We start from the raw sequence: 57,287 nt of genomic DNA, 5'->3' as shown, positions 1-57,287 counted from the left end.
CTCGATTACCGTATTAGCTAACAGCTTTTCACACATTTCTTTGACACGTTCCTCAGCTGCAGCGCGATCGTTTAAATCGATTTCTAATTGCATATATTTTCCGATCCGCACTTCCCCGACTTCATCAAAACCAAGGGTATGCAATGATCCGCGTACTGCACTTCCTTGAGGGTCTAAGACGCTCTCTCTTAATGTGACAAAAACGGTTGCCTTAAACATGAATTTCTCCTCCTAATCGTTTCGCTATTTCCTGATATGCTTCAATGAGGTTACCAAGATCACGTCGAAAGCGATCTTTGTCTAATTTCTCATTTGTTTTGGCATCCCAGAAACGGCAAGTATCTGGAGAAATCTCATCAGCCAGAATCACTTGTCCATCTCTTGTCTTGCCAAATTCCAATTTGAAATCCACTACAGTGATTCCACGTTCACCTAAGTGGGCAGATAGAATATCGTTCACTTTAAGGGCTGTTTCTCTGATCAGCTCTAATTCCTTCGGGGATGCCAATTGCAGTATGGCGATATGGTCGTCGTTGATAAACGGATCACCGAGTGCATCGTCCTTATAGTAGAATTCAACAATCGGCTTAGGAAGAAGGTTTCCTTCCTCAACACCCAACCTTTTCGAAAAAGAACCAGCGGCTCGATTGCGGACAACCACTTCAATCGGGATGATTTCCACCTGGCGAACAAGTTGCTCAGTGGCAGATAGCTTTTTCACTAAATGATTTTCGATCCCTTTTTCTTTTAGTAAGGTAAGAAGGATGGAACTGATCTCGTTATTGAGAACACCTTTACCGGAAATTTGTGCCTTCTTTTCACCGTTAAAGGCTGTCGCGTCATCTTTATATTCAATCCAGTAGAGGTCCTCTTCGGATGTTTTGTAAACTCGTTTGGCCTTGCCCTCGTATAGTAGGTCTAATTTCTCCATAGTAGCCCCTCCTTCGGAAATAGCGGAAAATTTTTCTGCTAATTACAGTCCAACCCGTTCAAAAATTGTATCCACATGCTTCAAGTGCCAGTTGTAATCAAAACAATCGTCCAGTTCTTCCTTTGTTAACCATGCCTGCACCTTTGGATCCTCTTCCAAAATCGCGCGGAAGGATCGCTGTTCCTCCCAAGCCTGCATAGCACGCGGTTGAACGGTATCATAGGCCTCTTCACGGCTTAAGCCTTTGTCAATTAACTTCAACAACACCCTTTGCGAATAGATCAGGCCAAAGGTCCGGTCCATATTGCGCTTCATATTTTCAGGGAATACAGTTAAGTTTTTAATAATGTTCCCAAAACGATTCAGCATATAGTTTAAAAGGATCGTCGCATCCGGGAGAATGACACGTTCGACAGAAGAATGGGAGATATCTCTTTCATGCCAAAGCGGAACATTTTCATAAGCGGAAACCATATGCCCACGAATCACCCGTGCTAATCCGGAGATGTTCTCACTTCCGATTGGGTTGCGCTTGTGCGGCATCGCTGAAGACCCTTTTTGCCCTTTGGCAAAGGCTTCTTCAACCTCTCTTGTTTCACTTTTTTGCAGGCCGCGCACTTCAGTTGCAAATTTATCTAGGGAAGTAGCGATCAAGGCTAAAGTAGCCATGTAATCGGCATGACGGTCACGTTGCAGGGTTTGCGTAGAAACCGGCGCAGCCTTCAATCCCAACTTTTCACAAACAAAGCTTTCTACGAACGGATCAATATTGGCATAGGTCCCGACAGCCCCGGAGATCTTTCCAAAAGCCAGGTTCTTCGCTGCCTGATCAAAACGTTCGAGGTTACGCTTCATTTCCTCACGCCATAGAGCCAGTTTCAAACCGAATGTAGTTGGTTCGGCATGGACCCCATGTGTCCGTCCCATCATTGCGGTATACTTGTGTTCTCTCGCTTTGTTTGTAAGTATTTCAATAAAATTCTCTAGATCTTTGCGGATGATTTGATTGGCTTGCAATAAAAGATAAGATAATGCCGTATCTACTACGTCTGTAGAGGTAAGACCGTAATGCACCCATTTCTTTTCCTCGCCCAGTGTCTCTGAAACTGCTCGGGTAAATGCAACGACGTCATGTCTTGTTTCTTGTTCAATTTCATAGATCCGATCGATATCAAATCCAGCTTTTTCTCGGAGCTTCTGCACGTCTTCACGAGGGATGTGTCCAAGCTCAGACCATGCCTCGCAAGCTAGTATTTCCACTTCCAACCAGGCTTTAAATTTATTTTCTTCTGTCCAAATCGCTGTCATTTCCGGGCGAGAATATCGCTGAATCATAAGACGACCTCCGTTTTCCAAATATCTAATTGATCAATTTGCTCCAGAGCCTTATCGGTATTTGAAGCAAGAAAATTGATATGTCCCATTTTACGTTTCGATTTTGCTTCAGCTTTCCCGTATAGATGAAGTTTTGCCGTTACAGGAAGCTGTTCCATTTTATTGACTACCGCTTCTTGATGCTCTCCCAAAATATTGACCATCACCACTGGGCTTAACAGGGTCACATCCCCAAGCGGCAATCCGCAAACAGCACGAATATGTTGCTCAAATTGAGAGGTGATACATGCATCCATCGTATAATGGCCCGAGTTATGAGGGCGTGGCGCCAATTCATTCACCATCAAGTCCCCCTCTTTAGTCAAGAACATTTCGACGGCGATTAGGCCAACCACGTTCATTGAGGTGGCTATGTTAACGGCAATTTCCTCCGCTTCCTTGGTAGTTTTCTCGGAAATCCTTGCCGGTACAATCGATTGATGAAGAATATTTTCACGGTGGATATTTTCCGCGACAGGGAAAGTTTTGATCTCTCCCTTGGTGCTTCGTGCAGCGATCACGGAAAGTTCTTTATGAAAAGGGATAAACCTCTCAACAACTAGATCCCCCTCAAAAGCGCGAAGCGTCTCGACAACAGATATGATTTGCTGATCTTCTCTAATCACCCATTGTCCTTTTCCGTCATACCCACCTGTTGCAGTCTTGACCACACAGGGTGTTCCCAGCTTGATGATTGCCTGCTGCAAATCCTCACCAGCTCGTACCACTTCAAAAGGAGCAACCGGAACCCCAATGGAGGAAAGTGTGATCTTTTCTCGTATCCGGTTTTGAGTAATTCTCAGCAACTCACTTCCCTGCGGAACATAAGAGAACTTCTCTAAGCCAGCAGCCACTGCAGCATCCACGTTTTCAAATTCATAGGTAACCACATCGCTTTTCTTCGCCAACTGGATGGCTGCATCCAAATCTGAGTAGGAAGCCACAATTTGTTCTGCCACTTGTCCACAAGGGGAATCCGGAGTGGGATCTAGGGTAACGAATCGATAACCCATATTTCGCCCGGACAAAGTCATCATTCTGCCTAATTGTCCGCCACCTAAGATGCCGATCGTTGAGCCTGGTTTGATTACCTTCACCCGAGATCACTCTCCTCTAAAACCTTCGCTTGAATTTGCGCTCTACGAGCCAAAAGCCGCTGTCCTATTTCCTTGTCTTTAAGGCCTAAAATCTGTGCTGCCAACAATCCCGCATTGATTGCTCCTGCTCTGCCGATCGCTACAGTAGCCACCGGTACACCACCAGGCATTTGAACAATCGATAACAGCGAATCCATTCCTTTTAATGCGGCCGATTGAATAGGTACCCCAATCACCGGCAAAATAGTTTTGGCTGCTACCATTCCTGGAAGATGTGCGGCACCACCAGCCCCTGCTATAATCACTTCAATCCCTCGTTCCGGTGCTTGCTCTGCATATTGGAACATATAATCCGGCGTACGATGTGCCGAAACAACCTTCTTTTCGTAAGGAATAGTTAATTCCTCTAATATGGCACAAGCCTCTTTCATCGTTTCCCAATCTGAAGTACTGCCCATTATGACTCCAACCTTCGCTGCCGTCATTTCCAGAACCTCCCCTTGCACGTTTCATGACTCACTTAAACCTACGAACGAATATTACTTCTTTAGTAAACCACAATTCGACGGGTTTCTCAACCTTATTTACGTATTATCAACGAAATGTTCATATTTAATGTTCGTGTTTTACTCATTGCGATCCAAAAAAGAAATCGCCCTTCCGGCGAAAACACAACCGAAAAAAAGCGATCTTCTTTTTTTATAGGCAGCTCTTTATTCCCCACCGATAAAGATGTATCGAACAATCACCAGGATCGTCAACACCCACATAATCGGGTGGACCTTTTTACCAAGGGAGACAGATAACAGTGTAAAGAATAGAATACCCGCTGAAATCCCATTCGCAATACTTTGCGTTAAAGGCATTAGAATAATGGTTAAAAAGGCAGGAATAGCTTCCAACATATTATGGAAATCAATTTTTAAAATATTTTGCACCATAAGCACCCCAACAATAATAAGGGCCGGCGCTGTTGCTGCACTCGGAACAATCCCCGCGATCGGAGCAATGAATAAGGCTAGGATGAATAATACCCCTACTGTTATGGCAGTTAAGCCACGTCGTCCGCCTGCCTCAATCCCAGAAGCACTTTCTACAAAAGCGGTAATCGTACTCGTACCTAAAAGGGCACCAATGGAAACCCCAGACGCATCAACCATCATCGCCTTGGATAATTTTTTCCGTCCATCCGGCTGATTTAAAATCCCGGCACGGTCCAAAGTACCTACCATCGTCCCGAAGGTGTCAAACAATTCTACGAAAGTAAAGACAAAGATTGCTTCTAGAATACCAATCCCAAGAATCCCTTGAAGGTCTAGGGCAAAGAAATTGTTTGTCGAGAAATCGGGGTACCATTTTGCGCCTTGTAGGCTTGAGATATCCGTTACCCCCATTGGAATTCCAATAATCGTTGTGATCAGTATCCCAATTAAAATACCGCCTTTTAATCCACGTACAACCATCAAACTTGTAATCACTAACCCGATAAAAGCAAGCATCCCTGAATTACCTGTGAAATAACTAAAATTCGCCAAGTGAAGATTCCATTCAAAGGACATCAGATCCGTCGGTCCTTTGGCCAGACTATCCATCGTTGGAGGGATCGGAATCGCCTGAATTTTAATCAGTTCCGAAAGCTTAAAACCTAAAAGTGCAATAAACAATCCAATCCCGACGGTAATCCCATGCTTTAAACCATCTGGTACAGCATCAACAAGCGCTTGTCTGAAACCAGTTAAAGTCAAAATAAGGAAGATAATACCTGAAATGAAAACAGCTGCTAATGCCGTTTGCCATGGCATGATTCCGCCTGTTGAAGAAGCAACAACCGCAAAATAGGCATTCAACCCCATCCCCGGCGCCAAAGCAATTGGAGCTTTCACGATGAGCCCCATCAAAATCGAAACAATCCCAGCCCCTAAACAAGTAGCCAAGAATACAGCATTCGCGTCCATGCCGGTTCCGGATAAAATCATTGGGTTTACAAACAAGATGTAGGCCATTGTAACAAAGGTCGTAATCCCAGCAAAAATCTCAGTACGTGCTGAAGTTTGTTGATTCACCATTTTCCCCAATTCCCCTTTTTATTAAATTATCCCCTACGCGAAAAACAAAAGCCTAAACAGGAAAATCTCTGTTTAGGCTTTAGTATCAACAAAATAGCATTGATTCATGAGCTTATTATAAAAATAAACTCACCCGCTATTTCGTAGTCAGGCTATTTACGGTAGCCCGGTAGAAACTTTCAAGCCATATTCTTGAGATTATACGAAACTTAATGCGAATATTAAGTTGAGTTTGCGTTATTTCGTTCGGTAAGTTTATTGTATCAGGGGGAATTAAATAAATCAACAAGATAAACGAACATTTTAAAAAAGTTTTTAGGTAATGTACGTGAAACAGGGCCAAACCCTAGCCGTAATTCGCCAAAGTTGATGATCGACAAATTTCGACAGTAGTCTGACCCTGCGTTTTTTTATTCCCACTCGATGGTTGCTGGTGGCTTAGAGGTAATATCGTAAACGACACGGTTGACGTTTTCCACTTCATTAACGATTCTTACCGAAATTTTTTCTAAAATATCGTAAGGAATTCGTGCCCAATCTGCTGTCATTCCATCAATCGAAGTAACAGCACGAATTCCAACAGTATAGGAATATGTTCTTGCATCTCCCATGACCCCGACGCTTCTCATATCAGGAAGGGCTGTGAAGTACTGCCAAATTTCTCGGTCCAATCCAGCATTTTTGATTTCCTCACGCAAAATATAATCCGATTCACGAACAATCTCCAATTTCTCATCGGTAATTTCACCGATGACACGAATCCCCAAACCCGGTCCCGGGAAAGGTTGGCGCCATACGATTTCATCTGGAATGCCAAGCTCCTCACCCACTTTCCGGACTTCATCCTTGAACAGGGCTTTCAGCGGTTCGATGAGTTTCATCTTCATATCTTCCGGCAACCCGCCTACATTATGGTGGGATTTAATCGTTTGAGCAGTGGCTGTTCCGCTTTCGACGATGTCTGTATATAAAGTCCCTTGAGCCAAGAAGTCCATGCCCTCTAGTTTGCCTGACTCCTCTTCAAATACATAGATAAATTCATTCCCGATAATTTTCCGCTTCTTCTCCGGATCAGAAACCCCTCTTAACTTCGATAAGAAACGATCCTTAGCATCGATTTTTATCAAATTCATGTGGAAATCTTTGCCGAAGGTTTCCATTACACTTTCCGCTTCCCCTTTACGAAGCAAGCCATGATCGATAAACATACAGGTTAGCTGATCACCTATCGCGCGGTGGATTAATACCGCTACAACCGATGAATCAACCCCACCGCTCAACGCACACAACACCTTTTTATCGCCTACGGTTTCTTTGATTTCCGCAATCATTTGTTCAATGAAGTTTTCCATCGACCAGTTTCCTTCACATTGACATACCTCGTAAAGGAAGTTTTTAATCATTTCATTCCCGTATTCCGAGTGACGGACTTCCGGGTGGAATTGCACCGCGTAGAAATTTTTCTCTGGGTTGCTCATGGACGCGATTGGGCAGTGATCACTGCTTGCATCTACGCGAAAACCTTGTGGAGCCTCCACAACCAGATCGCCGTGGCTCATCCAAACATTTTGCTGGTTGTCCAATTTTCTGAACAACGGACTCTCGCCTGTTACGGAGATAGCCGCTTTTCCATATTCCCGTTTTCCCGCTCTTTCCACTTTTCCTTTTAGATGATGGGTCATCATCTGCATGCCGTAACAAATCCCTAAAATCGGAATCCCCAAATCATAAATTTGTTCATTGACTAATGGAGAATTCTCTTCATAAACACTTGCTGGTCCTCCCGAAAAGATAATTCCTTTCGGCTGCAATTCTTTGATTTTTTCAACGGATGTATTAAACGGCATTAGTTCACTATATACCCCTAGGTCCCGCACTCTGCGTGCAATCAGCTGGTTATATTGACCTCCAAAGTCCAAAACAATCACAAGTTCATTCGGTCGCTGCATGAATATATCCTCCTCATTATCATTCGAAGTATGTAATTAATAGATGCGTGTTTGAGATTCCAGTGTTTTCTCTAGTATCTTCACCTTTTGCAAAGAAAAACATGAAGCCGAACCCTCTTATTTTCTGTATAAAAGAGGGGTCGGCTTTGTTTTGATCGAGATTAATATCCGATCCACCCATTCCCAGACATTCCACCCATTTTTAGAGTCAACGTTCGACTTTTAACGACATCATTCTACCAAAGTCTGGCTAAAAGCTCAAGAATGGAAATGGTGAATTATTTTTTTGAGAATCTCCCGGCATTCAGCAGTCTCAGAAGGATCTTCTTTCTTCCTGCCATATAACTGCTTTTCATACCAAGCATTGAGCTTTTTCAGCTCTATTTTCATTTCCTGTTTGATCTGAATACGGTCAATATATTCGCTAAGCGATTCATTTAATTGTCTTTTGGACACCCATCTGCTTAACGCTTTTAGTAGGGATAGATAAACTTTTGAGAACTCCCCAGAGGAAGCCGCCTTCATCCCTTTTCGATAGAGCCATTTCAAATACAACGGCTGCCGTTTCAAATAAGCAAAAAGCAATCCTCCACCAAAGAATAGGATTAGTAAAACGGCAGGAAGTGGGTTTGTAGATTCATTACCTGCTAAATGCTGTTCGTCCTCTTTCTTTTGTTCATCTTTCTTGTCCTCCAGTGGCGGTGGTGGTGGAAGTGGTGTCTTCTGCAGCTTGTTTACAGCATCCTGATCCATCTCCTTTTTCGTCGGGTAATGAAAGCCAGGTGTAGGCTCAAAGGCCACCCAACCATATCCCTCAAAATAAACCTCCGGCCAGGAATGCGCGTTTTTATTTCGCACCGTTACCTCCAATAGCCCCTCTTTGCTATGGTTCACGTCCCCCGTTGAAAAACCCTTAACGTAACGCGCAGGGACACCGGCAGCCCGCAAAAGAACAACCATCGAGGACGAAAAATGATCACAGTATCCTTTTTTCGTTTCAAATAAAAATTGATCTACAAAGTCTTGATTCTCTGATACGTAAGGGATATCCTGTTGCTCATAAAGATATCCACCTTGCAAGCGAAGATATTGTTCAATATCGACCGCTTTTTGGTACGGATCAGCCGCATCCGCGGTCAGCTCCCTCGCCAACTCCTTTACCCGTTCTGGCAAGCCTGCAGGCAGCTGTAAATCCTGGGATTTAATCGTTTCTGGATAATTCGTAGAAGAATTCCTTAGTTCTTGTTCATTGATCAGAGGAAGCTGCTCGGTTATCTCATAATGCTTGATAAACTCCCCAGCTGTCGGATAATGAACCTGAATATCATGGTTTCCTTCTGTATACAAGATTCCCCGCTCAGGTTCCAACACTTTCAGTTGTTTGACCTGGCCGGTGGAAAAAATCAGGTTATGCTTTTGATCAATGTACCGAACCTTCGTTTCAATATCTTCTGTTTTAATATTTGGAAACAACGGTTGTCCAAGCAAGGCATTCATTTGCCTAGTTAACTGTTTCTCCCTGGGAGTATTCTTCCATTCCAGGCCGGTATAGAGATCCCGTGATTCTCCACGCCAGTAATGTTCACTCGCCGTTTCCGCATAAAACACAATCGTCCGGTCCTCATGAAAAGGTCCCCCTAGACGATGATCCCCACTTTCATAACCTACCTTCTTCGGCTGGGAGGCAAGAGTATTCCAAAGAAAAGTCTGGGCTGCTGATTCCCCCGGCTTTGGCAACTGATAGGCAAAAAGGGCAATAACTCCTACAAGCAGGATAGTTGACAGCATCCAATACGAACGAGAGCGACGCAAGCCGTCTAACATCTGGATTCCTTGTCTTTCTACAAATCTGAGTTGGATCATAGATAACAGGACCAACAACAGTAGAACCGTTTGTAAAAGGAGACCCTTAGTCTCCATTTCTGTTGTGACATCCAATAAAATAAAATAGCATAAGGTAATAAAAGCAAAGCCTTTCCCCTGTTTTCTACGCAAGACCGCGTCATATACAATGCTGACTGCCAACCATAGAATAAGAATAAACAATACCGTTCGAAACAGGGCTGTTGTGCTGTTCCAGTCTCCCAGTCCTATCTGTTGATAATTATAGAGCCATTCCAGTTTCACATATTGTAGCCAGGTTGTTTTTTCCGCAGCTAACTGCCATTTTCCGTCAAACAGAAAATAGATGGTACCACCTGCCGCACAAGCTTTCACCACCCATTTCAACAAGAGAGGCAATCTATCACTTACTTCCACCAGGCAAAAGATGGCCATCAATACGATAAATGCGGGCATGTTTTCAAAGTGGGATAAACTGGGCAGGGGGCGCAACCATTCACATAATACAAGAAAGATTAGAATCCCCTTAACCATTTTCATGGTGGCAGATGACCCCCATTCTCTTCAGCTTTTGGATCCATTCCAGGCCTTCCTTCTTTTCATCAAAATAAAAAAGCTCTATTCTTTTCCTCTGACGAACGAGCTCCCCTAACAGAATATACATAACCTGATCAATCCGTGACGTAACGAGCACCAACCGGGATGCCTGCGGGTGTTGTTCCATCGTCTTCGCGATAAATTCGGGAAAGGTCTTTTCCGCATCGCAGGTTATCCGGGCCAAAAGATCCAGTATTTGTTGAAAATCTTCACTGCGCTTTCCCTTTAGCACTCTTGTGCTTACGATCGGGATCTGCATCTGGGTCAGAAAGGTATATCGGTTTTGTTGGAGTTGACTTGAATACATAATACTTGCCACCAGCGAAATAGCCTTTTCAAAGGATTGGCCCGTATTATAGGCTTTTCGATGGGTATCCAAAAGGACCAGTAAATCATGGGACACGTGATTCTCGAATTCCTTGGTACGAAGCACCCCATTTTTCGCAGAGGCCTTCCAGTGAATTTGACTGAGTCGATCTCCCTGCTGGTACTCTCTTACTCCCACAACCGATGTAGAATTCTGCGAAGTGGTTCGCGCAGAAGTAATATCCTCGCCCTTCACATGATCCTTGAAGATCCAATTTTTAAGAACAGAATACTCCGGATGGACAAGGAAGGTATCATGGAGATCAAAGGTTTTTTTCTGTTTAACGAGACCAAACAAATCGCCGGACAAAAGGGTGACTTCCCTCAATTCATAGAGCCCGCGAGGCAGGTTCGTTTCCGCATATGTGATCTGAACCTCCTTGCGAAACCAAGGAAAAACAATGTATCCACGGGAACGCTCGCCTTCGTAAGCGGCATACCATGCGATTGGAAAGCGGTGGCTGCGCTGCAGAAGGATTGTGATTTGTTGATTCCCGTTAGCGCGTATTCTCTTTTTCAGGATCACTCTTTTGACTTTCAGATTTCTAAACATCAAGAACGATACGGCCCATTCATAAACAATCAGGAGCAAGAGCAGATAAAAAATAAAACTGCTCGTAAATCCCGGATGCCACTCCACATAAAAAAAGGCTCCTACCGTTATAGCGGCTAATAGGATGAGATTCACCTTGGCTTGCACTTAGAAACTCCTTCTTTTTTCGGGGACATAGCCTGCCGTAATCGGAACAGCAACATCCCGAACAATTTCAGCTATCACCTCTGTTGCGCCGATCCCCTCAATTTTAGCATCTGGAGTTAGCAGGATGCGGTGATTTATAACATCATGGATCATTTCCTTCACATCATCCGGCGTAACAAAATCCCGACCATTTAGAAAAGCCCAAGCCTGCACTGCACGATACAAGGATACAGACCCCCGCGGACTAACGCCAAGCAGAATCTGCTCATGCTCCCTTGTGCTCCGGCAAAGATCCACCATATATGCTTTTACCAGATCATCGACATAGACCTGGGTTACTTCTCTCTGGATTTCCACAATATCCTGAATGGTGCATACCGCTTGTAAAGATGAGTCATCCTGCACCTCATTGATTCGATCCAAAATCGCCAGTTCACTCTCACGGTCCGGGTAACCCAGATTGATTTTAATCATAAACCGATCCATCTGCGCTTCTGGAAGGACAAACGTCCCTTCGTATTCAATGGGGTTTTGCGTAGCCATGACAAGAAACGGTTGTTCAAGTGCATAAGTTTTTCCGTCTACGGTGATGGCCCTTTCCCCCATGGCCTCTAGAAGTGCCGATTGAGTTTTGGGGGATGTCCGATTGATTTCGTCCGCGAGTAGAATATGTGTTACGACCGGCCCCGGGCGAAATTCGAATTCCATCGTTTTTTGATTATATATAGAAAGCCCCAAAATATCTGTTGGAAGCAAATCTGGCGTGAATTGAATGCGTCTGAACGTACCGCCGATCGATTTCGCCAAGGCTTTAACCATTAAGGTTTTCCCAACACCTGGCACATCTTCAAGCAGGATGTGACCTTTAGCAAAGAGAGCGGCGAGAATTTTGCGGATCGTTTTGCGTTTCCCGATCACAACTTTTTCAACGTTCGTTAAAATCCGATCTATGTTTTGGGTTTTCTCTATATCGATCATTTGAACCCCCTAAATATGTTTATCACCATCGCACTCTCATTTTACTGTAAATGGAATCAAGTGAAAACAGCTAAAACGTTGGAAATCGTGTTTCAATTGGAAAAAGGGGGGATCTTCAGGGGAGAAATAGGAAAACCGGGCAAAGCCCGGTTTTTTCGTAGAAATATTGGAAGTGAATTTTGATGGACTTAAGATTCCTTTATTCTTAGCAGACAAAAGAGGGATCTGACAAAGGTGGTAAATGGCTGGGCTGCCTGGATTCGAACCAGGGCATGACGGAGTCAAAGTCCGTTGCCTTACCACTTGGCTACAGCCCATTAATTGGTTTGTACACTTATTATAACCACGCTGCCCATTATTATGCAGACTTCCAGATTTTTGCGTGCCTCATAAGATTGAAACTATGTTACGATGTTACATATTTTAATTTCAATATTAATTCGCTGTACTACACAAGCAAAAAAGCTGCGGGTAGAAAAGCGAGGAAAACTAATGAATAAACTACACCTTAGAATTATACCGATTCTTCTTTTCTTTGTGGGATCCATCGGTATCCTCTCGCATTCCTTGGCCTATGCCAAAGAATTAGATCAGGCAACCAAACAGCCCGTTTCACATGGAGTCACAAAGAAAATAAGGAATAATCCTTTCCAAAACGATTTAATCGTTCAAAAGAAGATTCAAGCGGAGAAAATTACACACGTTGAAAAAGTGTTAAAGCCAAAAAAGAAAGTTCAGGTCGCAAAAAAGAATCCTTCTCCGAAAAAGCAGGTAAAACTGCCTAGCCGTAGTGCAGCACAAATTAACCGCAGCTATACACTGAGAGATCTCAACTGGCTTTCTAAGATTATCCATGCGGAAGCGAAGGGTGAACCATTTAAAGGGAAAGTCGCAGTCGGAGCAGTGATTATTAACCGTACCGAAAACAAGCAATTCCCTAATCAAATTTATGATGTCATCCACCAAAGCCGCAATGGACGATACCAATTCCAACCCGTAGCCAACGGGGCAATTAATGACCAACCTGACCAAGAGTCTATCGCCGCTGCAAAACAAGCTCTTTCTGGCAGCGACCCGACAAATGGTGCAATTTACTTTTATAATCCAAAAATATCCCGCAGTCATTGGATGGATCGCTTACAGAGAACCGCTCGGATTGGAAATCATGTTTTTGCGGTCCAGTAAGAAAAGCTACTCCCCAATCCTGTCGCAATTCACTACAATATGCGACAGGGTTTCACCTCTTCCCTACGATCCTGTCATTAATCCCCTTTTTATGGACATCTTGCATTCTTTCTACCCCTGTTTTTATCCTTCTTCACTCTGCCAAGTTTGTGAAACCTTCCTGCAAATCCCAACGTCTAGTGATTAGAATAAATCACAAGGAGTTGACCCAAAATGAAGTGGACCAAGCTAATTGCAGTACCCGTTGCACTGGTTTTGATATTTGGATGTGGACTGGCCTTTTCTCATTATCTGATCCCAGATGCCAAAGCAGCTGGCACTGAGCAGATCAACACAATTACTGTTTCTGGAAAAGGAGAAATCACGATTGCCCCTGATGTGGCATACGTTCAATTTGGTCTGAATACAGAAGGGAAAACTGCGCAAGAAGCCCAGCAAAAAAATGCCGAGCTATTTTCCAAGATCCAAAATGCGATTGTAAAACAAGGGGTTCAAAAAGCGGACATCAAAACCGTTCGCTACTATACCGGCCCCGAATATCAATGGGAAAAGGATAAGAATGTCCTTAAAGGGTATCGTTCGGAACATATGGTAGAGGTTACCTATCGAAAAATGGAAACGATCGGAGCTCTGCTCGATGCTGTAACCAAGGCGGGCGTTAATCGGATTGATAATGTCCGTTTTGGGACAGAAAAAGAGGAAGAGTATGAAATTCAGGCTCTCGAGAAGGCTGTGGATAATGCAGCTAAAAAGGCAGATGCTTTGGCGCTAAAAGCGGGGAAAACGGTAAAGGGGGTCATTGTGATTCAAGAATCAGGGACATCCGCCCCACCCGTCTTATATCGTGAAGCAGCGGAAATGATGAATGCCAAATCCATGGCCCAGGATCAATCAACTTCAATTAATCAGGGAGAATTAAAATTCTCCAGACAAGTCCAAGTGACGTACGAATTTTAAGGGAGCCCAATTGGCTCCCTTCTCGTTTAATGAATCTGAAACCCGGCGAAGGATTAATTCCTTCCCTGGCTTTTCAATAGATCGCGGATTTCTGCGAGCAATTCTTCTTCCCTTGATGGTACCGGAGGTGCTGCTGGTTTTTCTTCTGCTTTTCGTTTAAATCTATTTATTGCTTTGATGAAAAGGAAGATAGAAAAAGCAACAATCAAGAAGTCTACCACCGTTTGGAGAAATGCCCCATATTTCAAAACTGCATCTCCCAATGGTAGCTCAAGGTCCTTAAAGTTTATTCCACCCAAAACTAGACCAAAGAATGGCATAATCACATCATTAACTAATGAACTAACGATTTTCCCAAAAGCAGTCCCGATGATTACCCCGACAGCGAGATCAATTACATTGCCTTTTAGGGCGAATTTCTTAAATTCGTTCCACATATCTTACCCTCCAAAGAGATTAATCCCCAGTTTCACTATAGTTTAACAAACAGCCGCACCTCCGTCTATCTTGTATTTCGTATACTATCTTTTCTCTACGAAAAGCAAGATAAAAGTTGCCAAGGGTCCAAGGAATATGGATAGCAAAAACCAATTTAATCCTGTTCTGTTTTTTCCTTGCGCTAACGCGGCGTTTATCAATGCCAAAGTACCCCAGCCAACGAAAAATTGATTATCCATTTCGTTTGCCCCTTCCGATTATTTTATATATTGATGGCTCACTAATAGATCCTCAATCGCCTCAGTTGGAATCACAAATTCAACAATCCCCATATACCCTGGAGCAACTTCGTATTCGTTGAAAGAGATGACGAGATTACCGTCATTGTTAATATAAAAGGGCTGATCTCCTGTGATTGTTTCAAAGGGGTCCACTACATTTTCATCCGGCAGACTGCTTCCACGAACCCAATAGACCTTTCCCTCATCTTCTTTCATTTGGGCCCTCATTTGCTGTTTAATATCTTCACTGATGACGCTGAGGAACTGGTCGTCTTTAAATAAGCTGCGTAAGGTAATCCACTCATTGCTTTTCTTGTCAATCGTGTCGTATTGAATGGTCTCAACGCCTGAAGCTGCTGTCTTTACCGTGTAGCGTTGAATACTAAGGAGCTGTTCAGTGTCTGTAACTACTTTATAACCGCCATCAATAGCTAGGGGTGCACCGTTTTTATCTATTATCTCTTCTTTAAAATTTTGAAAAGATTTCTCAGCATCTTTGAGGAACCTCTGATTTAAAGTGGACTGGAAGACTTCGTCTTTTAGATTGACAATGGCAGGAACCTGAATATTAGCGTGGATTCTCCCTTCCTCCATTTTAATCTCTTGAGCCGTCACAACCTGCACACCTTCGTTTTGAGCTTGAGGTTTAGCAATATACACCGTGTTGTTATGGGAATCCCATTCGACCGGCTGCCCCAACACTTCCGCCATTGCTCGAACGGGCAAATAAGTTGTACCGTCTACGATAAACGGTTCAACTTTTTTTCCTTTCGCATCGGTTAGTTCAACTGCTTTACCCTGAACATTTACCTTGATGTCGTTAAATGCAGCTTCAAGCTTCTTATAAATTCCAGCTGCTGACAAGTTCCCCATTGATGCTGTTAAACCAAAAGTGAGAACTGATCCTAGAACGATCCCTTTTACCGTATCTTGATTTCGTTTCATGACTTTTTTCCTCCCTAAGTGATCCTGATTATTATTTAGACGGAGAAAGGTGGGGGAAAGTTTTAAGTGGAGGGTAGATAACTTGGAATATATTTAAACATCTCCCAGATTCTTGTTGTCAACATTCCAAGGCAAAAAAAGAGAGGGTGCCTCCGCACCCTAAACCCAAAAAGTTTATTTTATTTTGAGCGTCTTCTCCATATCTAGTAGGATAATTAACCTACGGTCAATCTTCGTTACTCCTTGAATAAAGGTAGCTTCGATTGCACCCACAACACTAGGTGGAGGTTCAATTTGGTCCCGATTGATGTCTGTCACGTCACTACAGCTATCAACGACGATCCCCACATCCACATCATCGATACTGAGTACGATGATTCTTGTTTCCTCTTTTATTTCGGTGGCGGAAAAACCAAATCTACTGCGCAAATCCACTACTGGAATGACCGAACCCCGAAGGTTCATGACACCGAGTATGTACTCTTGGACATTGGGAACACGTGTGATTTGCATCATTCTCTCGATCGACTTGATGAGCGACACATCCACTCCATATTCCTCATCATTGACGCGAAAAATAACGAGTTTAATCATTTCATTCAAATCTTGTATTTCCGCTGTATTACCGGCCATTTTTCTCCCCCTAACTTACTATAAACCCTTACCTCCATTCTATTATTTCGGGAGGCAAACGACAACTAAGAAAGATCAGGGTGGAGCTTCATAATATAATCTAAATAACCGAAGAGTTTTCCGTACTACCCTTATCCCTCCCAAGCACATGCAAAAAAGCTGACCCCACCAGGAGATCAGCTTTATTTCTTTACTTTATTACCTTACATCATTCCCATGCCGCCCATGCCGCCCATATCAGGCATTCCAGCGCCACCTTTGTTTTCTTCAGGCTTATCTGCAACAACTGCTTCTGTTGTTAAGAACATAGCTGCAACAGATGCTGCGTTTTGAAGTGCGGAACGAGTAACTTTTGCAGGGTCTACGATACCTGCTTCAATCATGTTAACCCATTCTCCAGTTGCAGCGTTGAATCCAGTTCCTACTGCCTCGCCTTTTAGGCGCTCAACAATAACGGATCCTTCCAAACCTGCGTTGCTAGCGATAATCCGTACTGGCTCTTCAAGAGCACGCAATACGATGTTCACACCAGTTTTTTCATCGCCTTCAGCATTTACAGCAGATACTGCGGAGAATACGTTCACAAGTGCAGTTCCTCCACCGGATACAATACCCTCTTCAACAGCTGCGCGAGTAGCGTTTAGAGCATCCTCAATGCGAAGCTTCTTCTCTTTCAATTCGGTTTCAGTAGCAGCACCAACTTTGATTACAGCTACTCCACCAGCCAACTTAGCTAGGCGCTCTTGAAGCTTTTCCTTGTCGAATTCAGAAGTAGTGGTTTCGACTTGGGCACGAATTTGTTTCACGCGAGCATCGATGTTAGCTTTATCTCCAGCACCTTCAACAATTGTAGTATTTTCTTTGGTTACTACAACACGTCCTGCAGTTCCAAGGTGTTGAATGTTAGCAGCTTTTAGATCAAGACCAAGATCTTCCGTGATCACTTGACCACCAGTCAAGATCGCGATATCTTCAAGCATTGCTTTACGACGATCACCAAATCCAGGTGCTTTAACAGCTACTGCAGTAAAGGTTCCACGAAGTCTGTTTACTACTAGAGTTGCCAATGCTTCTCCTTCAAGATCTTCAGCAATAATTAATAGAGATTTTCCTTGCTGAACAACCTTCTCAAGAACAGGCAGGATTTCCTGAATGTTAGAGATCTTCTTGTCGGTGATTAAGATATATGGATTTTCAAGAACAGCTTCCATCTTATCTGTATCTGTGATCATGTAAGGTGATACATAACCGCGGTCGAATTGCATACCTTCAACAACGTCAAGCTCTGTAGAGAATCCTTTGGATTCTTCTACTGTGATTACGCCTTCTTTACCCACTTTTTCCATAGCTTCTGCGATCAATTGTCCGATCTCATCGTCAGCAGCGGAAATAGCAGCAACTTGTGCAATCGATTCTTTCGTTTCTACTGTCTTGGAAATCGCTTGGATTTCTGCTACTGCAGCACGAACAGCTTTCTCGATCCCTCTACGGATAACCATTGGGTTAGCCCCAGCAGTTACATTCTTCAATCCTTCACGGATCATTGCTTGAGCAAGAACGGTTGCAGTAGTGGTTCCGTCCCCAGCTACATCGTTAGTCTTGGTAGCTACTTCTTTAACCAATTGTGCTCCCATGTTTTCGAAAGCATCTTCTAATTCGATTTCTTTCGCAATGGTTACACCGTCATTTGTGATTAAAGGAGAACCAAATTTCTTTTCTAGAACAACGTTACGACCTTTTGGTCCAAGGGTTACTTTTACAGCGTTAGCAAGAGCATCTACACCACGAAGCATCGCACGGCGTGCGTCTTCACTAAATTTAATATCTTTAGCCATTGATAGTGCCTCCTTTTGATATATGTAGTTTCTTCGAAAACTATCTATTATTCGATAACAGCGAGAATATCACTTTCACGCATGATTAATAATTCTTTGTCACCATACTTTACTTCAGTTCCAGCATATTTGGAGAAAATAATCTTGTCGCCTTCTTTTACTTCAAGCGCCACTCTCTCTCCATTTTCATAGCGACCAGTACCTACAGCCACAATGCGCCCTTCTTGAGGCTTTTCCTTTGCTGTATCAGGTAGTACGATCCCGCTCGCAGTAGTTTCTTCTTTAGCAATTGCTTCGATAACCACACGGTCACCTAATGGTTTTAACACTTGAAACACCCTCCTTAAGGACTATCGCATTTTAGGATTTGTTGTTGTTAGCACTCGATGATTACGAGTGCTAACAATTAATATAATAGTCATTTATTCTTCACTTTGCAAGCCCTTATTTACATTTTTTTTCAGACCCTTCCATTGTATCCATGGGGAGGAAGGTTCATACAAGCCGATAGACGGCTGACAACGGGTATACCTGGGAATTTAGCTACTGTAATGACGGTCCACTTTAAATATGGCTTGGTACTGGTTAAATGGTTCGTGAACTTGGAAGAAAAATTCTGTTCTGGAGATTGAATTGGCGGTTGCTAATTGGTTTTGGAGAAGAAAATTACGGGCAATGTGCAGGCTGGCATGTCCATTGGGATGTGATTGAGGGATAAATGGATAGGAAGTATCGAGACGCAAAAATAGAGGAACTTTTTTCCGTTAATATTAAAAACCGAAGGAAAAGCGGATCAATAACGGAAAAATTTTCCGTTATTGACTGCAATGACCTGGATTTCTACCCCTTTTTGGAACAATAGCGGAAACTTTTTCCGCTACTTCTCCTAAATCAAGCTGAAAAAAAAAATTAACGGAAAAAATTTCCGTTAATTTTTATGACCCCCCATTTTATCCCTCCTGATCAGAAGGCAATAGAGAAATCCAAGTACATCAGAAGAAGAAGAAGGGCGTTTGTCTCCCCTCCCCCTATTCATCATCCGTTATAATCGTCGCAAACTCCTCTTCTTCCTCAGCTGCTGCCAACCGATCACGCATTTGCTGTCTGTGGTAGACTACTTTAGACAACCAAATGCTCAACTCATAGAGAAGAATAATGGGAATCGCCGTCAAAGTATGGGAAACAAAATCGGGTGGCGAGATCATCGCTGCGATGACGACAGAAATAAAAATCGCATACTTACGAAATTTAACCAGAAAGATCGGAGTAATCAGACGAAGTGTTGTCAAAAACAGAATGACAATGGGCAGTTCAAAAATCAGGGCAATTGGCAAAATCAAATTAAACATAAACTGAAAGTATTGAGTCATGCCAAAAGTTTCCTCGGCTCCGACGGCTGTCGTAAATCCGGTCATGAAGGTAATAATCATCGGGAAAAGTCCATAATAACCGAAGCCTATCCCAAGCAAAAACAACAAGAACGCAAAGGGGATATACAGTGCAATCGCCCTGCGTTCGGTCGCCAATAACCCCGGAGAAACAAATGCCCAGGCATGATAGAGGATCAATGGCAGGGTAAACAACAATGCAACCGTAAAGGATACCTGCATATAAATCCTCAGTGCATCGGAAATGCCAAATACATGCCAGGAAATGTTGATGGCGGCCGGGTCGTTTTTCAAGTGCTCGATGACTGGTTGGGCCAGAAATAACCCGAGCGCCATAGACACGACAAACCCAAGTATTATCCAAATCAATCGTTTTCTTACTTCACTTAGGTGTTCAACCCAAGACATCTCATTATCTGTCATCTTCGTTTAAACCTACCGGTTCGCTTTTTTTCAAAAAATAGATTAAAGACTGCAGCTCAACACTAAGATCAATATAATGAATCTTCACTTCATCAGGCACTTGCAGGGTTGTCGGGGTGAAATTGAGGATCCCCTTAATCCCAGCGTTCACCAAACGATCCGTTATATCTTGAGCAGCCTGAACAGGAACCGTTAGAATTGCCACTAAGGGTTCCTCCTCAGCCATAAATTTCTCCAAAGATCGTAAAGAATAAATCGGAATGGAATTAATCGTTTTCCCTTTTTTCTTCGGATCGATATCAAAAGCCGCGATGAGCATTGCATTGTTTTTCAAAAAGTCGTATTGGAGAAGCGCTGTCCCCAAATTTCCGACACCTATTAAAATACAATGGGTAACCTCGTCCTGCTTTAAAAACTGTTTTAAAAATTGGATCAGATATTCAACATCATATCCATACCCTTTACGTCCCAAGGCTCCCAAATAGGAAAGATCCCTGCGAATCGTTGCCGGATCGATATTTAACGAACGGCTAAGCTCTTTTGAGGAAACCCGGGGAATCCCCGCTGAAGCCAGTTTTTCCAGGTACCGATAGTAAAGAGGCAATCTCTTTGCCGTTACCTTGGGAATGATCGTATCCATCTATTCTTCCACCTACTCTCTAGCAAGTGTAATAACCGCCATAACCGATCATGGTAATATCGGCTTCCTCTATGGTTTCACCTGCCAGGATTCTTGGCAAGAACACATCAAAGGAGGTGAATGGGTCGTGCATTACACAGCCCGGAAGCCCCAAAATCGGCGTTGCGCCATGATAGGCAATGAGCAGCATGGAACCTGGCAGCATGGGTGTTCCATAGCGAACAATGCGAGCACCGGATGCCTTAATCGCACCCGGTGTCCGATCATCCGGATCTACCGACATGCCCCCCGTTACCAGAATCATATCGACTTTGCGATCGAGGAAATATCGGATCTCCTGAACAATGCTTTCTAAGTCGTCGTTCACTAATCTTTGTTCCACCAGTTCCGAATCGAATTGTTCCAGCTTCTCACGCACTGCGGGTCCAAACTTATCCTTAATCCGCCCCGTCAAGACTTCACTGCCGGTTGTCACGACCCCTACCTTTTTCTTCATAAAAGGCTTAACGGTGATTGCTGGAAGATGGGAAAGTTTCTCCACAGCAGCAATCTTCTCTTCTTCAATGATTAAAGGAATGGGACGAACACCTGCAAGCGGCTGTCCTGGACGTACCACTTGGTTTGAGGTAAGGGTGGCCAGGGCCAAGCCTTCAATCTGATTGACCCTGTGCACAAGTGTCGGATCCACCTTAATTAAACCATGGATGGCCGATTTGAGTGTAACCTTCCCTTCATAAGGCTCGGTCTTTTCAATATACTGGCTTTCTGCCAGGGCTTTCGCCATTCTTTCTGCGGCTTCATTTTCATGTAGAAAGCCGACAGGAATCTCCATAACATAAATATGTCTTTTTCCAATATCCAATAAACGAGGAATATCCTCTTCGGTAATGATATGGCCCGCTTTGAACAATCTGCCTTTAAACTGACCGGGAATAATCTGTGTCAAATCATGTCCTAGCTGCATCCCGACCGCATCTTCGACGCGGACTTCACGCATAAACGATGATTTCACCATGTTTCCTCCCTTGTAATTGATCCCTCTCCAACCTTTCCTTGAATAATGTTCAATGCATGGGGAATTTGGTCAGAGATTGCGGTAAAGCATTCCTCGACTCCTTTTGGATTTCCTGGAAAGTTAATGACAAGTGTATTTCCCCGTGTTCCAACCACAGCACGAGTTAACATGGCACGGCGGGAATTTTTCAAGGAAGCCCTTCTCATTTCTTCAGCAAATCCTGGAACTTGTCGGTCAATCACCAATTCTGTCGCTTCAGGGGTAACATCCTCTGGACTTAACCCAGTACCACCTACGCTGATCAGCAGATCAACTCTTTCTCTATCGATCGACTCAATCATCGCCTCTTTGATCGATTCAATATGATCTGGGACAACCCGTTGGATGCTTACTTCACTATCCAGGTCCCTTTTTAGCAATTCCATAAGTTTTTCTAAGCTATCATTATGCCGTTCTCCACGAAAAATGGAGTTGCTCGAAGTAATTACTGCAATTTTGTAGTGTGACAAGATGATCCCCTCCAAAAGAAATAAAACACCATCATTAATTGTACATGATTTCACAAAGAATTTCTCTACTAATTTGAAATGACAATGATCCCTTTATCAGAAATTAGATAATCCATCCGAATATCATGCGCTTCTATTGGCAGGTTTGGAACTATCTGTTCGGAAAAGCAAATTCCTGCCAACAGGGGAACTTTAGAAAGTTGGGCTAGAAATCGGTCGTAATATCCACCCCCATACCCTAGTCTTCCCCCTTTTGGATCGAATGCAAGACCTGGCACCAGTACCAGTTCAATCTCTTTTGGATCGACGGGAACGGCCGTGGCCGGATCCGGTTCACGAATCCCATAGACACCCACGGTAAGCGCGTCCCATCCTGGAAATAGATAGGTATCCATTCTTTTTTGTTCCACCATCGTTTTGGGTACCAGCCATTTTTTCCCTGATTCCTGGATGAGTGGACTTAGATCGACCTCACTGCCAAATGGAATGAAGGTAAAAATAACTTGGGCCTTTTGAAAGGGTTCGAAGGTGAGCAAATGGTGCCGAATCAAACGGGACTTTTCCGCCCTCTCTGCGGGATTTAAATTGTTTCGCTTCGCTGTCATTTCTTTGCGTATATGTTTTTTATCCATCGCTCTCCCTCTCGATACGGAGTCAGACCTAAGGCGAAATTTGTTGAATTCACCTGATGAAATAAACGCCAGCCATTCGAAAAGTTCTAAGATTGACTTCTTTTTTATATTCGACAAATTTCACCCGAGGTCTGACCCCTTAATAATTTCAAAACAGGCACCCGGATATGGTAAACTATATGGGTATTTCAATATGAGGTGACCACCATGATTTTATTACAAGCGGTCGATATTTCCAAATCCTTTGCCGCTGAACCGATTCTATCTGGAATCAATTTGCAAATTCAGTCCGGAGAACGCATCGGTTTAGTTGGGGTAAACGGTGTTGGAAAATCAACCTTTCTAAAAATATTAACAGGGCAAATGTTTCCTGATTCTGGTGAAATTCGCAAAGGAAAGCAAGTCCAGGTCGGATATCTGGCGCAGAATAGCGGACTTCAATCGGAGAATATCATCTGGGATGAAATGATCACAGTATTTGACGACCTTCGGGCACAGGAAAAACAACTTCGTCTGCTCGAACAGCAAATGGGCGAACCGATGTCAGAGAAGCAGCACGAACAGTTATTAGAGCAATATTCCATTCTCTCAGAAGACTTTAAGGATAAAGGCGGTTTTCAATACGAGGCCAACATTCGAAACGTCCTGCACGGGATGAGGTTCTATGAAGATGACTATCAAAAGCCGATTTCTTCGTTGAGCGGCGGACAAAAAACCCGCCTTGCTTTATGTAAATTGCTGCTAACGAATCCGGATATTCTAGTTTTGGATGAGCCGACAAATTATTTGGATATTGAGACGCTGACCTGGTTGGAAAAATATCTAAACGGGTATCCAGGCGCGATCCTTGTCGTTTCCCACGACCGCTTCTTTTTAGATGCCCTTGTCACAGTCATTTATGAAATTGAGCGGACACAGTGCAAACGCTATGTTGGCAACTATTCCAATTATCTCGATTTAAAAGCGGAAGATATTGAACGCCAGCTAGCCACCTATGAAAAGCAGGAAAAAGAGATTTCTAAGCTGGAGGATTTCATCGCTCGTAATATTGCCCGAGCATCGACGACGAAGAGGGCGCAAAGCCGCCGAAAAATGCTAGATAAAATTTCTCGAGTTGAGCGGCCTGTCACTGCTGATAGAAAAGTCTCCTTTTCTTTCGATGTTGACCGGACCAGTGGAAATGAAGTTTTAAAAGTGAAAGATCTGACTGTCGGCTATGGTGACCATGTTTTATCCTCCGGGATTTCCTTTCAACTGGAACGGGGAGAAAGAGTAGCTCTGCTCGGACCAAACGGAATTGGAAAATCAAGCTTGCTGAAGACCATTATCGGCCAATTGCCACCGCTCGCTGGTACGATCACATTAGGCAGCAATGTAGCGATTGGTTATTATGATCAGGAACAAACTCGGTTGCACCCGCAAGTTCAGGTCCTTCATGAGCTATGGGATGAATACCCGCAGATGTTGGAGCAGGATGTGCGGACCGTTCTTGGCAATTTTCTCTTTAGCGGGGACGATGTTTTGAAGAAAATCTCTACTTTAAGCGGTGGGGAAAAAGCTCGGGTAAGCTTGGCCAAACTGATGCTGCAAAACGCCAATTTCTTAATCCTTGACGAGCCCACAAACCATCTGGATATCTTCAGCAAGGAAGTGCTGGAAAATGCACTATATGATTATCCTGGCACGATCTTGTTTGTTTCGCACGATCGATACTTTTTGAACAAAATGGCGACACGCGTCATCGAATTAGGACCAAATGGCTGCGAAAGCTACCTCGGTGATTATAACTACTTTCGAGAGAAGAAAATGGAGCAAGAGGAGCTGGCCCTTAACTCCGTAGCATCGAAGGAGACCATCTCGACTCAGGACGAACGCCGACCTACCGATAAGGAAAATTATCTTCAAGACAAGGAACAGCAAAGACGGGAGCGCCAACGGCAACGGAAAATTGAAGAGCTGGAAGGGAAAATCGAGGTCATCGAAGCGGAGATTGCTTCACTTGAGGAACAGCTCTGTCAGCCCGAGATCTTCGAGGAACCGTTGAAGGCCGTCGAGCTGACTGATCAGCTGACGAAAAAGAATGAGGAGTTGGAAGCACTGCTCGAGGAATGGGAGCAGGTGCAGGAAGAGACCCCTTAGGGTAATGAAGTTTCTGTGTATGGATTCAACTTGTCAAGTGGTGAATCCTTGTTTATGGGGTGGATTGACTATATTATTCATTCATATCCCTACCCTTGCGCGTAAATTATCGGGGATGATGACCAAAATGCTCCTCGGAATTTGTGAAAACGGTCATCGTCCGGTGGATGATGACCAAAATCCTTCTTGGAATTTGTGAAAACAGTCATCATCCGGGTGATGATGACCAAAATGCTCCTCGGAAATCGTGAAAACGGTCTTCATCCGGGCGATGATGACCAAAATCCTTCTCGGAAATCGCGAAAATGGTCATCACCGGCGGATCGACAACCGGAATTCTTTCAGGCAATCTCTTACCCCCTCATGCTTTCTCCTGCAATCCCAAGTAAAGTAACGGAACCACCATAAACACGATCGTTGTCGCGGCAGCAACAATGCCGGAATCATTCACAGCAAGCGCAGTGAAGGCCCCTACAATAATCCCAAAAAAACCTCTCACCGCATAAGGATACCTCTCCGACAGATGGCCAAAGACTCCAGCGGGACGGTAACATAAAACCCCAAGCACTAACAAAGAGGTTATAAACACCTTGCTCCAGGAAGACACCTGGATGAGTTTGACGTTCATTTCCAACTTCCGCTTGATAATATAGGATATCTCTTGAAAGTCTCCGGAAAATAGTTTGCTCATTGCCCTTCCGATATGCGATTTGCTCTGATCATCCCCTACCAAATTGACAGCAAATAACGTGACAAAGGAAATGACTATGGCAAGTCCGCCCCAAAAGACATATTTTCGGTTCAGTTGGATGTCAAATAGCCGGAAAAACGAGGTACAGTAGGCCGTGATCGCTGTTAGGGCACCCCCGGCGTTCGTTCCCCACTTTGGCAAAGCAAAGAAGATGAGATATAAACCAAATACGGTTACTGATAAACCTTTTAAGAGATTCAGTTTTCTTTTCGTAATTTCCAACAGCATCGCTAAGCTGAGAATCGAACTGCCAATCACAACGCCCATGTATTCGTTGCCGATTCCATAATACCTAGCCCCGATAATGGGGTCATAGCCAAGATAGGACCGCTTCATCAGCATCGACTGCAAGAAGATTCCATCGACCAAAATCGGCACCCAGTTCACCAGACTGATCAAAAGAAATACCCAGGCAAAAGGCAAGCGAATGAATGCCGCAGAAATCGCCGTTCCTAGAACCCATAGAAAGAGGATTGTCAAATTGACATTCTGGATTGTGGAGAACCACGGCAAAATTAATAGTATAAAAGGGGTCAGCGTCAACACTAATAAAAGAAAACGCGTCCCCTGATTGGCAAATTGATACAGCATCGATTGCGGTTTGGCAAACAGCCATAGGGCTGTAGCAAAAATCAGTACCGCTACCTGATAGGAGATATATCCGTACAGGACCTGGGAACGTGTCGCGTAGATATGCTTAATCCGTTCCCATTCATTCCAAAAGGAAGCTTTCTCAGCAGCACTTATGATGGGGCGTCCCATCATTTCTGGTGGACTTGGGAGTCCAAGCCAGGCTAGAACGGTTGGGGCTACATCCACATTGCCAACAATCCCCACCTGCCTTGTCGTCGTGCTGGTCAAGACCCCCTGTTGTTGCTCCGGGGTTATGAGCAGCAAAGGCGCCATTAATGATTTCTCATTTGCAGCATCTTCGTTCACCATTGGGGAAACAAAAAGGATCAGCTCCCCCTCTTTTTGCTCGTCTACTACGCTCGTCATTAATTCGTTGATTCTTTGCAATACCTCTGTTTTCGTATCGGCAAAATGCTCTTCTAAAATTGCCGGCTTCATTGAATACAATCGATAGAGATCCCCAAGCTCCAGTACGATGACATCTGCCTTCTCTTTGAGCAGCATGGTTTGCTCCAGCATCATTTGCTGATCAGTTTGTACGCTATAGGGCGAATCGATACTTATGCGCAAAGTCGCTTTGGAAACATCACCGTAATCAACTTTCCCCTTCTCATCCATGACAAATAATGGAGCAAATCTTGTCCAGTCCTCCATTCCCTTGTCAGAGTTGCCGAGGACTGCTGTTTTCAATCCGTTTTTGTGCAACTCTCTTCCCAAAAGACCGGGAATAATCGGGTAGGGTTGATTCTCATTACCACGAATCAAATAGGGGATCCCGGGTACATAAATCCCCTCCGCAGTTCCCTGATACCCTGTTACCTGTTGATAAAGTTGAAAGGCTAGAAGTCCATCCACATCTTCTTCCCCAGAGTAGGAAGCTAATGCTTTTTCTGAACCAACCGCCCGCGTTCCGCTCCCCAATGTAACCAGGTTGTTGATATCTGTCATGGAACCCGCCGTTTTAATATTCATGGCCGCGAGCAAACCTCTTTCAATCCACTCCCCCAAATGGAGGGATTGCATCTGCCGCAGGTCGTCCAGTGAAACTTGGTTGGCAAGAACAATCAACACTTTCTTTTCGTTTTCAGCTTCAACGGAGATGGAATGGGGAAAAAACATCATCCATAAACTGAAAAGAACTGTGGATAAAACAATCTTAACCAGAAAAATACCCCCTTTTCCACATTACCCACACACTTATGCACAGCCTATTTACCCTATTTATAAAGGATTAGGCAGTTTTTCCACATATTCGACAAATTTTTTAACACAAACTTGCTCACTTTTGCACATTCGACAAAATCCCGACAAAACTCTTATTCACAAGGTTATTCACATTATCCACAAATTAATGAACATAACTTTTCAACAGGCAAAAAAAAAAAGCAACTATTCACATAGTTGCCGTTTTAGCTTAATGGTAAACCCGGATTTGCGTTTAAATCAAGATCTGCAAATACCCCTTTTTGATATTGAATGTAACCAGCAGCCGCAATCATCGCAGCATTATCTGTGCAAAGCGAGAGGGGAGGAATCACTAAATCAACGCCTTCTTTCTTGCTTCTCGCAGTCAATCGTTCACGCAACCCGCGATTTGCCGCAACACCTCCTGCCAGAAGAAGCTGTTTCACTCCATATTGATCCACAGCCCGAAAGGCCTTTTCCACAAGGACCTCAATCACCGCTTCTTGAAAACTTGCAGCTAAATCCTCCGGTTTAATTGTTTCTCCCCGCTGTTTCGCATTATGAAGAACATTCAGCACAGCCGACTTTAATCCACTAAAACTAAAGTCATAGGATCCCGCTTCCAACCACGCGCGCGGAAGGGAAATGGTAGCTTCCCCCTCGTGTGCCAACCGATCAATATGCGGTCCACCCGGATATGGCAGGGAAAGTGAGCGAGCAACCTTATCATAGGCTTCTCCTGCTGCATCATCCCTTGTCTGTCCAAGGATCTCAAAAGAGCCATGCTCCTTCATATAGACAAGTTCAGTATGCCCTCCGGAAACCACTAAACATAGCAGCGGAAATTCCATCTCTTTGACAAAACGGTTGGCATAAATATGACCTGCGATATGGTGCACTGGGAATAAAGGCAGACCTTTCGCATAAGCGATGGTTTTCGCCGCGGAGACTCCGATTAACAGCGCGCCTACCAGTCCAGGCCCCGCCGTTACGGCAACGCCAGAGAGATCATCAAGTCCAAGTTTTGCCTCCTCTAGAGCCTGCTGGGTGATCATTGTGATATCCTCTACATGCTTTCTCGAAGCTACCTCTGGTACGACCCCGCCAAACCGTTTGTGAATATCCACCTGAGAGGAAATGATGTTAGAGAGAATTTCCTTGCCATCGCGGATGATCGCTACTGATGTTTCATCACAGCTTGTTTCAATCCCTAACAAATAGCAGGGTTTGCCAGTCTCTCGATCTTTTTTATAACGTTCATGAGCAATTTGTGCCCATCTGCTCGTTTGCTTCATCTTCAAAATTCACCCACATAATCAGCGCATCCTCCCCATTATCGGAATAATAGTTTGGGCGGATACCTGTTTTTTTAAAGCCAAATTTGTGATATAAACGCTGAGCGATTGTATTGCTCACCCTAACTTCTAGCGTCATCGCCTTCGCCCCTTGCCGATAGGCATGCAGTTGCATTGCAGCCAATAGCTTTTCACCCCAGCGTTGCCCGCGATATTCAGGAGAAATCGCGATATTGGTAATATGTGCTTCATCAACAATAATCCACATTCCCCCATAGCCTGCTAACACGCCGTTAATTTCCAATACCAGGTAATAGGCAAAATGGTTTTGTGTTAGTTCATTATGAAAGGATTCATACGACCAAGGGACTGTAAAAGAAGACTGTTCGATCCGCGAAATCCCTTGCAGATCATCAAGGTTCATCCGCCGTATTATGTATGTTTCCTCCATTGCTCCTAATCCTTTCTTGTTACTTCGGAAGAACTTTTTGTTCGGCCAGCCATTTGGCCTCTGCCTCGGCCAATTGAAGGTATTGGGGAGCAAAGGAATGAATCTCCGCATCCTGTCCCTCTTCAATTAGCTTTTCCCCTTTGCGGGCAATAAAGGATGCACGCGGCAGATTCCATTCTGCTGGGCCAAATAAGGCCAAATCTCCTAGAACTTGTCCAATCTTTTCCTGATGAAGTCTGACGTCATCGCCTAAAAACAAAACACGTTCTCCCTTAGGATGCAACTCCCCCAACCATTCATCAAGCAAACGGATTCGATCTGGTTGCAACCGGTTCTCCTCATTAAACAAAGCAGTATAAACCTGGCCTCTTCTCGCGTCCATCAACGGGCAGATATATGCCTTGGCAAAAGAGGCATTTGCTGCGATTGCCTCCAAACTTGATACCCCAGCTAGTGGTATTCCCAAAGACCAAGCCATTGTCTTTGCAGTTGTCAGGCCAATTCGGATTCCTGTATAAGAACCAGGTCCACCAGCTACCGCAACCCCTTGCAATTCTTCCGGGCCCATTCCCAATTCTTCTAGAAGCAAGGAAATCGCTGGCATCAGTCGAATAGAGTGGTTTTTCTTTAGATTCGTCGTGTATTCGCCAAGAAGCCGGTTATTCTCCACAACAGCTATACTCATGACCAGGTTGGAGGTATCGATTCCTAGAACCCTCATCCGATCAACTCCTCACAAACAGAAATAAAGTGATCACCATGTGCTGTCACCTGGACTTCACGGGAATCTCCTGCCGTTCTTTTTATACAGATCTCCAATAAAACCGGAGGAAGCACAGAGCGGATCATACTCGCCCACTCCACAACGGTAATCCCTTCTCCGTATAAATACTCGTCAAACCCTAGCTCTTCAAATTCATCATCCACACGATAGACATCCATATGATAGAGCGGAAGGATTCCTTGATACTCCTTAATAATTGTAAAAGTTGGGCTGTTTACCACCGTCTTGATCCCAAGGCCCTTGGCAAGCCCTTGGGTAAACGTGGTCTTCCCTGCCCCAAGATCCCCTTCCAAGGCAATCACATCGCCTGGTCCTAGCAATGAAGCCAATCGTTCCGCAAACTGCTGGGTTTGCTCCGGAGAATCGGAGGGGAACAGATAATTTTTACTTTCTATATTCAAATTTGCCACTCCTTGCTTTCGTTCACGGTAATTCATTCTGAATTAGGTGGGAATGCTCCCCTTTTTGGACACTTACCCAATCAATGGAAGTCCATTTCATTATAGCTTTCACCATTTCCACCTGCAATAAAACGAAACAACTTGATAATCTGCCAATAGTTGAAGTACACTTTGAGAAGATACTTGCCAAAGATGGGGGAATTATCATGCGCTATTGTTTGCTTCGTGATCAGGATCAGTTGGAATTTGTAGCCATTCCAACTGATCATATGTACCAATTGATCGCTTTAATTCGTAGACTGCACAAGGAAATAGACAAATTAACTGCCGCAACCAAGCCTTCGGTGCCAGATGTCTTGGCAGAATGCAGTGACTTGGAAATTCATTCTTCTGATTGTCCTATCATTTCCGGACTTGAATATATTAATCGTTTAGAAAGCAGTTTCGCAGAAATTCCAGAGGAGCACTATCCTTTAATTTCGCTCTTAACTGAAATACGAGCATTTCAAGCCCAACTAGAGTATCTTGCAGAAGAATCTGAATAAGTTTTAGTTCACCCTCCCCATCCTCCTGAATATCCTATTAGAACACAGTACATCTGATGGAGCGAAGGGGGAGGAGGGACAGCACGATGCCTGAGTGGCTGCGAAAACAACTGATGCGTGCCTTTCTCGGTAAAGATCGCAGGCAAATCCGACTACTAAATGACTGTTGGTTTATTTATAAACAGAAAAATGGCGGGAGAAACATTTCCTAGTTTGCCCGCTTTTTTGAAAAGAAGAAGCAGCTGCTGTTCGCGCTGCTTCTTTTGTGTTTAGGGGATCATTGACAATCCCACACGGCCTTTTTTCACATCCACTTCCGTTACCCATACGGTAACAATCTGCCCGACAGATACCACATCAAGGGGATGCTTGACAAATTTATTGCTCATTTTTGAAATGTGTACAAGTCCATCATTTTTTAAGCCAATGTCAACGAAAGCACCAAAGTCTACGACATTGCGGATAGTTCCTTGCAGTTCCATCCCAAGCTTCAGATCCTCAATGGAAAGTACGTCCTTCATTAATAAAGGTTTTGGTAATTCATCGCGCGGATCACGACCAGGACGCAAGAGGCTATCCACGATATCTTGCAATGTCGGCTCGCCAATTCCAAGTTGCACTGACATTTGTTCAATATTTACTGTTTGCAGTTTTTCCTTCGCCTGGTCTGTCCCCAGTTCACTCGGGTCAAGCTCGAGAAGGGTTAACAACTCGGCGACCTTACTATAGGATTCAGGGTGTATGGGTGTCTTATCAAGTGGATTTTCCCCTTCAAGAATACGCAAAAATCCAATACACTGCTCGTAGGTTTTTTCGCCCAATCGGGGGACCTTCTTGAGTTGCGCACGGTCCACGAATTTCCCCAGTTCATCGCGTTGTTTGACAATGTTTTTGGCCACCTGCTTGGAAATACCTGATACATATTGAAGCAGGGATGGCGATGCCGTATTCACATCCACCCCGACATAGTTTACCGAGGATTCAACGACAAACTGCAAACTTTCTGCTAAACGGGGTTGGCTGACATCATGCTGATACTGCCCGACACCGATCGATTTCGGATCAATCTTCACCAATTCCGCAAGCGGATCCTGCAAACGGCGGGCAATCGACACTGCACTTCGCTCGGCCACGTCTAAATCAGGAAATTCCTCACCAGCTAATTTGGATGCCGAATAGACGCTAGCCCCCGCTTCATTGACAATAATGTAAAAGACCTCTCGCTTGATTTCTTTAAGCAGCGTTGCGACAAATTCTTCGGTTTCCCGTGAGGCCGTTCCATTCCCAATGGTGATAAGATCAATCTTGTAAGTATCGATGATATCTTTTAAAACCCGCTTCGCTTCCTCCACCTTGTTATGCGGAGGGGTGGGGTAAACAACGCCTACTTTATACAGCTTCCCCGTCTCATCGACAACAGCAAACTTGCATCCCGTACGAAAAGCCGGATCGATCCCCAGGACCATTTTCCCTTTGACAGGTGCCTGCAAGAGGAGCTGACGTAAATTTTCCGCAAAAATATGAATCGCCTGCTCTTCCGCCTTTTCTGTCAGTTCGTTGCGGACTTCCCGTTCAATAGATGGTGCGATTAATCTTTTATAGCCGTCTTCCAACGCCGTCATCAAATAAGACGCCGTCGCTGTCGCTTGACGAGGGATATATTTTCTTTGCAAGAATTGAATGATCGATTCGGACTCCAAGCCAATTTTTACGCGCAGAATCCCTTCCTTTTCACCGCGGTTAATAGCCAGAATTCGGTGGGGAACGATTCGTTTCACCGGTTCCGCATACTCGTAATACATTTCATATACTTTTTTCTCGTTTTCTTCTTCTTCCTTTTTCTCTACCTGCACGATCCCTTTTTCCATTGTTTCACGACGAATCCATTTACGAACATCCGGGTCATCGGAAACCATTTCGGCAATAATATCCATGGCCCCCTGCAAAGCATCTTCTGCCGTCAACACCTGTTTTTCTTCGTCAATGTATTTGGCTGCTTCAACCAAAGGATCGCCTTGTTTTGGCAAACTCATCAGGTAGGCTGCAAGGGGTTCAAGTCCCTTCTCCTTCGCCATGGTTGCCCTTGTACGGCGCTTTTGCCGGTAGGGACGGTAGAGATCTTCAACTTCTTGCAGCTTCGTAGATTCGAGAATTTGCGTCCGCAGTTCCTCTGTCAGCTTATCCTGCTCCTCAATTAAGCGGATGACTTCTGCTTTTCGATCTTCCAAATTGCGCAGGTATTCTAATCGCTCCTGGATGGTGCGGATTTGATTTTCATCCAATGTTCCCGTCATTTCCTTGCGATAACGGGCTATGAAAGGAACCGTATTCCCTTCATCCAACAATTGCACAGTGTTTTTCACCCGGGCAATGGCAATGCCCTCGGTTCGGGCAATTGTTTCAATCATTTGTGTAACATCCATTCCTATGCCTTCCTCCGTACAAAATTATACACGATTAATAATTCTCTTCTGTTTGACGGTTTCTACTTCTCCACCACAGGATGGGCACTGTATTTTTTGCTCATCAGTATTCACATGATCTTCTATGTAGAATTCAAACTGACACGACTTGCATCGAACCTGCATCACCCGGTCCACAAGGATTTTCGTGGCGGAACCGTCCTGACTGGTATCGATGACTTCGATATGAATAGATGGATCGGAATCATCATCTGCCAACATCTTTCCTTCAATATCTGCATCTGTTCTCCATCCTCTACCTAATACATGCTGTTCAAGCGCAGTATGTGAGGATTCCTCATACATCTTCTTGGCCAACGCCATGAGTTGCTCATTCGTCAGAGATTTAAACTCCAGTTCTTGGCCATGCCTTTTCCAATACCCCATTAATTGTTGCTCGGTAAATACCAAACGGGCTAGCTTATTGATTACAACATTTCTCATGCAGAATCCATCCTCTCAGCATTAGGTTTCCTTTATTGTAACATAGCAAATTATAGAAAAAAAAACATACTTTTTATGACATGGAAAAAACCGTATCGCAAGAGCAGCAATACGGCTTATCTACCAACCGAAGAAAATCGATTTTAAAAATCAATGAGGCCTAGACTAATTTGAATTGCCTCGTGTACCTTCTCCATCATTTCCTCGTCAAGATGTGTGATTTTGTCAGTTAATCTTTGTTTATCGATAGTCCGAATTTGTTCCAAAAGAATAACAGAATCCCGGTCGAATCCATAGCTTTTCGCATCAATCTCGACGTGTGTTGGAAGCTTAGCCTTTTGGATTTGGGCTGTTATGGCTGCGACGATGACCGTCGGACTGAACCGATTCCCAATATCATTTTGGATGATAAGCACGGGACGAACACCGCCCTGTTCTGATCCGACCACAGGTGATAAATCCGCAAAATAGACATCGCCACGCTTAACAATCACAAATTACACCCCGCTAACTAAGCGGCCTAAAGTATGATTCGCCTCTTCTTCCGCATCAAATGCCTCGGAAGCCATATTGAGATTAATATGCGCCATTTCCATATACCCTCTCTGCATAGATTCACGTATATGGCGCTTCTTTCTCTCCCTAAGATAGAGTTTCATCGCTTGTCTGATAAATTCACTTCGATTGGATTGTTCCTTTTCTACGACACCATCCACTTCCTCAAGTAAGTGGTGGGGCAAACTAATCATGATACGCTTCGTATCCATCTTAGACAAGACAAACGCACCTCCAACGACACTAACAACTCGTTTCATGAATAAAATACATACTATTAATACCATTATGTCGAAATATATTCATAATTATACAAGAGAGAATCGATGATCCTTCACATAGACATAATTCTGGTATATATAATTCTTTGTCGAAAGCCTAAATCCTTCTACTAAAGGATGGAAAATAGTAGTAGCGAAGAATCCGTAGCTCATCATACTTTTTGTATTGTACCATCTACCGAAGGCGAACGACAAGGAAATTACTCATTTCGTCATTGTGTAATTATTGGGCATTTCCATAAATTCGAGGCACCCTTTTACTAATCATACAAGTCACTTCATAGTTAATGGTGTGCAAAAGGTCAGCCACTTCATCGACGGTAATCTCTTGATTTCCTTGTTTTCCGATCAAAACAACTTCATCTCCCAACCTGCAATCGGGAACAGAAGAAACATCCACCATCAATTGATCCATACAAACTCTCCCAATAATCGGCACCCTTTTCCCTCGGATCAGGACTGAACCGCGATTGGATAAGGATCTTGAATATCCGTCAGCATAGCCAATTGGAATCGTTGCAACATAAGCAGATTCTTTAACTTGATAGGTAGCCCCATAACTAATGAATGTACCGGCGGGCACCTGCTTCACATGGGTTACCTTTGCCTTCAAAGAAAAAGCGGGTTTCAACTGCACTCCTTTCCCTTTTGTGTAGGTAGAAGGGTATTGTCCATATAAGCTTATTCCCAAGCGGATCATGTTATAACCTTGATTTGGGAAAAGTATCGCTGCCGCGCTATTGCTGCAGTGAATCAAAGGGATCTCGCTGGATTCAAGAATTTTTGTGAAATGCTGCAGTTGTTGGCCAGTATAGGAGGAATCCTCTTCATCTGCACAGGCAAAATGGGTAAATGCACCTTCGAGCTCGATTCGTGGGGATTGACAAATAGCCACTGCTAACTGGGAGAACTCTTCTTTCGTTCGTACCCCAATTCTCCCCATCCCAGTATCTACTTTTAAATGAACTTTTGCATTTTTGTTTAACTTTTCTGCGGCCGTTTGGATTGCGGGGATGAGTTCCTCGTGGTACACGGTCATTGTAACATCATGTTGTATTGCGATTGCGACAAATTCTGAAGGAATATAACCCAACGCCAAAATTGGGGCGGTAATTCCTGCCTGGCGAAGTTCTATAGCCTCTTCCAGCATAGCCACTCCCAAGTATTCAGCCCCTGATGCAAGGGCTGCTTTTGCTACAGGAATGGCTCCATGCCCATATCCGTCCGCTTTGATAACAGCCATAATTTTTGTTTGCTGCGGAAGATGTGCACGAAAAGCTCTAACATTATCGGCAATTGCTTGTAAATCTACCTCTACCCATGTACTCCGGTAATAAGGTTCCCCCATTTTGAATCACCTTTTCTTTTGATTGTGAACGATGGCCAATTGCTCATCTAATTTCTCAAGAAAAACATTCGAGGCCATGATCGATTCTTTTTTATCCTTTAGACGAAAGATCGCTCGCCACTTGGAAGTACGCACTACCTCTTCAAGCGGATAGCTTCTCTCTTTCCCTCGCATGCGAATTGTCAGGTCCGTCTTCGTTAATATGTATTCCGGCTTGAGAACCTGACCATAAAGATACGGACCTCCTCCTATGATGAGTACCGCGGCGCCAATAGCTAAGATCTGAAAGCCGGTACCACCTGATGGAAAAAGGGCTCCTGAACTAAAAAGAACCACACCATAACAAAGTGTCTCATAGATTCGTATTCTAGTTGATCTTTTTTGAAAGATATCAATATAACTCGATTTTTCTTTTCTTAATATATAGGGTTGTTGTTGTTTCGAACGGTTTTTTTCTATTTTTCGAGCCTTTTGCGCCATAGACAGCACCTCCATCGTTTATTATAGCATCGGATCCTAAACTTGCGGAAGAAAGTATAAAATTGCTTCTGATCAGTAGTCTTACCAGATTTGGAGGATTCTGCTCTAGAAAAAGGGAGGGGATGAAGAAGGATGAGTCTTTGCAGGCTCATTCAACACCCCAAGAAAAAGAGGGCACCAAATAAGGTCTCCACTGTCCGATCACAAAATAAAGCGGACCGTACAGCCGCTATTTCTCACCAAATGCCGAAAATCAAGGGTTATCCGGACCCAAAAGCCGCTATTCTGCAGTTAAACATCATTTATCCAAGAGTTTATAGCAAATAAGGTCCTCTGTGTCCCCCAACCCACAAGAAAAGAGGGCTTTTACCAGAATAAGGTCTCTCCGGTCCGATCAAAAAACAAATCTCACGTGCCCCCCTTTTCCGAGGTGGAAGGAAATCAGGGATTTGCTGATTTTCTAGTTAGCAACAAGTTGACACAATATAACTTCCTAAATAAAAGAAAATCGTAGGGTTCTCCTACGATTTTACATTTTCGATTTGGTACCGAAGGTCGGGGTCGAACCGACACTCCTTGCGGAACACGATTTTGAGTCGTGCGCGTCTGCCAATTCCGCCACTCCGGCATATGTCATATGGTGGGCGCTGACGGGATCGAACCGCCGACCCCCTGCTTGTAAGGCAGGTGCTCTCCCAGCTGAGCTAAGCGCCCTTGATTAGTTTGTACTATAAATTTAGCACATCCTTTTTTGCGTTTCAACTAGTTGGAAAATATTTTTTTACTCCAGAGTTGGTGATCATGGGTGAAAGATCGGTCCTGGATTTGGCTCATCTGTTTAGGCGGAACGAGGATCCGTTATTTATAGGAAATCGCATCGCACCCTTTCCCAGGATTCATGGACTCAGAATCCGCCAAAGACCCTAACCGGACATAGAAAAGGCCCGCCCCTCTTCAGAGGCAGGCCCACAACTTTACTTCCCGACTTGGTCGAAGGTGGATTTCGCTACAGCGATCATTTCCTCCTTCGGCATATCCCCGGTCAATAAGTATTCCACACCATTATAGGTCCATGTTAAGGTTTTCTTTTGGTCTCCTGTAAGTACAGCCATTGTGCCGTCCAAATCAACGATTTCCCCCATTGGCAAGGTGACAGTCGCTGCTTTTGGTCTTTCTTCAAACAGGGTATAATTGAAATCCCCTTTGTATCGTAGGACGATTTGTGATCCTTCTTGTCCTTTTACTTTTTCCACGCTTGTCAAGGAGACGCCCTGTGGCATATAGGATGGCTGAATGACCCCGAAGCTTCCTGCTGGAGCTTCTTTTTCAACGCCTCCTAATGTAGGAATGGATTGAAGCAGCATAGATGTCTCCATATTCTTTTCCTTGTTAAAGGAATCCTCATCAAATTTGCTGTCTAGTTCAAAATTCGTGAAATCAACGCCAACCATCACATTTTTATTGGTATCCATGACTTCTACACGAACCGGCGAAAGGTCTTCATTTAACCATACCTTTTGCGTATCAAGCGAGCGGTTTTGGTAATCTGCCTTCACTTCAAAAATGTATTTCCCATCGACTTGGGAGAACACTCGTGCATCATCATCCAGAATGCTCTTGATCAAAGATTCATAAAGGTAGACCTGTCCGTGGTTTTCCGGCCACCCGCTTTGGAAACGGAAGCTCTTTTTCAAATGAGGGGTCAATACAAATACGCCTTCCTCATTGCGCAAAATGATTTGTGTAATATCTCGTTCTTCAGATGTGAGGGCAACTCGATAATTGTCGGGCTTTTTATGCCATACTTCCACATTATACGATTGTGGATCTTTTCCTGTTTGCAGTGTCAGTACCGCATTCATTTTGTACCCTGTCATCTTCTCCATGCGCTTATCCAAGTCACCGACAACATCCTCTACACCCTTGGGGCCACAACCGACAAGCAGGGCAAAGATCGCTGCAAGCAAAATAAATAGATGTAATTTCCGTTTTATCAATTTTTTCATCCCCTTCGTCTTTTTTTGACAAAGGAGGGCTCCCCTTTTCGGGTTTTTGTAAAGCGTGTTTGGCTACATGCTGTGTGATGCCAATTGTTGAATCGCTTTGCCAATGAATCCGCCTAAATCCGAAGGCGTTCCATTATATTCGTCCATGAATTCTCCTGACATTCCGTGGAGATAAACTCCGAGTATGGTTCCTGAGAGAAGATCGCCAGTCTGTGCGGCAAAAGAGGCAATCATTCCTGACAAAACATCGCCAGACCCCCCTTTAGCCAAAGCAGAGCTCCCGCGGGTGCTTACAAATAACTCACCAGATGGGGTTGCAATGATCGGATAAGTCCCTTTTAAAACCAAATAAACCTGGTGTGTAACGGCAAACTCCCGTGCAACCTGCGGACGATTTTGCTCTACTTGCTTGACGGTTTTGCCAGTTAATCGAGCCATTTCTCCAGGATGTGGAGTGAGGATAACCTGCTTTTTTCGGTTCTTTAAAATGGTGGAATCCTTCGCTTTCGCCAGTGCCAGCAAATTCAATGCGTCCGCATCCAACAGCAACGGGCCCGAAGTAGAACGGATCAGGTTAGCCAACCATTCTATTCCTGATGATTGTCCGATTCCCGGGCCGACGATCGTAAAATTATAGCGATCCATCCGCTCCGTCAACACCTTCCAGCTATCCTCTGAAAAAGCGCCGTCAGTATCAGGCCAAGGCCAAAAGATCGCTTCCGGTACACGTCCGGCGACCATTGACTGAACTTCCTTGGGTACAGCCATTGTCACCATGCCGGCCCCCGAGCGAATCGCTCCCATCGCGGCTAATGCAGGTGCCCCGACATAGGGCCTGGACCCCGCAATGACAAGGATGTGGCCATAGGTCCCCTTGTGGGAATGCCGCTTCCTCTTTGGCAGCAGGGATGCAACGTATTCTGGCATTAGCAATCGATCCGTAAGGGAAAACTCCCCATCGATCCAGCCTGGGAAAGAAATATCACGCACAATAATCTCTCCGCCATACCCGGCACCTGGATACAAATAGTGGCCCCATTTTGGATTAGCAAAAGTCACCGTTACCTCTGCCTGTACCGCCTCATCTTCGACCGCTCCCGTGTCTGCCTGTACGCCGCTTGGGATATCAATCGCCCAGACGGCCGTACGCTGCTGTTCATTGATCGCCTGGATCACCTTTCGCATCGGCGCTCGCAATTCTCCTTTGATCCCCGTACCGAGAAGTCCATCAAGAATAAGATCCGCTTTTTCTAAATCCTCACGAAAAACCTTCCAATTCTCCTCCTGGAGGTGTCCTAACGGATATTTGCTGCCCACATAAGCCCCAAAAGCTGTACGGCAATCCGCTGTCATCCTTTGCACATCACCTATAAACCACACCTTGATATCAAAGCCGTAGTTTGCCAAATGACGCGCGGCGATAAAGCCGTCCCCTCCGTTATTTCCATGGCCTGCAACAACAACCACCTTGGCGTTTGTCCATTTTCGGGCAACCTCCCCAGCCACCGCCTGGCCAGCCATCTCCATCAAAATGATACCCGGAATGCCAATTTCATCCATGGCGAAGCGGTCCATCTCTCGCATCTGCTGCGCATTCACCAAATACACATTTATTCCCTCCTGATCCCGCGATATATATCTATGTCCGTACTCGTCCAAATATGCAGACTAGCCTTCCAGAATTACTTGTGCAATCGCATAATTTTTTTCATGTGAAATCGATAGATGCACCTTAAGGGGTCCCTTCCCCAATCCCGAAGAATCCAGCCATTGATTCGCGATTACGAATGTGGGTTTTCCCGAGTCCTCACGCAAAACCTCAATATCCAACCAGCTAAGGCGTTTGCCAAAGCCAAATCCGGTTGCCTTGGCAAACGCCTCTTTTGCTGCGAATCGTCCAGCCACATATTCCACCTTTCGGCTGCCTTCAGGCACTAGTGACAATTCTCTTCCGGTTAAAATCCGTCTTAAAAATCGTTCACCCAAGCGATCAAGCGTCTTCTTAATCCTTCTTTTATCCACCATATCAATACCAGTTCCGATAATCATTTCATTCACCTATTCTATTGAAGCTTTTCCGCCTTCTCTGCTGCACTTGGCAACTCGATCTCTACGGGTTGATTTACATCACTAAACTCAATCAGATAATCCATCTGGTTAAAAATTTTCGTTATACTCGGCTTCAGCTCCACATGCACCTTCATCTTTTGCAAAACAAGCGTCTCCTTGCTTAACCATAGTTCCATTGTTGCCCCGGTCACATCCTCCAAACGCATCCCATGGACTTCATCCCGGAAAGGTTTCAACTCAAGCGTATAATGTTGAATGCCATTTTCGATTTCACGTTTCATCTGTTTCGTATGTTTTAAAAGCCTTAGCCAAAATTTTGTTGGTTCTCTCGAGCCCTCTAATTCCCCTGCCACCGGGTGGGTATAATCAACTTTTTTCCAATTTTCAGGGTCTGTGGAATGAATATAGAATACATCTGAGCTAAAAAACATTTCGAATGAAAAATCTTCTGTATCCGTTAATTTAGCCCTTGAGGAAACCCATGTCAAATCCGGGTCCAAACGGGTTCTTGAATGCAATTCGATAACCTGTTCATCATCCGCCCAAATGACTTGTTTCGATTGGTAGGTTTGCCAATCTTCCACATTGTTGATTGCCTTTTGAATCACCAACAGTTGTTCTTCCTCCCGACTTGTCATCCAATAGAAGGATGCTCCAAACAAAAGGGCCCAAATACCGATCGCTATGGCGTATTTATGATATGTAACCATCTAGATTATACCCCTCTTTTTCTTCCCAATAACCCAAATCCCGCTGACTTACAAACTCGATCCGATTGACCCACTTGATTGACTTATACCCATACATATCTGGCTGAAACAAACGTAACGGAGCCCCTTGACTCTCAATCAACGGTTTATCATCCAAGTTGTAAACTAACATCGCTGTCTTCTGAGTGAGCTGTGACCATTCATAGGTTTCAGTATAAATCCGGTCAGCGGAATACATCTTGATGTATTTTCCTTCTGGTTTTCTTCCAACCAAATTAATCACTTCTTGAAACGGAATCCCTTCCCATTTCACCCCTAACACGCTCCACCCGGTCACACAATGAAAATCATGAGTATACGTATGTTTTGGTAGCTTCTTCAGTTCATCAAAACTCAGTTCCACAGGATTTTCAACCAGCCCGTCAACAGTCAGTCTCCAGGTCTGTGGATCAAAAACAGGATTTTCCGTACGCACAGAGTAAATCCGGAAATACCCTCTTCTTTTCATCTCGTCAAGTCGCGCGAGAAAGGAATCAGATACGGGCCGAAACCACCGGAACAAACCACCAAGCAAAATTGCAAGCAGCCCGCCGGAAAATAAAAGGACGACGTCACGTCTGGAAACCAGCATTCCTTTGTCACGGTCATGGTTGTTGAGTATAGGGGTGGGTTGGTACAATTTCTTCTTTTTTAGAAACCATAAAAGGATATGCCCCGCTACCCAAATTAAAATGAATACGGAGAGGAAGTCGTGTACAGTTAGGGATAGTTGTCGGAGGCCGAGGTATGACGTTGGATTGATCCATAAGATGAGGCCCGTTATAGTCCACCCAAGGGCAAGCGAAACCATCAGACAAATATGAAACGTCTTTTGCCAGCGCCGATGTGCTTTAACATAGGGCAATACGATGGGCAAAATGAGTAGTACGATAGCAAAATAAATAAATCCGATTACCGTATGCAGTTCCCTGATCTGCCATTTGAAATCAACGAATAAAATTCGGAAATAATCGATGTACAAGACCGCCCCAGACAAAATGAGCAGCAGAATTAAAACGCCATGGAGCAGATGCATCCAAAAATACAGTTTACGCTTATTCATTTTGCACTCTCCCCCATTCTTCTTTCTTCTTAAATATAGCAAATTTCCGAAAATTAATCCGCAAAAAAACACCACCTCAGAAGGTGGTGCCTTATTATTTCTCCTGATTTGATGTCCGCAGGGGAATTTCCTTAAGAAAGAAGGTCAACAACAAAGCGAACAGCAGCACCCCTGTGCCAACCAGGAACACTTCATGCAGGGCATGCCCTAATACCTCCCGCAGGATCTGTACAAAGCGATCAAAATAGCCGGCCATGTCAGGAGGCATACTGCCCCGGATTTCCTCTAATTTGGCAGGATCCATCAAAAGCTGAGGATTTGCCATTTTCTCTAATTCCTCTCTTCCTAGCGGGCTTTGCGCGTTAATTGCCATTGCATTCGCCGCATCCATCGCATCCGGTAGGGCCTGCTCAATTTCCCTCTGCATGCTAACCGCCAAAATCGTCCCCATCACTGACACGCCAATAGTCCCACCCATTTGCCGAAACAGCTGGGATGTTGATGTAGCTACCCCTAAGAAACGGTTTTCCACCGCATTTTGGACGGTAAGTGTGAAAATCGGAAAAGCCAATCCAAGCCCAAGCCCCACAATAATCATATTCATCACGGCCGTACGATTCGTGGTATCAATCCCCATAAACGACATCATCAACATACCAAAAGACATTACGAATAGTCCCGTTAGAGCTAGAGCCTTATATTTCCCTGTCCGGCTGACAATTTGTCCTCCAAATGCACTGGCGGCAACCATGCTCAAAGTCATTGGCATCATCACAAAGCCGGATGCGGTTGCGGAGGTACCGATCACTCCCTGGACAAAGAAAGGCATATACATAATTGCCCCAAACATCCCCATCCCCATAATAAAGGCGATCACATTGGAAATGGTAAAGATGCTGTTGCTGAATAGGTGGAGTGGAACTGCTGGACTTTTTACTTTCTTTTCAATCCAGACAAATACCACAAAAGCACCAACCGAGAGCGCAAATAACCCTAAAATCTCAATTGACGTCCAGGCATACTTGGTTCCGGCCCAAGAGAACGCCAGCAACAATGGAATCATCGCCGAAACAAGGAAGATGGATCCAAAGTAATCGACCGATTCTTTCTCCCGGTGTGGCTGTGCAGGAAATAGCCAGGCGATCAGCGAGATAGCCAGGATCCCAAAGGGTAGAAAGACCCAAAAGACCCAATGCCAATCCCAGTTATCGACAATATAACCGCCTAAAGTGGGTCCAAAAACGCTTGCTAGACCAAAAACAGCGCTCATTGCCCCCTGCCATTTCCCCCGTTCCCTCGGCGAAAATAAATCAGCTACAGCAGTAAAGGCAGTGGACATGATCATCCCCGCCCCAAATCCCTGCACCCCGCGGTACACTATAAGTTGAATAATAGTAGACGAGGTTCCCGCTAAAAAGGATCCAACAATAAAGATCCCGATCCCAATTAAAATAAAGGGCTTCCGTCCGTATATATCCGACAGCTTCCCAACGAGAATGGCGGTAATACTGGAGGTTAGCATATAAATCGTAAACACCCAACTAAAATATTCCATTCCGCCAAGCTCTGCGATAATTCTAGGTAAAGCTGTACCAACTATCGTTTGGTTTAAGGCTGCAAAAAGCATGGCAGACATCACGGCCATCATAATAGCAACCTTTTTCCTTGGATCCAAGTGTTCCATTTTAACGGTCTCCTTCGTATAAAATCCTTCATATATCCCTTAGTTTTACTTCGGAGCCCTATAGTTTATGTGACATAAAAAATGGATGCACCTCAAAGGCGCACCCATTTATTTAAACGACTAACTAATTATGCACTTTTTCACTAACATATGGAATCGTCAATGGCCCAAGCGGAAGTACTGCAATCGTGGCATTTACACCATATTTTTGCAGAAGCTCTTTTAGCGTGTCCTCAATCGAATTGGTGGGCTTCAGCATCGATTTTTCCACATCGGATTGATCAAGCATCGAATACACATAGACATCTGCATCCGATTGGATCATGGCCTGCTTCTGAACCTGCCATTGGTCAAACATAGAGAATGAGGGATCTTCAATCATTTTTAACAGTTCTTGAGGGGTTTTACACATCTGCAGGATTTTCGCGTAATTCCCGTGATTTGGCAAGCCATCGCTGCATTCCGAAGCACAGATGATCGTACCGCCCTTCTTTACGATCTTGTGTGCGGCACTCATTCCCTTTACCGCCTGGTATAGGTTTTGGTCCAATGGATATCCACTGTTTGAAGTAATTACTATGTCAAAAGGTTCCTCACATTCTGCCATGGCATGTTCCCGAACATATTCACATCCCACGCGATGCGCCTGAATGACATCCCCCGCAAACACATTGGTAATATCCTTTTCCCCATTCAGCGTCACGTTTAGCATAAAGTGTGGCTTGCACATCATGTTAATTTCCGTTGTTTCCTGTTGCAGTGGATTTCCCTCCAACAAGCCCCACGTGCTGCGAGGGTTGCCAATCATTTGCGCATTGTGAAAATGAAGGATCGTCTCAATTCCAGCAATTCCTGGCATAATCCCCTTAGGCCCACCGCTAAATCCTGCGAAGAAGTGTGGCTCAATGAACCCAGTGACAATGCGAAAATCACTTTCACAGTACACTTTATTTAAATAAACTTCTGCCCCTGTAGAAGTCTTTCCTAAATACTTTTGGGTACTCTTATCAAAAGCATTGTTGTTGATTACTTTCACCGAATCTACAACATCCTGACCGAGCATTTGGATGAGTTCTTCTCTTGTATTGTCGCGGTGGCTTCCCGTTCCATTGATCACCACAAAGTTTTCTTTAGGTACATGGGACAATTCTTCCAACAGCCAAGGAACAAGCTTATGATTTGGCGTTGGTCTTGTCATATCACTGATCACGATCGCCACGGTATCTGTCGATTTGACCATTTCTTTTAGCGGCGGTGTCCCGATCGGATGGCGGAGCGCTTCGAACACTTTCCCCTTTTCTTCAGCTAGGCGATCAATATGTTTCGGTTCAATAACCACGGTTTGATCTGGAACCTCTATCTCTAAATCGCCTTTGCCATAAGCCAATTTTACTTTCATAATCCCCCTCCTCCTTCTTCCTCTTTCTCCAGATCCATTATACACCTTTATTCCGTTTCTTCATGGGCGTTAATACCACGCTTCCTCTGATACTTGTCCCAAAAGATAACAACTACTGGACAAAGTAGGGCGGTTGCAATGGTTGAAATGGAAATTTGAGCGGTTGCTATGGGCACCAAATCCTCATAGGCTTTGGCCATTTCTGGTGACATCGCCCCCGAACCGGCGGAAACAGCTGCTGCTGCAGCAATCGCTGCAGGTGTACCCGCTGCATTCCCCGCAGTAGACGCTTCAGACCAACCAGCAATGGTATTTCTCTCCCGGAATAACCTTAACACCAAAACCATTACCGCACCGGTGAGGAAGGTGGTCATTAAGGCTAGAGCAATCCCAGCACCTACTACTGTTGGGTTAAAGAAGCTGGCCAGATTCATCCCAGCGCCTAAGGCAAAGGCAAAGAATGGAACAGGTAGAACTTCACCTGGCTTGAGAAAATCGCGAACCTCATGATCGAGATTTCCAAGTAACATTCCAATTGCGATCGGAAGAAGGACGGCTATAAAGGCAATAATCGGGAAGCTGGCCCCCATTAACCCGAGCGCCATTAAAGTAAAGAATGGACCGTCATTTAATGAGAGTACGGCAACAGCACCGACGTCCGACCGGCTTCCATATTGTCCTGTTAGAGCTGCAAACATTCCCCCGTTTCCATTGGTCATACCGGCAATAATAGCCAATGTTGAAAGGCCGAGAAATCCATTCATCGGATCTCCTGATAAGGTTCCCCATAGAAAACCAATCAGTACACCCACCGCATACTTAGTCACGGTTAGGATAATTCCCTTCTTCATTGCTTTCCCACCAACACGGAGGTTCATCTGACTTCCTGCACAGAAGAGGAAGAGGGCAATTAAGGTTAAAGAACCTGTTTTAAATAAAGCCTCAGCAAAACCGCCAATCTTTAAGAACTCATAAAAGCCTTCTTTCGTTGGTGGTACACCCAATGCTTTTAGACCTTCCATTATAAAAGGAATATGAAGTTGATCAATAGTGTTAAGAACGGCGCCTAGCAATAATGGAACGACCATTAATCCACCTGGTACCTTTTGCACCGTTTTCATGATTTGCATAATGTTACCCCCTTGATTGCTTTATTTTATCTTCTCTCTGTTTGATGGACTTGATACGTGCGAATTACCTGCTCCGCCCGTTGTGCCAGAAGTTCAGCGGAGCGGTTCATCGCTTCTTCAAGTGACATCGGTCCGTTGACAATGCTATGTATACTGGTAATTCCGTACTGATACAGTTCCTCAATACCGCGACCAATGGATCCGGCTAAGACAAAAGTTGGAATGCCTTTAAGTTGAGCTTCTTGGGCAATTCCCATTGGCGTTTTTCCTGAAGCGGTCTGAAAATCAATTTGTCCTTCTCCAGTAATCACTGCATCTGCCCCTTCAAGCGCTTGGCGCAATCCAGTAAATTCGATGACAATATCAATTCCACGTCTCATGGTAGCAGGAAAAAAAGCTTGAAAAGCTCCGCCAATCCCGCCAGCAGCCCCTGCTCCAGGTAGATCATGCAAATGCACTCCTGTTTTTGCCTCAACCACATCAGCCCAGTGTGTCATATACTGATCCAAGAGCTCCACCATTTCCGGTGTTGCCCCTTTCTGCGGCCCGAAAACATGGGAAGCGCCTTTTTTTCCAACGAAAGGATTTTGCACGTCAGACGCAATGAGGAACGTTGATTCAGCAATCCGTGAATCCCATCCGGTGTCATCAATGGAAGCAATTTTCCCCAGCTCTCCCCCACTGTTGCCAACCTGGTTTCCGGAAGCATCCTGTAATTTCATCCCAAGGGCTTGCAGCATCCCAATTCCGCCATCATTGGTTGCACTCCCACCGATGGCCAAAATAAATTGTCTGCAGCCCTCGTCCAACGCAGAGCGGATTAATTCTCCCGTCCCATAAGTTGTGGTTTGTAAAGGATTTTTTTGCTCATCAGGCACTAAACAAAGACCAGAGGCACTCGCCATTTCAATGACACAGGTTTTTCCGTCGCCAAGCCATCCGTATTCAGCCAGAACAGGTTGACCTAAGGGCCCTAAAACTTGCAGTTGAACTCTTCTCCCCCCTGTTGCAGCAACAAGGCTGTCCAACGTCCCTTCCCCACCATCTGCAACAGGTACCAGTACCGTTTCAATATTTGTCCCTGCTCGTTTCACCCCATTTTCAATCGCCTTCGCTGCATCCATCGCCGATATACTGCCCTTAAATGAATCTGGTGCAATCACGATCCTCAAAACTTTCACCATCCGTCCTTTTGTTTTTCGAACTTTGTAATCGTATTCAAGATTCATTATTTAATTGGTTAACGTGATTATACAGTTTTTTTAAAATGAAGTCGTCGTTTACCGCGTACAACTTTTAATGACTTTTGACTGTGAAATTTGGTTAATCTTCACAATACGCGGTATAATGGTTGGAGAATATGTACAATTTTATTTTTCAAAGGATGAAGATCTTGCTCACTCACGATATAGCTGAAGAAATTGTACGGGAAACCATGGTGAGACTAAACCGCAATATTAATATTATGGATGCCACAGGAACAATTCTTGCATCTGGGCATTCTTCGCGGGTAGGTCAGGTTCACGAAGGGGCTCTGGAAGTTTTGGCGACGGGACTTCCTTTAGTGGTGACAGAGGAAAATGAACACTTATGGAAAGGCACAAAATCAGGGATCAACCTGCCGATTTTTTTACAGGACAGAATCATTGGTGTGATCGGGATTTCCGGAAAAAAGGAAGAGGTTGAAGTGTTTGCCGACTTGGTGAAGATGACTACCGAGCTAATGGTTAAACAGTCCTTTTTGGCTTCCCAATCGGAATGGAAACAAAGACTGAAGGAGACTACTCTGCAAGACCTGATTGGAGCGCATCCGCGTTGGGAATTCATTGACCAAAAGCTAGACCTGTTGCAAATTCGATTAACCCCCCCATTTCAAGTGGCCGTCCTGCAGTTTCAGGACAAATTTAGTGAAAGTGTGAAATTAACCGAATTTGTGGACCGCTTGCTAGGTCCGTTCCATCTTTCCGCTTTTATTGCGGTAAATCGGTTTTTAATCCTATCCTCGGAGAGTACACAAGAAAAATTAAAAGAAAAGCTTCTGCAGCTTCAAAATAAACTAAGGGAATTACATTTTGTGTTTTCTTTAGGGGTAGGCACTGAAACTCAGAATTGGGAAGAAATTTCCGTTTCTTATGAAGAGGCACAAATGGCCCTCTTTCTGAAGGCTGAATTCTGCAATGAGGTGACTTTCTTTGAAAAAAATGAGTTGCACGCTCTCATTACACAGTTAGACGAAAATTGGAGAAAGAGATTTCTTAATCGTACATTTTCTTCTTTATCACAGAAGGAAATCAAAACCTTGGATGCCTTTCTTGCCTCTAACCTAAACATAACAGAGGCTGCCATCCATATGGCGATACACCGCAACACGCTTTTGTATCGGCTTAAACAGATTAAGGAAAAAACAAGATTAGACCCGCAGTTATTTCAGGATGCAGTCACGCTTCAAGCTGCTGTTTGGATGTTGAAACGTGAGGGGACCTGGAATTCCAGATAATCAGGGCATTGGTCTGGAATTCACCCGATTGTCCTCAAAACAGAACCTGTGTCCAGATAGCTCTCAAACAATGTGCCTTACGACAAAAAAAACAGATCGAGTGTCGGCCTCATTCGCTGAGTAGACACTCGATCCAGTTCCGTTTGTTCCTCCTTAAAACACCTTCGCAAACCCGTGATAAATATGGCCTTGATGTGGTTCAATGGTCACTTCATCGCCTTCCTTCAGCAACGATGTAACCCCTTCAACTCCAACGATCACAGGTTTCCCTAAATTGAGTCCAACAATCGCCCCATGTGAAGTGAGTCCACCTTCTTCGGTAATCAAGGCTGCCGCTTTTTCAATATATGGGGTATGTTCCCGATCTGTTGCCTTGGCTACTAGTACGGTATTTTGATCCACTTTCGCTTCCCAGCCAGGCTGTCCAACGATTACCACATTGCCCGAAGCGGTAACGTCACCAATTCCTTTCCCCCTACCGACTACTTTTCCAACCACATGGACTTTCATCATATTGGTCGTTCCTGGTTCACGAACGGGGACACCTGCTGTGATAATAATCAGGTCCCCTTGCTTGACCAACTTCTCTTTAACCGCCGCTTGAATCGCCTTTTCCGTCATTTCATCCGTGCTATTTGCACTTTCAAATAAAATGGGATAGACCCCCCATGACAAAGCGAGCTTGTTAATCACCTCTTCATGCGGAGTAACCGCAATGATCGGGCATGCTGGGCGATACTTGGAAACCACTTTTGCTGTATAACCGCTTTCCGTTGGTGTCAAGATGGCAGTAGCCTGTAAAGAGGCTGCAGTAGTTGCAACAGCATGTCCCATCGCGTCGGTGATCGTTCTCGATTTTCCTTGGGAAGAAGATTTAAGAATCTGTTCAAAATACATAGGGGATGTTTCTGTCTTGCGTGCAATTCGGTCCATAGTTTCCACCGATTCGACGGGGAATTTACCTGCGGCTGTTTCTCCAGAAAGCATGATCGCGTCCGTCCCATCCAATATAGCATTGGCTACATCACTTGCTTCTGCCCGAGTTGGACGCGGATTGTTTTGCATGGAATCAAGCATCTGGGTAGCAGTAATGACTGGTTTCCCCAATTCATTACAACGCTTAATCAATTCCTTCTGGACAATAGGCACTTCCTCTGTCGGAATTTCCACTCCTAAGTCCCCTCTGGCCACCATTAAGCCATCAGTTACACCAAGGATTTCTTCCGCATTCAAGACTCCTTCTTCGTTCTCGATCTTGGCGATAATCGAAATATTTGCTCCTTGTTCCTCTAAGAGCTGCCGAATGTGTAGCACATCAGCTGCTTTTCGAACAAAAGAAGCCGCGATAAAATCAACCTTCTTGCGAATCCCAAAGTTAATGTCGGCAACATCCTTATCCGTGATACTCGGAAGATTGACAGAAACATTGGGAAGATTGACCCCCTTGCGGTTTTTCAATAGTCCACCGTCAATGACTAGACAGTGAATGTCATTCCCTTTAATTTCTTCTACATTTAATTCAATTAACCCGTCGTCAACCAATATCTTCGTCCCAACTTCCACATCCTTGGCAAGTTGATCATAGGTTACACTAACCTTTTCCTGTGTGCCTTCGATTTGCTCAGTGGTTAAAGTGAAACGATCTCCAGCTTTTAAAATGATTTGGCCCTCTTTTAAAACGCCTGTACGGATTTCCGGCCCCTTGGTATCCAGCATGATTGCCACATTTCTCCCAAGTTCCTTGGCCACTTCGCGTATCCGGTCAATCCTTGTTTCGTGTTCATCATGTGATCCATGGGAAAAGTTTAACCTGGCTACATTCATTCCGGCCAAAATCATTTTCCTTAACATTTCTGGTTGTTCACTGGCAGGTCCTATGGTACAAACAATTTTCGTCTTTCTCATCCCAACACCTCTTTACTAAATCGATAAACTTCTTGCTAAATGGTATAAAGACATATCCAGTTTGTGCTGAACCTTGGCAGCCTCGGCAAAAGGCGAATGGATTAAATTGCCACCTTTTAACCCAACCATAACACCTTTGTGACCGTCAAGCAACAAATCGATCGCTTTTGCCCCCATCTGACTGGCGATCATCCGGTCAAAAGCGGAAGGGGATCCTCCCCGCTGCAAGTGCCCCAGCACCGTCACCCTAGTCTCAAGCCCGGTTGTTTGTTCAATTGCCTTCGCTATTTCATCTCCACGACAGACACCTTCAGCAACAACAATAATACTATGCTTCTTGCCGCGCTTATTGCCTTGTTCCAAACGGGCTACGATATCATCCATGTCACAAACTTCTTCCGGGATAATAATTGATTCTGCTCCTACACAAAGCCCCGACCATAAAGCAATATCGCCAGCATCCCGCCCCATCACTTCAATAACATAGGTCCGCTCATGTGAAGAGGCTGTGTCACGAATTTTATCAATCGCTTCAACAACAGTATTGACAGCTGTATCAAAACCAATCGTATAATCTGTCCCACAAATATCATTATCTATCGTTCCCGGGATCCCAATGGTGGGGAAGCCTTTTTCCGTCAATTTTTCAGCCCCTCGGAAGGATCCATCCCCTCCAATGACAATGAGTCCATCTATTTCTGCCTCGTTTAATTTCTGCAGAGCCTCTATTTGTCCTTCTTCCGTCCGAAACCGCTCACTTCTGGCACTTCGCAAAATCGTTCCGCCGCGATGAATAATGTCCCCTACACTCCCAAGATCCATCGAGATAAAATTGCCTTTCATTAATCCCTCAAAACCATGCTGCACACCAAAAACATCCAGTCCTTGGAAAATCCCGCGTCTTACCACAGCCCTTATCGCAGGATTCATTCCTGGGGCATCCCCGCCACTCGTGAGAACTGCCACTTTTTTCATACGATTCCCCCCGCTTACTGAACCAAAAGGCTTACACCTTCTGCTGCTGATTCATCCATAATCAAAACATCCAAAAACCCAGCATTGGCAATCCCGATAATCGCTTCAGCTTTTTGTTTTCCCCCAGCAAGCCCAATGACATAACGGGCTTGTTGCACATTATCTAAGCGCAGACCCATCGTTTCCATCTGATGGATAATCTGTCCCTGCCGATCAAAGTAATAACCAAATGCCTCTCCAACCGCTTCACCGTTTTTCAACTGCTGTAAGACTTCCCTTGACGCATTACGTCGTACAGCCATTTCCATCGCTCTCCCGATTCCATGCACCACGACCGAACAGGAGCAAATGAGGCCTAACATCTCTCGAACATAAGGATCTTCTTTTAAGGATTGAAAGGCAGCAGATCCCAGATTATCCGGCAAATGGAACATCCGGTAACCAGCACCCGCTTTTTTTGCACATTCCGCTGCAACCTGACTTGCCTGGGTTTCAATATTTTCACCCAATCCACCCCTGGCAGGGACAAACAAAACCTGCGGATATTGCTTTACACTCTGCAGCATTTCTGCCATAGCCGCCAGCGTGGTTCCCCCTGTGACAGCGACGATATCATCTTCTCTTAAAATAGACAGTAAATGCTGGGCGGCAATTCTCCCCAATTCTTTTTTATCCTCTTCTGTTTCTTCAGATTGCCCTGGTACAACAATGACTCTTTTTAACTTCAATTTTTGCTGTAAATCTATTTCCAAATCGGATATTCCATATACATCTTTCATGACAGTTTCCAGGGATTCTAGCACATGTTTGCCATTTTCGGTAATGAACATCCCGATGCTTTCCACGTGGACAAGCCCTTGCTCCTTGAGAAAATCTACTTCGCCGCGAAGAATTCTTTCTGTGGTATTCAGGGCTTGTGCCAAACTTCTTCGGCCAACAGGTTCTTGAAGTTGAATCTTCCGGAGGATTTCCAGCCTTTTTTGCATTACTTCTAATAGATCAGGAACCAACCTTATTTGTAGGGACAAAAGTTCACGCATTGCCATGATCCATCCTTCCGTGACTTTTCATTTTTTCATTATAATCCCACGGGACACTCTTGGCAAACGTTGGACGTTTTGGATCCCTTATTCCATTTCCATCATTTCTGATACCGTGACAAACCGGTAGCCTTGCTCTCTTAAATCTTCAATAAAAGGAACCAGTGCCTTAATCGATTCTTCCTGGTTCACACCCCCATCATGAAACAAAACAATGTCCCCTGCCCCTACTTTATTTTTCAAACTCCCGGTTATGACCTCTGCAGTTCTGCTTTTTTTCCAATCTTTTGGATCAATTGACCAGTGAATTAATTCATATCCCGCTTCATATGTCGCACGGAGAATCGCTGGGGTAATCACCCCTCCCGGTGGACGATAACATTCAGGTTTTTTACCCGTCGCGCTTAAAATGACCCGTTCTGCCTTTTTTATTTGTGTATAAACCTCAGCCCTTGTCAGTTTTTTCATATTCGGGTGCGAATACCCATGATTTCCGATTTCATGCCCCGCCTTGACCATCCACTGAAGAAGCGGATCATTCCCTTCCGCCTGATTGCCCAAAACAAAAAAAGTCGCACGCACCCCTTGTTCGTGCAATATTTCTAAAATGATTGGAGTATACTTCGGATCCGGACCATCATCAAATGTAATCGCGACGATTTTCTCATCCGTATCAATTTTTAAAATAGGCGTCGCCTGCTGCGTAGCCGCTTGTCCCCAGTTAGGAACCAATATGATGATCAAACTAAGAAACAACCCGATAAATCGCTTCACGATGCCTGCCCCCTTTTCCTTTAGTATAAGAAGGTGGACGTTATCCTATGTAAAGTAGCTGAAGTGGTGCTGGCCATGGGTTACGACTAGGGTTTCTTCTTTGTAAGATATCTTGTACAATAGATAATAGCTACTAGGGGTGTCTATATGACTGAGAGAGAGGAATAACCTCTTAACCCTTGGGACCTGATCTGGGTGATGCCAGCGTGGGGAAGTAGAAATTACTTTTACTTTTACATACCCTCTGAGCGTCAAGTCCCTTAGTAGACTTGGCTTTTTTTATTTTAGGGAGGAGAAAGATGATGAAATTGACGGAGCAAGTGGTGGTTATCTCTGGTGCGAGCAGAGGACTCGGGGCGGAGATAGCCCGAGCATTTGGCCGTGAAGGGGCTAAGGTCGTGGTTAACTATTTTCAAAATGAGGAAAAGGCTGCTGGGGTTGCGAAAAGCATTGGGGAAAATGCGATCACAGTTCGGGCGGATGTAAGAAATGCGGAAGAAGTGCGGGATATGTTTCGGATCGCTAGGGAAACATTTGGCAAACCGGTAACTACCATTGTTCACAATGCGTTGGTGAACTTTAAATTTGATCCGGTTGGTCGCAGCCAGGCGGACGCGATTGAGTGGGATGAATATGAGAGACAATTGACAGGCAGTGTCAAAGGTGGACTGAACCTGATTCAAGCCGGACTGGAAGAGATGAAAAAAGCGGAGTTCGGACGGATCGTCACCATCGGCACCAACCTTTTCCAAAACCCGGTAGTACCTTATCATGATTATACAACAGCAAAAGCAGCCCTTTTAGGTTTTACCCGTAACATGGCCAATGAGCTGGGAGCTTTCGGGATCACGGTGAACATGGTATCTGGGGGGCTTCTTCAAACTACCGATGCCAGCTCCTTGACCACACCAGAAGTTTTCGGATTGATCGAGAGCGTAACCCCCCGCCGCAAAGTCACCGAGCCTGCCGAGGTGGCCGATGCCGTGCTCTTTTTCGCCTCTCCATGGGGACGTGCAGTGACAGGACAAAACCTGGTTGTAGATGGCGGGCTTGTGATGGATTGATTCTTTAAATAAAGTTTGTAGATTGTGTCGATTCGCGCTTTACTATTTTTGATAATATGGTCAGTCTGAAATGAAGCTGCTTCGATACACTTTGTTGTTTTGTATCGGGCGGCTTTTTTAATTTAGGGCTGCAAATTTATAAAGGGGGGTAGAGCCTTGTCGATATTCGAACAAAGGCAAGATGAATGGTTGCAATTGAATATTTCCAATGAAGAAAATCATAGAAGACGTGAAATTCATGAAAAAGGATTGGGTCATGGTACAATTGAATTTCTACGCAATATATGGTTCCCAGTAGTAGGAAATTTTGATGATTTGTATCCCGAATGGGAGGTCCAAGACTTGACTTAAACAATAGATACCGTTACCTTGATCTATCCTATATGCCCGGGAGCGTTAAAGGCGGAATTGAAATTCAAGGGTATGGGCCCCACGCTAGGAATCTCGACGTCAAACGATTTAAGGACTTATGCTGGAGACAATCTTTGTTGGCACTTGATGGGTGGACTTTATTGTCAATTGCATACCTATCGATTAAAAACGAACCTAAACTATGCCAACCGCTTGTCCTTGCTTTCCTCGGCAAGTTCATCTCAACAGATGCCCCTTCGCAATTAACTTGGTTGGAAGCTGAAACCGTGCGATTTGCCCGACGCCGGCTACGACCCATTACTCCACTCGAAATTGCCTGGATGGAAGAAGTTGGGGAGACCTTGGGGTGGGGAAGCATTTTTGTTGCATCGGCGGCGGGTATCCTTTTACCTGCAAGAAGAATGGTGAAGCCTGTCAAAGCGCATTTCCCAGCGGGTCAAAAGTCACTGGTATCCGTGGTTAAGGGTTTGACAAAGTACCACATTTGGATTGGGGTCACGGCAATGGGTGTCAGCCTGCTCCACGGCATCAGTCTGTATTTTGCTGAAGATCAGCTTGATATCGGAGATTGGGTGGGCGCCGTTTCTGCTACTTTAATGATTGTTGCAGGTGTGATAGGCGGGATGTTGGCAGTGAACAAAAAGAACATGAAAAGGTGGAAAAAACCACACGTTTATTTATTGCTCCTAGCCGGCTTTTTTGCAATCATTCATATTTTGGCATCCTAAAAGAGTCTTCTAGCTTTATTTGGTATAATATTCTAAAAAGCGTCCTCGTCTTTGAAAGGTGATGCAAGTGCTAGAATGGATTGCTATGTTAACGATGTTAATCGACCACGTGGGTTTGATTTTTTTCCCGGATAGAGAATGGTTTCGTATCATTGGCCGAATTGCGTTTCCACTTTATTGCTGGTTCTTGGTGCAAGGATACCGACATACAAGAAATTTAAAAAAGTATATGTGGCGGCTTTTTTTGTTAGCTTGCATATCCCAAATTCCGTACACCCTTGCTCTGGGCCAATGGGAATTGAATGTAATTTTCACCCTTTTGTTGGGTCTTCTCGCCCTATATTCCATAGATCACATTCAGGATGAAAAAACAAAATGGTTTTTCACTCTAGGGATCTTTATTGCTGCTGTCGCTATCCCCATGGATTATGGTCTATACGGAATTCTGCTAATACTTTTATTTCATTCTTTTGATGAAGGCAAACTAATCCTTCGACATTTTTTTCTAAATCTGCTTTTTTTGTTCGCTTATGGGGTTGACTTTGGGATTCAGCTTTTCAGTATACTTGGTTCGATCCTTATTGTTCTTTTCCCCTCTTATCAACCTTTAACCAAATATAGATGGCTGTATCGTAGTTTCTATCCTGCTCATTTAACCATTCTATTCTTTGTTTTATTTATTTGGGGATTGAGGCAGTGAGAACCTTTCAGTAGTCCAAAAAACTGGAAGGTTTTTTTGTATCAAGATTGAATGAAGCAATTCCTGGATAGCTGGATAGAGTATCCAAGGATTTCAGCCTGATTACTTTCCAGCCCAAATTCCAGTCAAAGCGAGTCTCTGACGTTCCTCAACTGGAACCTGTCCTTCCTAAATGAAAACATCAAAAAAACCTTGATCGCTCATGGTTTCTAATATCCTATGTATGGTGGAGCATAGCGGGATCGAACCGCTGACCTCTACACTGCCAGTGTAGCGCTCTCCCAGCTGAGCTAATGCCCCAAAAGTGTTAGTTAATTAACTAATCAAATTTTACTTCGTTTTAGTTATTTAATCAACAAGCAAAATTATACTCAGTTAGTTAATCACCTAATGAAATATTCTTCCAAAACTGAACAGAATCATTATCCAATGACGCACACGATGTGCTAACTTCGGCGTTGCAACAGGACGTTGCGCTTTTAGCCGAAGATCCTTAAATTACTCCATAGAAAGGAGGTGATCCATCCGCACCTTCCGGTACGGATACCTTGTTACGACTTCACCCCAATCATCTGCCCCACCTTCGGCGGCTGGCT

At 44.4% G+C, this 57,287-nt stretch carries 56 protein-coding genes, 4 tRNA genes, 1 rRNA gene, 1 pseudogene and 2 riboswitches (1 of these 64 running past the window's edge); of the genes and pseudogenes, 11 read left to right on the top strand and 51 right to left on the bottom strand.

What is annotated here, in order from left to right; translation table 11 throughout:
- The 11 genes from purS to J2Z37_RS00255 form a co-directional block, all read right to left on the bottom strand.
- Positions 1-219: the 5' portion of a phosphoribosylformylglycinamidine synthase subunit PurS gene (purS, locus tag J2Z37_RS00305; protein WP_209807787.1), read on the bottom strand. 30 nt of this gene lie to the left of the window's left edge; 219 of the gene's 249 nt are visible here — the first part of the coding sequence; it begins with the start codon at positions 217-219; the stop codon falls past the left edge of the window.
- A complete protein-coding gene (gene purC, locus J2Z37_RS00300; RefSeq protein ID WP_209807785.1) occupies positions 212-931 on the bottom strand; it encodes a phosphoribosylaminoimidazolesuccinocarboxamide synthase in 720 nt (239 codons plus the stop codon). The genes purS and purC overlap by 8 nt, the downstream gene beginning before the upstream one ends.
- Positions 932-973: 42 nt before the next feature.
- The gene (purB, locus tag J2Z37_RS00295) at positions 974-2,266 is read right to left on the bottom strand and encodes an adenylosuccinate lyase (RefSeq protein WP_209807783.1); all 1,293 of its coding nucleotides are present in this window, start codon (positions 2,264-2,266) and stop codon (positions 974-976) included.
- Entirely contained in the window at positions 2,263-3,402 is a 1,140-nt protein-coding gene (gene purK / locus J2Z37_RS00290; protein ID WP_209807781.1) for a 5-(carboxyamino)imidazole ribonucleotide synthase, read from the bottom strand. The genes purB and purK overlap by 4 nt, the downstream gene beginning before the upstream one ends.
- A complete protein-coding gene (gene purE / locus J2Z37_RS00285) occupies positions 3,399-3,887 on the bottom strand; it encodes a 5-(carboxyamino)imidazole ribonucleotide mutase (RefSeq protein WP_209807779.1) in 489 nt (162 codons plus the stop codon). The genes purK and purE overlap by 4 nt, the downstream gene beginning before the upstream one ends.
- A 228-nt stretch (positions 3,888-4,115) precedes the next feature.
- Positions 4,116-5,468: an NCS2 family permease gene (locus J2Z37_RS00280; RefSeq protein WP_209807777.1), complete on the bottom strand. Its 1,353-nt coding sequence runs from the start codon at positions 5,466-5,468 to the stop codon at positions 4,116-4,118.
- A gap of 124 nt (positions 5,469-5,592) precedes the next feature.
- A riboswitch (purine riboswitch) is annotated at positions 5,593-5,694 on the bottom strand.
- Between the two features lie 184 nt (positions 5,695-5,878).
- Positions 5,879-7,417, bottom strand: a complete 1,539-nt coding sequence (guaA, locus tag J2Z37_RS00275) for a glutamine-hydrolyzing GMP synthase (protein ID WP_209807775.1) — start codon at positions 7,415-7,417, stop codon at positions 5,879-5,881.
- 258 nt (positions 7,418-7,675) lie between these two features.
- Positions 7,676-9,799, bottom strand: coding sequence for a transglutaminase-like domain-containing protein (locus J2Z37_RS00270; protein WP_209807773.1), 2,124 nt, complete (start codon positions 9,797-9,799; stop codon positions 7,676-7,678).
- The gene (locus J2Z37_RS00265) at positions 9,786-10,922 is read right to left on the bottom strand and encodes a DUF58 domain-containing protein (protein WP_209807771.1); all 1,137 of its coding nucleotides are present in this window, start codon (positions 10,920-10,922) and stop codon (positions 9,786-9,788) included. Before J2Z37_RS00265 ends, J2Z37_RS00270 begins: the two co-directional genes overlap by 14 nt.
- Complete coding sequence (locus tag J2Z37_RS00260) at positions 10,923-11,900, bottom strand: AAA family ATPase (RefSeq protein ID WP_209807769.1); 978 nt, start codon at positions 11,898-11,900, stop codon at positions 10,923-10,925.
- 242 nt (positions 11,901-12,142) lie between these two features.
- Positions 12,143-12,217, bottom strand: a tRNA-Gln gene (locus J2Z37_RS00255).
- 175 nt (positions 12,218-12,392) lie between these two features.
- Between J2Z37_RS00255 and J2Z37_RS00250 the strand changes: the two genes are divergently transcribed.
- Together J2Z37_RS00250 and J2Z37_RS00245 are read left to right on the top strand one after the other, a co-directional pair.
- Positions 12,393-13,085 (top strand): cell wall hydrolase, encoded by a 693-nt coding sequence (locus tag J2Z37_RS00250; protein ID WP_209807766.1) that lies wholly within the window; start codon positions 12,393-12,395, stop codon positions 13,083-13,085.
- 213 nt (positions 13,086-13,298) lie between these two features.
- Entirely contained in the window at positions 13,299-14,042 is a 744-nt protein-coding gene (locus tag J2Z37_RS00245; protein ID WP_209807764.1) for an SIMPL domain-containing protein, read from the top strand.
- Between the two features lie 53 nt (positions 14,043-14,095).
- On the opposite strand, the gene mscL is transcribed toward J2Z37_RS00245, so the two are convergent.
- The 6 genes from mscL to groES all read right to left on the bottom strand — a co-directional run bounded on the left by mscL (position 14,096) and on the right by groES (position 18,503).
- A complete protein-coding gene (mscL, locus tag J2Z37_RS00240; RefSeq protein ID WP_209807762.1) occupies positions 14,096-14,479 on the bottom strand; it encodes a large conductance mechanosensitive channel protein MscL in 384 nt (127 codons plus the stop codon).
- A gap of 84 nt (positions 14,480-14,563) precedes the next feature.
- The gene (locus J2Z37_RS00235; RefSeq protein WP_209807760.1) at positions 14,564-14,719 is read right to left on the bottom strand and encodes a hypothetical protein; all 156 of its coding nucleotides are present in this window, start codon (positions 14,717-14,719) and stop codon (positions 14,564-14,566) included.
- An 18-nt stretch (positions 14,720-14,737) separates the two neighbouring features.
- A complete protein-coding gene (gene rsiV / locus J2Z37_RS00230; RefSeq protein ID WP_209807758.1) occupies positions 14,738-15,706 on the bottom strand; it encodes an anti-sigma-V factor RsiV in 969 nt (322 codons plus the stop codon).
- Between the two features lie 174 nt (positions 15,707-15,880).
- Positions 15,881-16,339: a chemotaxis protein CheW gene (locus tag J2Z37_RS00225; RefSeq protein ID WP_209807756.1), complete on the bottom strand. Its 459-nt coding sequence runs from the start codon at positions 16,337-16,339 to the stop codon at positions 15,881-15,883.
- A 203-nt stretch (positions 16,340-16,542) separates the two neighbouring features.
- Positions 16,543-18,174 carry a chaperonin GroEL gene (gene groL, locus J2Z37_RS00220; RefSeq protein ID WP_209807755.1) on the bottom strand — a complete coding sequence of 544 codons (1,632 nt, stop codon included), beginning with the start codon at positions 18,172-18,174 and terminating at the stop codon, positions 16,543-16,545.
- A 47-nt stretch (positions 18,175-18,221) separates the two neighbouring features.
- Entirely contained in the window at positions 18,222-18,503 is a 282-nt protein-coding gene (gene groES, locus J2Z37_RS00215) for a co-chaperone GroES (RefSeq protein ID WP_209807754.1), read from the bottom strand.
- A gap of 260 nt (positions 18,504-18,763) precedes the next feature.
- Here groES and J2Z37_RS25680 point away from each other — a divergent pair, with 260 nt between their 5' ends.
- Positions 18,764-18,892 (top strand): hypothetical protein, encoded by a 129-nt coding sequence (locus J2Z37_RS25680; RefSeq protein WP_280922131.1) that lies wholly within the window; start codon positions 18,764-18,766, stop codon positions 18,890-18,892.
- A gap of 310 nt (positions 18,893-19,202) precedes the next feature.
- On the opposite strand, the gene tatC is transcribed toward J2Z37_RS25680, so the two are convergent.
- The 5 genes from tatC to J2Z37_RS00190 all read right to left on the bottom strand — a co-directional run bounded on the left by tatC (position 19,203) and on the right by J2Z37_RS00190 (position 22,781).
- The gene (gene tatC / locus J2Z37_RS00210; RefSeq protein WP_209807753.1) at positions 19,203-19,985 is read right to left on the bottom strand and encodes a twin-arginine translocase subunit TatC; all 783 of its coding nucleotides are present in this window, start codon (positions 19,983-19,985) and stop codon (positions 19,203-19,205) included.
- Entirely contained in the window at positions 19,975-20,625 is a 651-nt protein-coding gene (locus tag J2Z37_RS00205; RefSeq protein ID WP_209807752.1) for a redox-sensing transcriptional repressor Rex, read from the bottom strand. The genes tatC and J2Z37_RS00205 overlap by 11 nt, the downstream gene beginning before the upstream one ends.
- Before the next feature lie 19 nt (positions 20,626-20,644).
- Complete coding sequence (locus J2Z37_RS00200) at positions 20,645-21,640, bottom strand: molybdopterin-binding protein (RefSeq protein ID WP_209807751.1); 996 nt, start codon at positions 21,638-21,640, stop codon at positions 20,645-20,647.
- Positions 21,634-22,149 (bottom strand): MogA/MoaB family molybdenum cofactor biosynthesis protein, encoded by a 516-nt coding sequence (locus J2Z37_RS00195; RefSeq protein WP_209807750.1) that lies wholly within the window; start codon positions 22,147-22,149, stop codon positions 21,634-21,636. The genes J2Z37_RS00200 and J2Z37_RS00195 overlap by 7 nt, the downstream gene beginning before the upstream one ends.
- Positions 22,150-22,217: 68 nt before the next feature.
- Complete coding sequence (locus J2Z37_RS00190; protein WP_209807748.1) at positions 22,218-22,781, bottom strand: 5-formyltetrahydrofolate cyclo-ligase; 564 nt, start codon at positions 22,779-22,781, stop codon at positions 22,218-22,220.
- 207 nt (positions 22,782-22,988) lie between these two features.
- On the opposite strand from J2Z37_RS00190, the gene J2Z37_RS00185 reads away from it, so the two are divergent.
- Entirely contained in the window at positions 22,989-24,920 is a 1,932-nt protein-coding gene (locus J2Z37_RS00185) for an ABC-F family ATP-binding cassette domain-containing protein (protein ID WP_209807746.1), read from the top strand.
- Positions 24,921-25,128: 208 nt separating this feature from the next.
- Here J2Z37_RS00185 and J2Z37_RS00180 read toward each other — a convergent pair whose 3' ends face one another.
- The 6 genes from J2Z37_RS00180 to tsaE all read right to left on the bottom strand — a co-directional run bounded on the left by J2Z37_RS00180 (position 25,129) and on the right by tsaE (position 30,456).
- Positions 25,129-25,269, bottom strand: coding sequence for a hypothetical protein (locus J2Z37_RS00180; protein WP_209807744.1), 141 nt, complete (start codon positions 25,267-25,269; stop codon positions 25,129-25,131).
- Between the two features lie 12 nt (positions 25,270-25,281).
- The gene (locus J2Z37_RS00175) at positions 25,282-27,426 is read right to left on the bottom strand and encodes a hypothetical protein (protein ID WP_209807742.1); all 2,145 of its coding nucleotides are present in this window, start codon (positions 27,424-27,426) and stop codon (positions 25,282-25,284) included.
- A gap of 287 nt (positions 27,427-27,713) precedes the next feature.
- Positions 27,714-28,784 carry a tRNA (adenosine(37)-N6)-threonylcarbamoyltransferase complex transferase subunit TsaD gene (gene tsaD, locus J2Z37_RS00170; RefSeq protein ID WP_209807740.1) on the bottom strand — a complete coding sequence of 357 codons (1,071 nt, stop codon included), beginning with the start codon at positions 28,782-28,784 and terminating at the stop codon, positions 27,714-27,716.
- Complete coding sequence (gene rimI, locus J2Z37_RS00165) at positions 28,747-29,235, bottom strand: ribosomal protein S18-alanine N-acetyltransferase (RefSeq protein ID WP_209807734.1); 489 nt, start codon at positions 29,233-29,235, stop codon at positions 28,747-28,749. The genes tsaD and rimI overlap by 38 nt, the downstream gene beginning before the upstream one ends.
- Positions 29,236-29,254: 19 nt before the next feature.
- Entirely contained in the window at positions 29,255-29,956 is a 702-nt protein-coding gene (gene tsaB / locus J2Z37_RS00160; protein ID WP_209807733.1) for a tRNA (adenosine(37)-N6)-threonylcarbamoyltransferase complex dimerization subunit type 1 TsaB, read from the bottom strand.
- Complete coding sequence (gene tsaE / locus J2Z37_RS00155) at positions 29,953-30,456, bottom strand: tRNA (adenosine(37)-N6)-threonylcarbamoyltransferase complex ATPase subunit type 1 TsaE (RefSeq protein ID WP_209807732.1); 504 nt, start codon at positions 30,454-30,456, stop codon at positions 29,953-29,955. The genes tsaB and tsaE overlap by 4 nt, the downstream gene beginning before the upstream one ends.
- 170 nt (positions 30,457-30,626) lie before the next feature.
- On the opposite strand from tsaE, the gene J2Z37_RS00150 reads away from it, so the two are divergent.
- Positions 30,627-30,965, top strand: a complete 339-nt coding sequence (locus tag J2Z37_RS00150; RefSeq protein WP_209808876.1) for a hydrolase/acyltransferase — start codon at positions 30,627-30,629, stop codon at positions 30,963-30,965.
- A gap of 86 nt (positions 30,966-31,051) precedes the next feature.
- Complete coding sequence (gene cmpA / locus J2Z37_RS00145; RefSeq protein WP_209807731.1) at positions 31,052-31,177, top strand: cortex morphogenetic protein CmpA; 126 nt, start codon at positions 31,052-31,054, stop codon at positions 31,175-31,177.
- Between the two features lie 57 nt (positions 31,178-31,234).
- Here the strand turns inward: cmpA and J2Z37_RS00140 are convergent, their stop codons facing one another.
- The 6 genes from J2Z37_RS00140 to J2Z37_RS00115 form a co-directional block, all read right to left on the bottom strand.
- Positions 31,235-33,388 (bottom strand): Tex family protein, encoded by a 2,154-nt coding sequence (locus tag J2Z37_RS00140; RefSeq protein ID WP_209807724.1) that lies wholly within the window; start codon positions 33,386-33,388, stop codon positions 31,235-31,237.
- Positions 33,389-33,412: 24 nt separating this feature from the next.
- Positions 33,413-33,871, bottom strand: coding sequence for an FmdB family zinc ribbon protein (locus tag J2Z37_RS00135; protein WP_209807722.1), 459 nt, complete (start codon positions 33,869-33,871; stop codon positions 33,413-33,415).
- A gap of 143 nt (positions 33,872-34,014) precedes the next feature.
- Positions 34,015-34,365, bottom strand: a complete 351-nt coding sequence (locus tag J2Z37_RS00130; protein ID WP_209807720.1) for a type II toxin-antitoxin system PemK/MazF family toxin — start codon at positions 34,363-34,365, stop codon at positions 34,015-34,017.
- Between the two features lie 3 nt (positions 34,366-34,368).
- Positions 34,369-34,686, bottom strand: a complete 318-nt coding sequence (locus tag J2Z37_RS00125; protein WP_280922129.1) for a CopG family ribbon-helix-helix protein — start codon at positions 34,684-34,686, stop codon at positions 34,369-34,371.
- Between the two features lie 244 nt (positions 34,687-34,930).
- Complete coding sequence (gene alr / locus J2Z37_RS00120; RefSeq protein ID WP_209807718.1) at positions 34,931-36,055, bottom strand: alanine racemase; 1,125 nt, start codon at positions 36,053-36,055, stop codon at positions 34,931-34,933.
- A gap of 6 nt (positions 36,056-36,061) precedes the next feature.
- Positions 36,062-36,535 carry a hypothetical protein gene (locus J2Z37_RS00115; RefSeq protein WP_209807716.1) on the bottom strand — a complete coding sequence of 158 codons (474 nt, stop codon included), beginning with the start codon at positions 36,533-36,535 and terminating at the stop codon, positions 36,062-36,064.
- A 132-nt stretch (positions 36,536-36,667) separates the two neighbouring features.
- Here J2Z37_RS00115 and J2Z37_RS00110 point away from each other — a divergent pair, with 132 nt between their 5' ends.
- On the top strand, positions 36,668-36,862 hold the full coding sequence (locus J2Z37_RS00110) for a hypothetical protein (protein ID WP_209807714.1): 195 nt from the start codon (positions 36,668-36,670) through the stop codon (positions 36,860-36,862).
- A gap of 216 nt (positions 36,863-37,078) precedes the next feature.
- Here J2Z37_RS00110 and J2Z37_RS00105 read toward each other — a convergent pair.
- The 11 genes from J2Z37_RS00105 to J2Z37_RS00055 all read right to left on the bottom strand — a co-directional run bounded on the left by J2Z37_RS00105 (position 37,079) and on the right by J2Z37_RS00055 (position 47,808).
- A tRNA-Leu gene (locus tag J2Z37_RS00105) sits at positions 37,079-37,163 on the bottom strand.
- A gap of 10 nt (positions 37,164-37,173) precedes the next feature.
- A tRNA-Val gene (locus J2Z37_RS00100) sits at positions 37,174-37,249 on the bottom strand.
- A 260-nt stretch (positions 37,250-37,509) separates the two neighbouring features.
- Complete coding sequence (locus J2Z37_RS00095) at positions 37,510-38,532, bottom strand: outer membrane lipoprotein-sorting protein (protein WP_245203465.1); 1,023 nt, start codon at positions 38,530-38,532, stop codon at positions 37,510-37,512.
- Positions 38,533-38,604: 72 nt separating this feature from the next.
- A complete protein-coding gene (locus J2Z37_RS00090) occupies positions 38,605-40,149 on the bottom strand; it encodes an NAD(P)H-hydrate dehydratase (RefSeq protein ID WP_209807710.1) in 1,545 nt (514 codons plus the stop codon).
- A 60-nt stretch (positions 40,150-40,209) separates the two neighbouring features.
- Entirely contained in the window at positions 40,210-40,590 is a 381-nt protein-coding gene (gene acpS, locus J2Z37_RS00085) for a holo-ACP synthase (RefSeq protein ID WP_209807708.1), read from the bottom strand.
- A gap of 14 nt (positions 40,591-40,604) precedes the next feature.
- Positions 40,605-41,321, bottom strand: coding sequence for a hypothetical protein (locus tag J2Z37_RS00080; RefSeq protein WP_209807706.1), 717 nt, complete (start codon positions 41,319-41,321; stop codon positions 40,605-40,607).
- The gene (locus J2Z37_RS00075; protein WP_209807704.1) at positions 41,305-42,423 is read right to left on the bottom strand and encodes a molybdopterin-dependent oxidoreductase; all 1,119 of its coding nucleotides are present in this window, start codon (positions 42,421-42,423) and stop codon (positions 41,305-41,307) included. The genes J2Z37_RS00080 and J2Z37_RS00075 overlap by 17 nt, the downstream gene beginning before the upstream one ends.
- A gap of 94 nt (positions 42,424-42,517) precedes the next feature.
- Positions 42,518-44,107: an MDR family MFS transporter gene (locus J2Z37_RS00070; RefSeq protein WP_209807702.1), complete on the bottom strand. Its 1,590-nt coding sequence runs from the start codon at positions 44,105-44,107 to the stop codon at positions 42,518-42,520.
- A gap of 124 nt (positions 44,108-44,231) precedes the next feature.
- On the bottom strand, positions 44,232-45,506 hold the full coding sequence (gene larA, locus J2Z37_RS00065) for a nickel-dependent lactate racemase (protein ID WP_209807700.1): 1,275 nt from the start codon (positions 45,504-45,506) through the stop codon (positions 44,232-44,234).
- A gap of 47 nt (positions 45,507-45,553) precedes the next feature.
- Entirely contained in the window at positions 45,554-46,636 is a 1,083-nt protein-coding gene (locus tag J2Z37_RS00060; RefSeq protein WP_209807698.1) for a 2-keto-3-deoxygluconate permease, read from the bottom strand.
- 26 nt (positions 46,637-46,662) lie between these two features.
- Positions 46,663-47,808, bottom strand: a complete 1,146-nt coding sequence (locus J2Z37_RS00055) for a glycerate kinase (RefSeq protein ID WP_209808874.1) — start codon at positions 47,806-47,808, stop codon at positions 46,663-46,665.
- Positions 47,809-48,029: 221 nt separating this feature from the next.
- Here J2Z37_RS00055 and J2Z37_RS00050 point away from each other — a divergent pair, with 221 nt between their 5' ends.
- Positions 48,030-49,133, top strand: a complete 1,104-nt coding sequence (locus J2Z37_RS00050; RefSeq protein WP_209807696.1) for a CdaR family transcriptional regulator — start codon at positions 48,030-48,032, stop codon at positions 49,131-49,133.
- Between the two features lie 153 nt (positions 49,134-49,286).
- On the opposite strand, the gene pyk is transcribed toward J2Z37_RS00050, so the two are convergent.
- From pyk to J2Z37_RS00030, 4 genes are all read right to left on the bottom strand, one after another.
- Positions 49,287-51,038, bottom strand: a complete 1,752-nt coding sequence (gene pyk, locus J2Z37_RS00045) for a pyruvate kinase (RefSeq protein ID WP_209807694.1) — start codon at positions 51,036-51,038, stop codon at positions 49,287-49,289.
- A 15-nt stretch (positions 51,039-51,053) separates the two neighbouring features.
- Entirely contained in the window at positions 51,054-52,013 is a 960-nt protein-coding gene (pfkA, locus tag J2Z37_RS00040) for a 6-phosphofructokinase (protein WP_209807692.1), read from the bottom strand.
- Between the two features lie 14 nt (positions 52,014-52,027).
- A complete protein-coding gene (locus J2Z37_RS00035) occupies positions 52,028-53,059 on the bottom strand; it encodes a sugar-binding transcriptional regulator (protein WP_245203464.1) in 1,032 nt (343 codons plus the stop codon).
- 81 nt (positions 53,060-53,140) lie between these two features.
- Entirely contained in the window at positions 53,141-53,827 is a 687-nt protein-coding gene (locus tag J2Z37_RS00030; protein ID WP_342453752.1) for a polysaccharide deacetylase family protein, read from the bottom strand.
- A gap of 125 nt (positions 53,828-53,952) precedes the next feature.
- Positions 53,953-54,057: riboswitch (TPP riboswitch) on the top strand.
- Between the two features lie 72 nt (positions 54,058-54,129).
- Between J2Z37_RS00030 and J2Z37_RS00025 the strand changes: the two genes are divergently transcribed.
- The 3 genes and pseudogenes from J2Z37_RS00025 to J2Z37_RS00015 all read left to right on the top strand — a co-directional run bounded on the left by J2Z37_RS00025 (position 54,130) and on the right by J2Z37_RS00015 (position 56,691).
- Positions 54,130-54,891, top strand: a complete 762-nt coding sequence (locus J2Z37_RS00025) for a 3-oxoacyl-ACP reductase (RefSeq protein WP_209808871.1) — start codon at positions 54,130-54,132, stop codon at positions 54,889-54,891.
- Between the two features lie 156 nt (positions 54,892-55,047).
- Positions 55,048-55,580, top strand: a pseudogene (locus J2Z37_RS00020) (transcriptional regulator); the annotation flags it as partial.
- Positions 55,581-56,052: 472 nt separating this feature from the next.
- The gene (locus tag J2Z37_RS00015) at positions 56,053-56,691 is read left to right on the top strand and encodes a TraX family protein (RefSeq protein WP_245203507.1); all 639 of its coding nucleotides are present in this window, start codon (positions 56,053-56,055) and stop codon (positions 56,689-56,691) included.
- Between the two features lie 224 nt (positions 56,692-56,915).
- On the opposite strand, the gene J2Z37_RS00010 is transcribed toward J2Z37_RS00015, so the two are convergent.
- Positions 56,916-56,991: transfer RNA gene (locus J2Z37_RS00010), tRNA-Ala, on the bottom strand.
- 209 nt (positions 56,992-57,200) lie between these two features.
- Positions 57,201-57,287 (bottom strand): 16S ribosomal RNA (locus tag J2Z37_RS00005); the annotation flags it as partial.

The sequence above is a fragment of the Ammoniphilus resinae genome (assembly GCF_017873965.1).
Lineage (GTDB): Bacteria > Bacillota > Bacilli > Aneurinibacillales > RAOX-1 > Ammoniphilus_A > Ammoniphilus_A resinae.
Note: the sequence above shows the minus strand (reverse complement) of the source record. Positions and strands in the feature narration are given on the sequence as shown.

Excerpts from the sequence above, each read along its gene's own strand:
- purC (WP_209807785.1), bottom strand. The coding sequence starts at position 931 with ATGGAGAAATTAGACCTACTATACGAGGGCAAGGCCAAACGAGTTTAC.
- purB (WP_209807783.1), bottom strand. The coding sequence starts at position 2,266 with ATGATTCAGCGATATTCTCGCCCGGAAATGACAGCGATTTGGACAGAA.
- purE (WP_209807779.1), bottom strand. The coding sequence starts at position 3,887 with ATGACGGCAGCGAAGGTTGGAGTCATAATGGGCAGTACTTCAGATTGG.
- J2Z37_RS00280 (WP_209807777.1), bottom strand. The coding sequence starts at position 5,468 with ATGGTGAATCAACAAACTTCAGCACGTACTGAGATTTTTGCTGGGATT.
- guaA (WP_209807775.1), bottom strand. The coding sequence starts at position 7,417 with ATGCAGCGACCGAATGAACTTGTGATTGTTTTGGACTTTGGAGGTCAA.
- J2Z37_RS00270 (WP_209807773.1), bottom strand. The coding sequence starts at position 9,799 with ATGAAAATGGTTAAGGGGATTCTAATCTTTCTTGTATTATGTGAATGG.
- J2Z37_RS00260 (WP_209807769.1), bottom strand. The coding sequence starts at position 11,900 with ATGATCGATATAGAGAAAACCCAAAACATAGATCGGATTTTAACGAAC.
- J2Z37_RS00250 (WP_209807766.1), top strand. The coding sequence starts at position 12,393 with ATGAATAAACTACACCTTAGAATTATACCGATTCTTCTTTTCTTTGTG.
- J2Z37_RS00245 (WP_209807764.1), top strand. The coding sequence starts at position 13,299 with ATGAAGTGGACCAAGCTAATTGCAGTACCCGTTGCACTGGTTTTGATA.
- mscL (WP_209807762.1), bottom strand. The coding sequence starts at position 14,479 with ATGTGGAACGAATTTAAGAAATTCGCCCTAAAAGGCAATGTAATTGAT.
- J2Z37_RS00235 (WP_209807760.1), bottom strand. The coding sequence starts at position 14,719 with ATGGATAATCAATTTTTCGTTGGCTGGGGTACTTTGGCATTGATAAAC.
- rsiV (WP_209807758.1), bottom strand. The coding sequence starts at position 15,706 with ATGAAACGAAATCAAGATACGGTAAAAGGGATCGTTCTAGGATCAGTT.
- J2Z37_RS00225 (WP_209807756.1), bottom strand. The coding sequence starts at position 16,339 with ATGGCCGGTAATACAGCGGAAATACAAGATTTGAATGAAATGATTAAA.
- groL (WP_209807755.1), bottom strand. The coding sequence starts at position 18,174 with ATGGCTAAAGATATTAAATTTAGTGAAGACGCACGCCGTGCGATGCTT.
- J2Z37_RS25680 (WP_280922131.1), top strand. The coding sequence starts at position 18,764 with ATGGTTCGTGAACTTGGAAGAAAAATTCTGTTCTGGAGATTGAATTGG.
- tatC (WP_209807753.1), bottom strand. The coding sequence starts at position 19,985 with ATGACAGATAATGAGATGTCTTGGGTTGAACACCTAAGTGAAGTAAGA.
- J2Z37_RS00205 (WP_209807752.1), bottom strand. The coding sequence starts at position 20,625 with ATGGATACGATCATTCCCAAGGTAACGGCAAAGAGATTGCCTCTTTAC.
- J2Z37_RS00200 (WP_209807751.1), bottom strand. The coding sequence starts at position 21,640 with ATGGTGAAATCATCGTTTATGCGTGAAGTCCGCGTCGAAGATGCGGTC.
- J2Z37_RS00190 (WP_209807748.1), bottom strand. The coding sequence starts at position 22,781 with ATGGATAAAAAACATATACGCAAAGAAATGACAGCGAAGCGAAACAAT.
- J2Z37_RS00185 (WP_209807746.1), top strand. The coding sequence starts at position 22,989 with ATGATTTTATTACAAGCGGTCGATATTTCCAAATCCTTTGCCGCTGAA.
- J2Z37_RS00175 (WP_209807742.1), bottom strand. The coding sequence starts at position 27,426 with ATGATGTTTTTTCCCCATTCCATCTCCGTTGAAGCTGAAAACGAAAAG.
- tsaD (WP_209807740.1), bottom strand. The coding sequence starts at position 28,784 with ATGAAGCAAACGAGCAGATGGGCACAAATTGCTCATGAACGTTATAAA.
- rimI (WP_209807734.1), bottom strand. The coding sequence starts at position 29,235 with ATGGAGGAAACATACATAATACGGCGGATGAACCTTGATGATCTGCAA.
- tsaB (WP_209807733.1), bottom strand. The coding sequence starts at position 29,956 with ATGAGGGTTCTAGGAATCGATACCTCCAACCTGGTCATGAGTATAGCT.
- tsaE (WP_209807732.1), bottom strand. The coding sequence starts at position 30,456 with ATGAATTACCGTGAACGAAAGCAAGGAGTGGCAAATTTGAATATAGAA.
- J2Z37_RS00150 (WP_209808876.1), top strand. The coding sequence starts at position 30,627 with ATGCGCTATTGTTTGCTTCGTGATCAGGATCAGTTGGAATTTGTAGCC.
- cmpA (WP_209807731.1), top strand. The coding sequence starts at position 31,052 with ATGCCTGAGTGGCTGCGAAAACAACTGATGCGTGCCTTTCTCGGTAAA.
- J2Z37_RS00140 (WP_209807724.1), bottom strand. The coding sequence starts at position 33,388 with ATGGATGTTACACAAATGATTGAAACAATTGCCCGAACCGAGGGCATT.
- J2Z37_RS00135 (WP_209807722.1), bottom strand. The coding sequence starts at position 33,871 with ATGAGAAATGTTGTAATCAATAAGCTAGCCCGTTTGGTATTTACCGAG.
- J2Z37_RS00125 (WP_280922129.1), bottom strand. The coding sequence starts at position 34,686 with ATGAAACGAGTTGTTAGTGTCGTTGGAGGTGCGTTTGTCTTGTCTAAG.
- alr (WP_209807718.1), bottom strand. The coding sequence starts at position 36,055 with ATGGGGGAACCTTATTACCGGAGTACATGGGTAGAGGTAGATTTACAA.
- J2Z37_RS00115 (WP_209807716.1), bottom strand. The coding sequence starts at position 36,535 with ATGGCGCAAAAGGCTCGAAAAATAGAAAAAAACCGTTCGAAACAACAA.
- J2Z37_RS00110 (WP_209807714.1), top strand. The coding sequence starts at position 36,668 with ATGAGTCTTTGCAGGCTCATTCAACACCCCAAGAAAAAGAGGGCACCA.
- acpS (WP_209807708.1), bottom strand. The coding sequence starts at position 40,590 with ATGATTATCGGAACTGGTATTGATATGGTGGATAAAAGAAGGATTAAG.
- J2Z37_RS00080 (WP_209807706.1), bottom strand. The coding sequence starts at position 41,321 with ATGGTTACATATCATAAATACGCCATAGCGATCGGTATTTGGGCCCTT.
- J2Z37_RS00075 (WP_209807704.1), bottom strand. The coding sequence starts at position 42,423 with ATGAATAAGCGTAAACTGTATTTTTGGATGCATCTGCTCCATGGCGTT.
- J2Z37_RS00070 (WP_209807702.1), bottom strand. The coding sequence starts at position 44,107 with ATGGAACACTTGGATCCAAGGAAAAAGGTTGCTATTATGATGGCCGTG.
- larA (WP_209807700.1), bottom strand. The coding sequence starts at position 45,506 with ATGAAAGTAAAATTGGCTTATGGCAAAGGCGATTTAGAGATAGAGGTT.
- J2Z37_RS00060 (WP_209807698.1), bottom strand. The coding sequence starts at position 46,636 with ATGCAAATCATGAAAACGGTGCAAAAGGTACCAGGTGGATTAATGGTC.
- pyk (WP_209807694.1), bottom strand. The coding sequence starts at position 51,038 with ATGAGAAAGACGAAAATTGTTTGTACCATAGGACCTGCCAGTGAACAA.
- pfkA (WP_209807692.1), bottom strand. The coding sequence starts at position 52,013 with ATGAAAAAAGTGGCAGTTCTCACGAGTGGCGGGGATGCCCCAGGAATG.
- J2Z37_RS00035 (WP_245203464.1), bottom strand. The coding sequence starts at position 53,059 with ATGGCAATGCGTGAACTTTTGTCCCTACAAATAAGGTTGGTTCCTGAT.
- J2Z37_RS00025 (WP_209808871.1), top strand. The coding sequence starts at position 54,130 with ATGAAATTGACGGAGCAAGTGGTGGTTATCTCTGGTGCGAGCAGAGGA.
- J2Z37_RS00015 (WP_245203507.1), top strand. The coding sequence starts at position 56,053 with ATGCAAGTGCTAGAATGGATTGCTATGTTAACGATGTTAATCGACCAC.